The following is a 54,597-nucleotide window of genomic DNA, read 5'->3' as shown; positions in this document are numbered from 1 at the left end:
CCCCGGCGATGCAGGTCGCCCAGTCCGTCGCCGACGAGCTGCGCATCCGCAACGAGGTCGATCGCCGGTTGCGCGCGCTGGCCCCGTCGGCGGATGCCGTCGCCGGTTCGCACCGCGAGGAGCTCCGCGAGAGCTTCGCGGAGCTTCGCAGCATCGCGGCCGCCGTCGAGGATGCCGAGCTGCGCACGCGCATCGCCGGAGTGCAGTCGCGCCTGGTCGCCCTCTCCGGAGAGGCCGCAGCCCCCGCGACCGGGCCGGTGACGACGGTGCGCCTCTCCCCCCGTGAGACCGATGTGCTCGCGTGCGCAGCGCTCGGCGCGACGAATGCCGAGATCGCCGCCCAGCTCGGCCTCAAAGAGGCAACGGTGAAGGCGTATCTCGGCACCGCGATGTCCAAGCTCGACGCCTCCACACGGCACTCGGCGGTGGCCAAGGCCCGGCGTGCCGGGCTGCTGCCCTGAGTGCGCACGAGATCATTTCCGTAATCAGCGACGCATTCTCTGGAATTCTTGTCGCAATTGCGCGATACGGCTAATCTCTTATCCATGGCAAGAAGAATTGTGCACCAGCTGGTAGACGACATCGACGGCAGCGTCCTCGAGGTGGGAGAGGGCGAAACCGTGCGCTTCTCGCTCAACGGCACCTCCTACGAGATCGACCTGAATGCGGAGCACGCGGCCGAACTGCGTGCGGCATTCGAGCCGTACATCTCAGCCGGGCGCCGCGCCGGATCGAGCGCCTCCACCGCCCGTGCCGCCTCGCCCCGCAAGCGCGTCGCACGCAATCCCGAAGTCGCTGCGATCCGCGCCTGGGCGAATGACAACGGCTACACGCTGTCGGAGCGCGGCCGCATCCCCGCCCCCGTGATCGAGGCATACAACGCCGCCCACTGAGGTTCTCCCCTCGGACGACCTGCTCACCCCTTGGAGGGCGCCCTCCAAGGGGTGAGCAAGCGGGAGATTGGTGCCCTCGACAGGATTCGAACCTGCGACCTGCCCTTTAGGAGAGGGCTGCTCTATCCTGCTGAGCTACGAGGGCCTGAACCCAGCTTAGAGGAAGCCCAGCACCTCACGCCGCGAGCGCGAGATACGGCTCCCAGCGCGGGTCTCCGCGCTCGCTGCCCCGCACGGTCCAGGATGTGCCGTGCGGCGGGCGCGGAGTGAAACGGAGCTCCCAGTGCATCTCCTGCGGCGTGCGGTTGCTCTTGATGTTGTTGCAGCGCAGGCAGCAGGCGACGAGGTTCTCCCACGAATCCGCCCCGCCCCGCGAACGCGGCAGCACGTGGTCGATGGTCGAGGCCGCCTTGCCGCAGTATCCGCAGCGGTGATCGTCTCGGCGCAGCACGCCACGTCGCGTCACCGGCACCCGTCTGCTCGACGGCACACGGACGTACCGCGAGAGGATGATCACCGCCGGCCGGTCGTAGACGCCGTGCGTTCCCCAGACCGGTTCTCCTTCGACGTGTTCGATGATGGAGGCCTTCTCGTTCATCACGAGCACCAGTGCCCGCTTGAACGACACGATCGCCAGCGGTTCGTACCCGGCGTTTAGGACCAGTGTGCGCATTCGTCATCCTCTCGATCCGCCGGGACGGCTTCCCGGCACTCTCGACTCCTACGAAGCCGCACCGTCGGCAGAGCGTTCGCTGGGACGAAAAAAGGCGCTGTCTACAGACAGCGCCTTTCGCGCACGGCGGCACCGTGGCATCCCTGCAGACGATGCTGAAGGACATGACGAGCGAGATCATCCATGGTGCGGATGCTCGGTATCGGTTCCATCAGCCTCTCCTGTCAGTGCGACAACGGAAACAGGCTAACCCATCCTCACCGGTGTGGGGCGGAACACGGGGTGAACAACCGATGGCGTGTCAGCCGGCGTTGGCGGCCAGCCACCCGATGGGCTCGACCAGCGTGCCGTTGATCTTCACCTCGAAGTGGAGGTGGTTGGCCGTGGAACGGCCCGTGCTGCCGACGAAGCCGATGAGCTGACCGGCGGCCACCGTGGCGCCGACCTCGACCTGACGGGTGCCGTATGTCATGTGGCCGTAGGTGGTCGAGACACGCTGACCGCCGACCACGCCGTCGATGACGACGCCGACGCCGTAGCCGTAGTAGCTCTCCGAGGAGATCCGCACTGTTCCGGCCGTTGCGGCGTAGATGGGCGTCATGGCCGCGCACACCATGTCGGCGCCGTTGTGGCCGCCGCCGAGGGTGCGGGAGACGTTGTACACGCCCTGCGGCAACGGATAGCGCACCTCGCCGGAGCCCGGAGAGACGAGCGAGTACTTGCTGATGTCGAAGCTCTTCGCCGCCGTGGCAGCGGCGGCCGCGGCACGGGCTGCGGCAGCCTCTTCGGCCTTCTTCTTCGCGATCTCGTCGGGCGTGGTCGCCGTGAAGACGCCGTGCGCGACGGGGGCGGTGGTCGCCGTCGAGGCGACGACGAGCGACTGCGCGTCGACGGAGGCGAGCTGCTGAAGAGTCGGGGCTTCCTCGACGGGCTTCGATGAAGCGTAGGCAGGAAGGGCTGCAGCGGCGACGAGCGCACCCACCGCTCCGAAGATCGCAATCGATCGGAGCGACTCCATGATCTTTACGGCCAAATCGTTGTCCTCCAGCACCTGCGCGCTCGGGTAGCGCTGGCTCGTCGGCACTCTGCTTCTCGTGGCACGAATGCAGCTCGGGGTACTTTGTGCGTTCTTACCGCGAAGACGACGAGCCTGAGAGGCGATCCTCGCGGGTTGCCGTCAGCGGGCTTCTTCGCTGACGACTTGTCCGAGGTTACCGGAAGATAACGATCCTGTCACCTCACGAACCTGGAAATGCTCGGGGAGCAGCTTCAACCTCTACTCGAAGGTCACTCGGTGTCGCCGACGAGGAAGATGTGCGAGGCGAGCTCGACGGGCAGCTCCAGCCCTTCGTCCTTGCCGTCCATATGGATGAGCACGTAACCCTCATTGAAGCGATACTCGCCCTTCGCGCCGGGCACGACGCCGGCGTCGCGGAGCTGCTCGAGCAGCTCCGGGTCGACCTGCGCGGGCTCGGCGAGACGGCGCACGGTGCCCTCGACCGGCGCTCCGATGATCGTCAGCTTCTGCACGAGACCGATGACGCCGTCGTCGAACGTGCGCGCAGGCAGGTCTCCGAGCTGGTCGAGTCCAGGGATCGGGTTGCCGTACGGCGACTCCGTGGGGTGGCCGAGCAGCTCGACGAGACGGCGCTCGACCTGCTCGCTCATCACGTGCTCCCAGCGGCAGGCCTCTTCGTGCACATAGGCCCAGTCCAGGCCGATCACGTCGGAGAGCAGGCGCTCAGCGAGACGGTGCTTGCGCATCACGTTGACGGCCTTGCGGCGACCGGCCTCGGTCAGCTCCAGCGTGCGGTCCTCGGAGACGATGACGAGGCCGTCGCGCTCCATACGCCCGACGGTCTGCGACACGGTGGGCCCGGAGTGACCCAGACGCTCCGAGATGCGGGCGCGCAACGGCACGATGTTCTCCTCCTCGAGTTCGAGGATGGTGCGGAGATACATCTCCGTGGTGTCGATCAGATCGGTCATATGAGCCTCCGGGTCGTCTTAGGCAAGCCTACCTTCCCGCTCGCTGTCTGAGGCGTCATCGGGCGAAACGCGACCGCCGCCTCGCCATAGAATCGAGCCATGGCAATCGAGATTCCCCGTGACCTCCTGCCCGCTGACGGCCGCTTCGGATGCGGTCCGTCCAAGATCCGCGAAGAGCAGCTCGACGCGCTGCTCGCCGCAGGTCCGAGTCTGCTGGGGACCTCGCACCGTCAGGCGCCGGTGAAGAACCTCGTCGGCAGCGTGCGCGAGCAGCTCGCTGTGCTCCTGCGCCTCCCGGACGGCTACGAGATCATCACCGGCAACGGCGGCTCCACCGCCTTCTGGGATGCCGCGGCCTTCGGCCTCATCGAGAACCGCAGTCAGAACCTCGTCTTCGGCGAGTTCGGCGGCAAGTTCGCCGCCGCCGCAGCGGCTCCCTGGCTGCAGGCGCCCGATATCCGCAAGGCGGAGCCGGGCTCGCGGATCTCTGCCGAGATCGTCGATGGCGTCGACGTGTACGCCTGGCCGCACAACGAGACGTCCACAGGTGTCGCCGCCCCGGTCGAACGCGTCGCCGCCGATGGCGCTCTGACCGTGATCGATGCGACCAGCGCCGCCGGCGGCATCGACTTCGATGTCACCCAGGCCGACGTCTACTACTTCGCCCCTCAGAAGAACCTCGGCTCCGACGGCGGGCTCTGGTTCGCCGCCGTGTCTCCGGCCGCCATCGAGAGGATCGAGCGGATCGCGGCATCCGATCGCTACATCCCCGAGTTCCTCTCCCTGAAGAACGCCGTCGACAACTCTCGGCTGAACCAGACGCTGAACACCCCGGCCCTGACGACGCTGCACCTGCTCGACAGCCAGCTGCGGTGGATCAACGGCAACGGTGGGCTCGCCTGGGCGGGATCTCGCACGGCCGAAACCTCGAGCGCCCTCTACGACTGGGCCGAGGCCGGCGATGTCACGACGCCGTTCGTGACGGATGCCGCCCACCGCTCCCCCGTGGTGGTCACCATCGACTTCGACGAGAGCATCGATGCCGCGGCCATCGCGAAGACCCTGCGCGCGAACGGCATCGTCGACACCGAGCCGTACCGCAAGCTCGGCCGCAATCAGCTGCGCGTCGCGACCTTCGTCTCGATCGAGCCCGACGATGTGCGCCAGCTCACTCGCGCGCTCGACTTCGTGCTCGCCAACCAGGATTCCTGAGCCGTACCGGCGCTCCGTGTGACGGGTGCGCCGCGCGCCCGTCGCGCTGCTGTTCTGCGCAACACACTGCTGTCTTCCGCGTCACGTCGCGCTGCTGTTCTCCGCGTCGCGCTGCTGTCTCTCACATCGCGCTGCTGTTCTGAGCTACACCCTGCGGTCTTCCGCGTCACGGTGCTGTCTCCCGCATAGCGCTGCTGTTCTGAGCAACACGCTGCTGTCTCCCGCGTCGCGCTGCAGTCTTGCGCAACACGTCGCGCTGCAGTTTCGCGCCCGCGCTGCTGTTTGGAGCAACACGCTGCTGTTCTGCGCCTGCGCTGTCGATTAATCAGCAGCGCAAGCGGAGATGAGCAGCGCAACGCGGAGAACGACAGCGCGACGTGGAGAACGACAGCACGACCGACGCATCGGGGCGGTCATTCCTCTTCGGAGGCGTCCTCGTCGGGGGCAGCGGCATCCGTATTGGAGGCATCGGCATCCGGGGCATCCTCGTCCGAGGCATCGGCATCCGGGGCATCCTCGTCCAAAGCATCGGCATCCGGAGCGTCCTCGTCCAAAGCATCGGCATCCGGAGCGTCCTCGTCCAAAGCATCGCCGTCCGGGGCATCCTCGTGCGATGCATCGGCATCCGGGGCATCCTCGTCCGAGGCATCGGCATCCGGGGCATCCTCGTCCGGAGCGTCCTCGTCCGAAGCGTCCTCGTCCGGAGCGTCCTCGTCCGAAGCATCGCCGTCCATGAAATCGTCTTCGGAAGCGTCGGCATTCGAGTCATCGTCTTCCGACTCCACGTCCAACACCTCATCCGAGTCCTCGACTTCCGGCTCCTCGACCGAGGCGTCGTCTTCCGAATCATCGGCATCCGTGGAATCGTCTTGCGAGACGTCGTCGTCCGAATTCTCGTTCAGCACCTCTTCCGCGTCCTCGGCATCCGAGGCATCGCCATCAGGGGCGTCCTCGTCAAAGGCGTCGTCGTCGTCGAGACCATCGGAGTCGTCCAGCTCGTCGATGTCGACGCCGTCGAGGTCGCCGGCGTGCAGCGCGCGCGGCGCATCCGCCTCATCCTCGATGTCGTCGTCGAGATCATCCAGCTCGGAGTCATCGTCGAGCGCGTCTGCTGCCGCGACGGCCGCCTGCTCGGCGAGCTCGGCCCGGTGCGCGCGGTACTCCGCGAGACGCTCGGCCCACGGCACCCAATCGGGCGCGAGCAGCGCGCCGTCGCCGGGGAGCAGCTCGACTTCGAGCACCGTCGGCTCCTCGCCGTCGAGGGCCGCCACGGTGACGGTCCAGTACCACCCGGGGTACCCGGGAAGACGGTTCTCGAAGCGCAACGACACGGAGCCGTCGTCTTCGACGAGGTAGTCGGCGGCGGGTCCGACCGTCGCCGCCGGAGTGATCTCGTGCAGCGCCTTCAACGCGAGATCACGGGCGCCGACGAGACGCGGGTCTGCTTCAGGCTTCGAGGTCATCGGCGACCTTGCGGAGCATGGCGGCGACCTTGCGGCCGTGACCGGATGACGGGTACCGGCCGTGGCGCAGGTCCCCGCCGATCTTGTCGAGCAGGTTGACGAGGTCTTCGACGATGACGGCCATGTCGTCGGCGGACGGACGCTTCGCCTTTGCCAGGCTCGGCGGCGCATCGAGCACCCGCACCGACAGCGCCTGCAGACCGCGCTTGCCGTCGGCCACGCCGAACTCGACGCGGGTCCCCTTCTTCACCGCGGTGCCCGCGGGCATGGCGGATGCATGCAGGAAGACGTCCTGACCGTCGTCGGCGGCGATGAAGCCGAAACCCTTGTCGTCGTCGTAGAACCTGACCTTGCCGGTGGGCATGGGAGAAACCTCGCTGGATCGGTACCGGAAGGGCACGCTCGAAGAGCGCCCCGACTCCAGCCTACCGGTCGAGGACGCACTAGGCTGAGACGGATGAGCACCCCGACGCCAGAACCGGAGATCCGCCGCGTGGACCGCGCTCTCGCCTTCTGCGCCCTCGCCCTTATCGCGGCGTCGATCGCCGGATTCGTCTCGATCATGGTCGGCACTGCGAACGGCATGGACGCTGCGGCTTTCGGAGAGGGCGCCTGGCCGTTCATCGCCAGCATCCTCTACTGGGGTCCGCCGCTGGCCTTCATCCTCATCATCACGCTGCTGATCATGAGCTTCGTCCGCAAGGGCCGCGCGGCGAGGCGCTGAGGATCCCCGCATGAGCACGCACGCGCGACCGCTGGCCGATCAGCTGGCAGCGGCGAGCGATGCCGAGCTGACCGCCCTGTTCCAGCGCCGCGGTGTGCGAGCGGATGCCGGCTGGGAGGACTTCTTCGATGCCGCCGAGTCGCTGCTCGAGACGGGCTCGATCCAGCGTGTGCTCGCCACGCTGACCGCGCACGAGGCTGCGGCCCTCGGTGCCGTCGCCGCCGGAGCGGATGCCGGTCCCGAACGCGCCGCACTGACCGCGCTTGGCCTGCTCCAGTCCGACGGCTCGATGTATCCGCCGGTCGCCGCCGCCGTCCACGATCGGCCGGTCGTGGCGGTGCCGCCGCCCTTCGCCGACCCCGCGCCGTCGTCGCCCGATGCCGCAGCGCACGCGGCCGAGCGCGCGTTCACGACCGTGGCCGCGGTCGCGGACCTGCTGCTGTTCACCCGCGCGGCGCCTCTGGCGCTGCTCGCCGCTGGCACCGTCAGCGCGGGAGAGCGGAAGCTGCTGGCCGAGCACGGCGTCCCCGGCGATATCGAAGTGCTCGTCGATCTCGCCCGCGATGCACGCCTGGTCGCCGCCGATGGGCGGGCCCTGCACGCCACCACTCTCGCCGAGCAGTGGCTGCACTCCCCGGCGATCGAACGCTGGGAGGTGCTCGCCCGCGGATCCGCCGACGCGCTCCCGCGCGGCATCCGCTCCGGCACCGGCTGGGTGCCGCCATCAGCCTGGGATGCGGCCCAGCCGTGGGACGCGCACTGGCCCGCCCGCAGCGCCGCACTACGCGCCAGGGCGGTTCTGCTCGCCCTCCTCGCCGACGACGGCACGGAGCCGGAGTGGGCTCGACCGCTGCGCACGGGAGGGCGTCCAGACACCGGCGCACTGGCCGCGCTGCTGCCGGCCGAGGTCGACCGCATCTTCCTGCAGAACGACCTCACCGCGATCTCCCCCGGACCGCTCGCACCGGCACTCGACGTCCGGCTGCGCACGATGGCCGCGCGCGAATCGGCGGCCCAGGCCTCGTCGTACCGCTTCACCGAGGAGTCGGTCTCGCGCGCCCTCGTGCTCGGCGAGACGGCGGCGTCGATCACCGAGTTCCTGGGCGGACTCTCACTCACCGGCATCCCGCAGCCCCTGGCCTACCTCGTCGACCGTGCGGCGCACCGCCACGGCCTCGTGCGCGTCAGCACCGACAAGGAGACCGGCCGCACCCGGATCGAGAGCACCGACCCGACGCTCCTCGAGGCCATCGGCGTCGATCAGACACTGCGACCGCTCGGGCTCACCGTGCACGCCAGCTCGATCACGACGCGGGTGAGCTGCGAAAGCGTGTACTGGGCCCTCGTCGACGCCCGCTACCCCGCGACCCTCGTCGACGAGCACGGCGAGGTCGTCAGCGGTGCCCGGCATCCGTTCGCCCTCCCCGGCGATGCGCAGCCGACCGACTACGCGAACCTCATCGCGGCGCTGCGCGCCCATCAAGGACCCGATGCGGATGCCGCGTGGCTGGACCGCGAGCTCGAGGCCGCCGTCCGGGCGAAGGCCGTCGTCCGGGTCGTCGTCGGCATGCCCGACGGGTCGAGCCGGGAACTGGTCATGGAGGCCACAGGCATCGGCGGCGGCCGCCTGCGCGGGCGCGACCGTGCGGCCGACATCGAGCGCACGCTGCCGATCTCCAGCATCCGCTCGGCCGCTGTGATCGAGCCTTGAGCGCACCCGGACGGTAGACTGGAACGCTATGTCCGATGGCCCCCTGATCGTCCAGAGCGACCGCACCGTGCTGCTCGAGGTCGCGCACGCCGACGCCGAGAACGCACGGCACGAGCTTGCGATCTTCGCCGAGCTCGAACGCGCGCCCGAGCACATCCACACCTATCGGATCACCCGGCTGGGGCTGTGGAACGCCCGCGCGGCCGGCCACACCGCCGACGACATGCTCGACACCCTCGATCGCTGGTCGCGCTTCCCCGTTCCGCCGTCCGTCGCCGTCGATCTGCGCGAGACGGTGAACCGCTACGGGCGCCTGGTCATCGAGCGCGACGACGATGGCGCCCTGATCCTGCGCTCCGACGATGCCGCCGTGCTCACGCAGGTCGCGAACAACAAGCGCATCCAGCCGCTGCTGATCGGACACCCCACCGCCTCGACCTACGTCGTCGACGCCTGGGCGCGCGGCGAGATCAAGCAGGAGCTGCTGAAGATCGGCTGGCCGGCCGAGGACCTCGCCGGCTACACCCCCGGCACGCCGCACGAGATCGATCTCGCGCAGGACGGCTGGCAGATCCGCCCCTACCAGCAGGATGCCGTCGACGCGTTCGCGAAGGACGGATCGGGCGTCGTCGTGCTCCCTTGCGGCGCGGGCAAGACGATCGTCGGGGCCGGGGCGATGGCCGCGACGAAGACGACCACCCTCATCCTCGTGACCAACACCGTCTCCGCCCGGCAGTGGCGCGACGAGCTGCTCAAGCGCACCTCGCTCGCACCCGAGGAGATCGGCGAGTACTCGGGACAGTCCAAGCAGATCAAGCCGGTCACGATCGCGACCTACCAGATCCTCACCGCGAAGCGGAAAGGACAGTACGCGCACCTCGCGCTGCTCGACGCGCTCGACTGGGGCCTCATCGTCTACGACGAGGTGCATCTGCTCCCCGCACCCGTCTTCAAGCTCACCGCCGACCTGCAGGCGCGGCGGCGCATCGGCCTCACCGCGACCCTCGTGCGCGAAGACGGCCGCGAAGGCGACGTCTTCAGTCTCATCGGCCCCAAGCGCTTCGACGCCCCCTGGAAGCAGATCGAGGCGCAGGGGTTCATCTCCCCCGCCGTCTGCTACGAGGTGCGCGTCGACCTGCCGCCGAGCGACCGCCTCGAGTACGCCGCGGCGACCGACGACGAGCGGTACCGGCTCGCGGCCTCGGCGCCCGCGAAGATCGCGGCCGTTCGCGAGCTCATCGCCAGGCATCCCGACGAGCAGATCCTCGTGATCGGGCAGTACCTCGACCAGCTCGACACGCTGTCGGCGTCGCTGGATGCACCGCAGATCACCGGCGCGACCCCCGTCGACGAACGCGAAGAGCTCTATCGGCGCTTCCGCCAGGGCGAGATCCCGCTGCTGGTGGTCTCGAAGGTCGCGAACTTCTCGATCGACCTGCCGGAGGCCTCCGTCGCGATCCAGGTCTCCGGGTCCTTCGGTTCGCGGCAGGAGGAGGCGCAGCGCCTCGGTCGGCTGCTGCGTCCGAAGCAGTCGGGGCGCACCGCGAGCTTCTACACGCTCGTCGCCCGCGACACGATCGACCAGGACTACGCGCAGAACCGTCAGCGCTTCCTCGCCGAGCAGGGATACAGCTACACGATCATCGATGCGGACCAGCTGGACGCTGCGTGATGCGCCGCTCCGACCGACAATCAGCCACTGCATGGGCGAAGTCACCATAATGGGGTCATGACTGCTGCGCGCATCCTGGTCGTCGACGACGAGCTCAACATCCGCGACCTGCTCTCCACGGGTCTCAGCTTCGCCGGATTCCAGGTGAAGACGGTGGCCAACGGCGCCGCCACGATCTCGGCGGTGCTCGAGGAGGAGCCCGACCTCATCATCCTCGACGTCATGCTGCCTGACATGAACGGCTTCAGCGTGACCAAGCGGCTGCGGGGCGCGGGATTCACCGCGCCGATCCTCTTCCTCACCGCCAAGGACGGCACCGACGACAAGATCGAGGGCCTGAACGCCGGCGGCGACGACTACGTCACCAAGCCCTTCAGCCTCGACGAGATCGTGGCCCGCGCGCAGGCGATCCTGCGCCGCACGATGCAGGCCGACGAGGAGTCGATCATCCGCGCCGGCGAGCTGTCGATGGACCAGGACACCCACGACGTGCACGTGGGCACGCAGCAGATCGAGCTGAGCCCGACCGAGTTCAAGCTGCTGCGCTACCTCATGCTCAACCCGAACCGGGTGCTGTCGAAGGCGCAGATCCTCGACCACGTGTGGGAGTACGACTTCAACGGCGACGCCGGCATCGTGGAGAGCTACATCTCGTACCTGCGCCGCAAGATCGATCCGCACACCGAGGAGTCGCTCATCCAGACCAAGCGCGGCTTCGGCTACATGCTCAAGGTCGGCAAGTAGCCGCTCCATGGCCCGCAAGCCCGATGCGGTCACCCGCTGGTGGCGGGCGATAAGCCTGCGTGCGAAGGTCACCGGCGTCACCGTCGCCGTGCTCGCGCTCGGCCTGCTCGCCGCAGGGCTCGGCACGGTCCCGATCATGCGGGGCGCGCTGATCTCGAACCTCGAAGCGCAGCTGCCCGCTCTCGTCTCCACGGATCTCGCCGGGCGCTATCTCGACGTCGACACCTCCAGCGGCAAGACGGCGTACATGCCGCGGGATACCCCGCGCGACTTCTTCTTCGCCATCTACGACGCCGAGGGCGTGCTCCAGGCGACGGCGGGAGCCAGCGGCGACGACACCCCGCTGTTCCCCTCCAGCTACACGATCGCCGAGGCGCAGGCGAACCTCGACGCGGTGATCGCGCTCGAGGGGACGAAGGGCTCGACCTACCGCGCGGCGGTCGCGACGATCCAGAGCGGGGCCGGCGGCGAGCTGCGCACGCAGATGGTCGCGATGCCGCTGACCGCAGCCGACCGCATCATCAGCCAGTTCTTCGGCATCTACATCACCGTTGCCCTCTTCACGATCGTGATCGCTGCACTGCTCACCCGTGGCCTGGTGACGCTGACGTTCCGGCGGCTCGGCCAGGTGGAGGCGACCGCCACGGCGATCGCGGCGGGCAACTTCAGCCAGCGTCTCACCGACCTCGAGCCGACCACGGAGGTCGGCAGGCTCAACGCGGCCATCAACGCGATGCTCGACCGCGCCGACCACTCCCTCGCCCAGCGCGACCGCACGGTGCAGCACATGCGCCGCTTCATCGGCGACGCCAGCCACGAGCTGCGCACGCCGCTGGTGAGCGTGCGCGGCTACGCCGAGCTGTATCGGATGGGCGCGATCAAGGGCGAGGAGGACACCGCCCGCGCCATGGAGCGCATCGAGAAGGAGGCGATCCGCATGGGCGTGCTCGTCGAGGACCTCCTCGCGCTCGCCCGCCTCGACGAGGAGCGCGAGCTCGAGATCACCCCTCTCGATCTGCGGCCGATCGCCCGAGATGCCGCCCTCGATGTGCAGGCGGCGGCACCCCGGCGCACAGTGACGGTCATCGACAGGACCCTCGAGGCGCCGATCACCGCACCGACCACGCGCCCGCCTCTTCCCGCCCCGGTCCAGCCCGCGCCCCGCGGGCTCTCCCGTGCCGCTCTCACACGACTCCGGCGCCGCCCGCGCACCCCGGAATCCGCCACCGCTTCGATGCCGGCGATCGACTTCAGCGCCGTCGAGGACATCCCTGTGCGCACGCCACCGATCATCCTCGGTGAGGAGAACAAGGTCCGCCAGGTCGTGGCGAACCTCCTCGGCAACGCCCGCCGCTTCTCCGCCGAGGACAGCCCGATCGAGATCGTGGTCGACGCCGACCGCGTGCGCGGCACCGGCAGCATCGCCATCGTCGACCACGGCGAAGGCATCCCCCCGCAGATCCGCGATCAGATCTTCGAGCGGTTCTGGCGCGCCGACACCTCGCGGGCGCGCGCGACCGGCGGCTCCGGGCTGGGACTGGCGATCGTCGCCTCGATCCTCAAGGCGCTGCGCGGCGGCGTGACTGTGACGGAGACGCCCGGCGGCGGCGCCACCTTCACCGTGTCGTTCCCGCTGGCCCCGGCCAGGGCGACCCCGGAGCACCTCCTCGAGGACACCCAGCCGATCGACCCGCTCGACCTCTAACACCCGTTCTGCACAATCCCCCTCGTTGACGACTTATGCACAGCCGAGGGCGATCACGCGGATCAACGCGGATGCCGGACCGACGATCTCTCTAACGTGTGGAGTCCACCAACCCACGTCAAAGGAGTTCACATGTCCGTCTTCACCGTCGACACCGAGGCCGTCACCGCGGCGCAGGGAGCCACCCGCGCCACGATGGAGCGCCTCCAGAGCGAGGCCGCCACCCTGATGGCTCAGCTCACGCAGCTCGAGTCCTCATGGTCTGGCACCGCGTCGGCCGCGTTCCAGAACTGCGCGCAGCAGTGGCGCGGCGCGCAGGTGCACGTCGAGCAGGTGCTCGAGTCGATCGGCATCGCCCTCGGGGATGCGGCGTCCCAGTACGCCGATGCCGACCAGTACTCGGCGAGCCTGTTCCGCTGACCCCTCTCCGCGCACACGCAGAAACGCCCCGGCCGAAGCCGGGGCGTTTCTGGCTGTCAGGCGATGCGCTCCTGAGCCGTGCGGCGGATCAGAAGTCCATGCCGCCGGTCGGGTCGCCCACGGGAGCGGCGGTCTTCTCGGGCTTGTCGGCGACGACGGCCTCGGTGGTGAGGAAGAGACCGGCGATGGAGGCCGCGTTCTGCAGCGCGGAACGGGTCACCTTCGCGGGGTCGATGATTCCGGCGGCGAACAGGTCGACGTACTCACCGGTCGCCGCGTTCAGGCCCTGGCCAGCGGGGAGCTCGGAGACCTTGTTGGCGACGACACCCGGCTCGAGACCGGCGTTCTGGGCGATCTGCTTCAGCGGAGCCTCGATCGCGACGCGGACGATGTTCGCACCGGTCGCCTCGTCGCCCTCGAGCGACAGAGCGTCGAGAGCCTTGGCGCCCGACTGGATCAGCGCGACGCCACCACCGGGGACGATGCCCTCCTCGACGGCCGCCTTCGCGTTGCGCACGGCGTCCTCGATGCGGTGCTTGCGCTCCTTGAGCTCAACCTCGGTGGCCGCACCCGCCTTGATGACGGCGACGCCGCCGGCGAGCTTGGCGAGGCGCTCCTGCAGCTTCTCGCGGTCGTAGTCGCTGTCGGTGTTCTCGATCTCGCGGCGAATCTGGGTCACGCGGCCCTCGATCTGCTCGACCTCGCCTGCACCCTCGACGATCGTGGTCTCGTCCTTGGTGACGATGACCTTGCGCGCACGGCCCAGCAGGTCGAGCGTCGTGTTCTCGAGCTTGAGACCCACCTCTTCGGTGATGACCTGGCCGCCGGTGAGGATCGCGATGTCCTGCAGCTGCGCCTTGCGGCGGTCGCCGAAGCCGGGAGCCTTGACTGCGACCGACTTGAAGATGCCGCGGATCTTGTTGAGCACGAGGGTCGCGAGAGCCTCGCCCTCGACGTCCTCGGCGATGATGACGAGCTCCTTGCCGTCCTGGATCACCTTGTCGACGATGGGCAGAAGGTCCTTGATGTTGCCAATCTTCTGGTTCGCGATGAGGATGTACGGGTCCTCGAAGACGGCCTCCTGGCGCTCCGGGTCCGTGACGAAGTAGGGGTTCAGGTAGCCCTTGTCGAAACGCATGCCCTCGGTGAGCTCGAGCTCGGTGCCGAAGGTCTGCGACTCCTCGACGGTGACGACGCCCTCCTTGCCGACCTTGTCGATCGCCTCGGCGATGAGCTCGCCGATGGCGGGGTCTGCGGCGGAGATCGATGCGGTGGCCGCGATCTGCTCCTTCGACTCGATCTCCTTGGCGCTGGCGAGCAGCTCCTCGGTGATCGCCGCGACGGCCTTCTCGATGCCGCGCTTGAGCGAGATGGGGTCGGCGCCGGCTGCGACGTTGCGCAGACCCTCGCGGACCAGTGCCTGGGCGAGGACGGTCGCCGTGGTGGTGCCGTCGCCGGCGACGTCGTCGGTCTTCTTGGCGACCTCCTTGACGAGCTCCGCGCCGATCTTCTCGTACGGGTCGTCCAGCTCGATCTCCTTGGCGATCGAGACACCGTCGTTCGTGATCGTGGGGGCGCCCCACTTCTTCTCGAGCACGACGTTGCGACCGCGCGGGCCGAGGGTCACCTTGACAGCGTCGGCGAGGATGTTGAGGCCGCGCTCGAGGCCGCGGCGGGCCTCCTCATCGAAAGCGATGATCTTTGCCATGAGTTTTGTCGTCCCTCCTGGACGTAGGCGTCGGGTTTAGCACTCGGGATCTGAGAGTGCTAATGCCATTCTGGCACTCGGCACCGTCGAGTGCAAGCCGCAGGAAGGACGCGGCCCCGAGCTCAGGGGGCGGGGGCGCTCTCGTCCGCCGGTTCGTCGGAGCCGGCGTGGTCGATGCCGATGACGACGGTGAGCTGCTTCTGGTCGGTCGTGTTCTGCTCGACGTAGAAGTCGCTCTGCTCCACGGCCGCGCCGCCGATGAGGCCGGCGAGGCCGATGGCCGCGAGCTCGTCGTCATCCTCGACGTAGAAGACGGTCGTCGTCTCGAAGTCCTGGCTCGTGCTGTCGCTCGCGAACACGATGTCGGCGGGCCAGCCGTTGTTGACGACGATGTCGCGCATCTGCGTGTCGAGGCTCCCGTCGGCCGTCGCGTTCAGGATCATGACCGAGTAGCTCGTGTCGATGACACCCGTCTCCTCTGGCGTCGGCGCCGCCGACGCCACGGCCTGCGGGAACAGATCGATGCGCCCCATCACGACCAGAGAGCCGAAGATGCCGCCGATGATGAGCACGAGGGCGGCCACGAACGACCACAGCAGCACGATCCACCCGTTCATGCCCGGCGCCTCTGCGCGGTGCGCCCCTACACGGCCGCCCGATCGGGGGACGTCGTCGAATCGGTCTCGGGTGGGCTTGGGCACCACTCGATGCTAGCCGACGAAACCGGGAGTGCGCGCGGAGCGCTGCAGCGCCCTCGCGTCGCGGATCCGACGGAGCCGTCCGACGAGAAGGGGGTCGTACTCCAGGGCCGCCTCGGAGTCGATGAGGCGCCCGAGCAGCTGGTAGTAGCGGGCCGCGCTCATGCCCAGCTGAGCGCGGATGGCCTCCTCCTTCGCGCCGCTGTGCCGCGGCCACACGGTCTCCAGCGCGAGGATGGCGCGATCGCGCTCGCTCATCTCACCCAGCATGCGATCAGACTAGATCGCCGCACGTCCTGCGTCCGCACGCCACTCCCAGGAGCGGCCGAGCGGATCCGCCGCGGCCCGGACGGCGCCATCGAGCGCGACGACGAACCCCGGCCAGTCGGCGGCGTCGACGGGAGGCGTCCAGACGTCCAGGAGCGCCGGAGGGTCGATCGTGACCCAGCGCGCGCTCAGCGCACGAATGCGCGCGACGAGCGCCGTCCGCTGCGCCCGCGGGATGTGCACGAGCACCCCGGGGGTCGTGATCACCAGGGTCGCGTCGGCGGGCGCCAGCGCTGCGAGCGCATCGAGCTTCTCGAGCGCGTCGCCGGCGATCAGCAGCGGAGGATCGGATCGCGCGATGTCGAGCGCCGCATCGACCCGCCTCTCCCGCTCCGTCTCCTCCGGCCACACGAGCCCGCGCAGCCACCGACGGTCGCGCGCGTCCGCGGCATCCAGCGGCGCGAGGTCGATGCCGGCCCGCCAGCGCACCTCCGGCATCCGCATCGGCGGGATCGGGCCGCGCACGACGCTCTCGAGCACGACCGCAGACGCCCCGTCGTGCGGGTCGAGGGCGAGACGCACGGCCCCCGATGCATCGAGGAAGCGGTACGAGTAACGGTCGGGGTAGAGGCAGAGCCCCGCGGACGCGCCGACTTCGAGCAGGGCGATCGGCCCGTCGATCTCGGCGAGCACTGGCAGCAGCGGAGCAAGGCGCAACGGCTCGTTGGTCTGCAGCCGCCGCGCCGTGCATTCGGCGACGATCTCGTCGGCGCGGGCGAGCACGAAGTCGCGCCAGTCGTCGAAGCCCGACAGCTCCGCCCCGAGCATCCTCGTCACGGCGAACACGAGCGGGGGCTGGCGGCGGGTCTCGGGGATCTGCGCGAGCACGGCCGCGACCTCGGGAGAGCGGGCGACTCCGCGCGCCCATGCCGCGTACAGCTCGCTGCGCCCCGGCGCCTCGTCGGCGGCGAAGCGCGCGAACCTCTCCTGCACGGCATCCGTCATGCGTCCATTCTCGTGTGCGCGACTTCGAAGCCGTGCGCAGGCGCGAGAATGGAGGCATGTCCTACAGCGTGAACAAGACCGAAGAGCAGTGGCGCTCCGAGCTGAGCGCCGACCAGTACGCGGTGCTGCGCCAGTCCGCGACCGAACGTGCGTGGACCGGCGAGCTGCTCGACGAGAAGCGAGCGGGCCTCTACACCTGCGGCGCCTGCGGCGCCGAGCTGTTCCAGAGCGGCACGAAGTTCGACTCCGGCTGCGGGTGGCCCAGCTTCTACGAGTCGATCCGCCCCGAGGCCGTCGAGCTCATCGAGGACACGAGCCTTGGCATGGTGCGCACCGAGGTGCGGTGCGCGGCGTGCGGATCGCACCTCGGCCACGTCTTCCCCGACGGGTTCGGCACGCCCACCGGCGACCGCTACTGCATGAACTCGCTCGCCCTCGATTTCACGCCCGACCCCCGATGAGCGCGCTCCAGGCGGCCTGCGACCGCCAGTCCTGGTCGAAGGTCGACGATCGCGCGCCGAGCCGCGAGGAGCTGCTCCCCCTCGTCGCCGCGGCCGGACGGGTTGCCGACCACTCCTCGCTGCGCCCCTGGCGGATCATCGAGCTGCGCGGCGCCGACCGCGAGGTGCTCGGCGCCGCGATCGCGAAGGCCGAGGGCGACCAGTCGCCCTCGGTGAAGCCGCTGCGCGCCCCGCTGCTTCTGGCGGTGGTGGCCAGCTACCGCAAGAGCGAGAAGGTGCCACGCTGGGAGCAGGAGGCCGTGGCCTCCGGCGTCGCGCACGTGCTGAGCCTGCTGCTCGATGAGGCGGGATGGGGCGTGATCTGGCGCACCGGCCACTACACGCGTACGAAGGCCGTCGCCAAGGCGCACGGCCTCGGCAAGAACGAGGAGCTCCTGGGTTGGCTCTACGTCGGCGGCAAGCCCGCAGGCAAGGGCCCCGGCCGACGCAAGCCCGTCGATGCGAGCGCGCTGGTCACCCGGATGCCGGAGCCGGACGCCCCGAAGAAGGCGAAGAAGCCGAAGAAGAAGTAGCGGCGCTCTGGGCTCCGCTGAGGGCGGCGAGCAGATCGGCGAAGTGGTCGAGGTCGTCCGCCGACCACTGCCGCAGCGTCTCGCCCAGCCTCGATTCGTAGCGTGCTCGGGCGGCGGAGACGCGCTCCTGGGCGAGGTCGGTCGCGACGAGGACCCGCGCGCGGCGGTCGGCCCGGTCCGGCACGCTCTCCACGAGCCCCAGCCCCTCGAGCTGGCGCACCTGGCGGCTCACCGCCGACTTGTCGGTCTGCAGCCGCTCGATGATCTCCCCCGCAGAGGTCGCCTTGCCCGTCGCGATCGAGACGAGCACCTGGTAGCCAAGGGGCTGCAGATCGGGGTGCACGGTCTCCGCCGCCTCGCGCCAGCCGACCCGGATGCGGGCGAACAGTGCGGCCAGCTCGTGCTCGACCCTCGTGATCGCCAGGTCGAGGTCGGAGGAGTCGGTCATGCTCGTCAGCTTAGGGGGCGCCGCGTCAGACAGCGGCCAGCCGCTCGAACACCCTGGTCGCCGCGCGGATCTCGTCGACCGTGAGGTCGTCGATCGCCTCGCGCACGCGCTGCGCATAGCCGCCGCGCACCCGCGCGAGGGCCGCGTGGGCCTCGGCGGTCGCGGTGAGCACGCGCTGCCGCCCGTCGCGCTCGTCGGCGCGAGAGACGACGAGGCCGCACTCCTCCAGCATCCGCACCTGCCGACTGATGACGGACTTGTCCGTCTCAGAACGCTGCGCGAGCTCGTGAGCGGTGCACTCCCCCGCCCTGTCGAGGTGGGCGAGGAGCTTGTAGCCCGACACGTGCAGCCCCGGCGCGATCCGGGCGGCGGAGTCCTTCCAGAGCAGCCGCGCCTTCGCGAAGATCAGCTCGAGCCGACCCTGCAGCTCGACAAGGGCGCTGTCGAACTCGGGCGACACGACGGCATCCGGGGAGGTCATGTCAGCGCTTCGACGCCTCGGACCCGACGACGCGCACCGCGCCGGTGCTCGCGCCGACCTCGGCCTCTGCGACGTCGATCATCGACTCCTCCGCCTGCTCGCGCAGCTGCTCGGCGGCGTTCTTCGTCGACAGCGGCTTGTTCTTGATGAACGCGATCGCGACGATGGCCAGCACGGCGAGCGGGATCGCGATGATGAACGCGTCGGCGATGCCGTGCCCGTAGGCGCTCTCGACGATCACGCGGATCGCGTCCGGCAGCTCGCCCACCTTCGGCACGTTGCCCGAAGCGAGGTGCTTGAGCGCCTCGACCTCTTCGGCGCTGCTCGGAGTGAAGGCCGACAGGCCGTCCTTGATGTAGCCCGAGACGCTGGTGGAGAGCATCGCTCCCATCACCGTCACGCCGATGGTGCCGGCGATCGTGCGGAAGAAGTTCACGTTCGACGAGGCCGCGCCCAACTGCGTGGGCGGGGTGTCGTTCTGCACGATGAGGGTGAGGTTCTGCATGACCATGCCGAGACCGGCGCCGAGCACGAACATGTACACCGCGACGACCGCGAACGGGGTGTCGTAGCGCAGCATCGCCATGAGGGTGACGCCGATCGTGGTGAGCACGGAGCCGGTCAGCATCCAGCCCTTCCACTTGCCGAAGCGGCTCACGAGCTGACCGATGATGATCGACGCGCCCATCTGCCCGACGATCATCGGGATCGTCATGAGACCCGACTCCGTGGGCGTGGCGCCACGGGCGAGCTGGAAGTACTGCGCGAGGAACACCGAGGTGGCGAACATCGACACGCCGATGGCGATCGAGGCCAGCACCGAGAGCGTGAACGTGCGATTGCGGAACAGCGACATCGGCACGATCGGCTCCTTCACGAAGAACTCCACGGCGATGAAGGCGGCGATGGCGGCAGCGGCGATGGCTGCGAGCGTGATGCTCGTCGACGAATCCCACTCGAACTGCGAGCCGCCCATCGAGACCCAGATGAGCAGCGTCGAGACGCCGACGGCGAGCAGCACGATGCCGGCGTAGTCGATCGAGACCTCGACCCGCTGGGGCCCCGGCAGATGCAGCGTGAACTGCAGCAGCACGAGCGCGATGAGAGCGAAGGGCACGCCGACGAAGAAGTTGGCGCGCCATCCCCACAGGTCGGTGATCACACCGCCCAGCAGCGGCCCTCCGATGGTGGCCAGCGCCATGATGCCGCCGACGACGCCCATGTACTTGCCGCGCTCACGCGGGGAGATGATGAGCGCGACCGCGATCATGACGAGGGACATGAGGCCGCCGACGCCGATGCCCTGGACCACGCGGACGGCGATGAGCATGTTGGTGTCGGTGGAGAAGCCGGCGATCACGGTGCCGACGGTGAACAGCGCCAGCGAGAGCTGGACGAGGATCTTGCGGTCGACGAGGTCGGCGAGCTTGCCCCAGATCGGGGTGGAGACGGCCGTTGCCAGCAGGCTCGCGGTGATGACCCAGGTGTACTGCGACTGGGTGCCGCCGAGGTCGGCGATGATGACGGGCATCGAGGTCGACACGATCGTGCCGGACAGCACGGCGACGAACATGCCGACGATGAGGCCGGAGATGGCGGTGAAGACCTCGCGCGGCGAGCGCGCGGTCTCAGCGGAGGAAGAGATTGTGGTCACGGGTGTATGACTCCTGCACGAAAGTTGATATAGAGCAACCATACGCCTTTAGTTGCGATAAGGCAACTATCGACTGAAGTCAACCATCTCTCGGGCGGCGGCGCCGCGGGATCGCGACGACCACCGAGCAGACGGCGAGGACGACCATCGCGATCAGCTGCCACAGCGCCGGCCCCTCGGCCGGAGGCCAGAGCAGATCGATCGCGACGGATGCCGCGAGCTGACCGAGCACCGACCCCAGCCCCAGCAGCAGCACCCCGGTGTGCGCGACGATGAACGCGCCCAGCAGGATGTACGCGAACCCGAGGAGACCGCCGAGATAGAGCCAGGGGTCCACGGGGAGCGGCTGCGGTGCGCCGCGCACGAGGATGCTGACGCCCGCAGCGACCGCGAGTGCGATCACCCCGCCGATGAAGCTCATCAGAGTGGCAGCGATCGGCGACTGCAGACGCTCGGCGAGGCGGCCGTTGGCCGCAGACTGCCACGCGATGCCGACGCCGGTCGCGAACGGCAGCAGCAGCATCCACAGTGGTGCGGCGTCGAGGACGTCGCCGGTCAGCGAGATCGCCACCGCGACGAGCGCGAACAACCCGCCCAGGACCCGGCCCATCGTGACGGCGACGACGCCCGCCGGGCCGACCCCGAGCCGGTCGAGGACGAGGCCGTTGAGGCTCTGACCTGCGACGACCCCGACCGTGAACAGCGAGACGCCGAGGAAGCCGGCGGTGATGCCCTGCGTCGAGACGGTGAGGGCGCCGCAGAGGCCGCCGCACAGCATCCAGAACGGGATCGTCCTGGTCCGCACGCCGCGCCACAGGCGTGCGGTGGCCTCTCGGGCGCGGGGAAGGCACGGGATCACCACGACGAGCACGAGCAGCCCCACGGCGAACGAAACGAGGCCGGCGACGATGCCGTTGTCGACTGCGACCCCCAGCACCCCGTTCACGCGCGCCTGCGCCGCCGTCATGACGCCGATGACGACCGCACCGCCGAGCGCGACGGTGGCGGGAAGGGCGCGCTGCTCGGTCACCCGTCGACCCTATCCGAGCCGATGTCGGCGGGCGGGGCTAGCCTGTGGGCATGTGCGCGAGTTACGGGCTGGATCCGCGGTTCACCGACGCCGAGCTCATCGACGACGCCGACGCCGATCTCCTCGACGGTCTGCGGGCGTGGGCGGCGTCCAACGCCGGCGAGACCCTGCGCCCGACGGGCAGGAACCTGCGCAATCTCAACCCGATCATCGCCGACGCCAACGGCGAGAGCACACTCGTCCCCGCCTGGTGGGGGTATCTCGTGAACGGCGAGCCGGCCAGGTTCCCCTCGATCAACACCCGCTCCGAACGCCTGCAGGATCGGCCGGGCGGGCTGCGCTCGCGCGCGCTCGTGCCGGCGACCGGGTGGTACGAGCTGCGCAAGACCGATCGCGTCTGGCACGAGTTCGGCCTCGACACCGGCGCACTGTTCGGCATGGCGGCGGTGACGCAGCGCGGCCGCACCGCCGACGGCCAATGGTTCACCTGCTACTCGATCGTCATGCGTCCGGCCCCGGATCATCTCGCCGCGATCCACGAGCGGATGCCGGTGCTCATCCCCACCGCGTTCGCCCGCGACTGGCTGCGGGCCCACGGCGACCGCGAACTCATCGACGAGGCGCTGCTGGCCGCGGCGGCGCTCGACGAACGCATCGTCGCCGTGCCGCGCGAGAGCGACAAGGGGTCGGAGCGGCTGTTCTGAACATCCGCGAGATGGAGCCGACTACGGGACTCGAACCCGTAACCCCCGTATTACAAGTACGGTGCGCTACCAATTGCGCCAAGTCGGCGGACACCACCAGCTTAGCGATGGCGGCGACGCGCTCACGACCGCCGAGCGGTCGGGACTACTGCGCCGGCGTCTCGGTCGGCGCGGTCGACTCCTCGGGCGCGGGCGCCTCGGTCGCCGCCGGCGTCGGCGAGGGGCTCGGCGTCGACTCGTAGTAGGCGTCGCTCGCCACCGTAAGCACGAACTGCGAGAGCTCGGCCGCATCATCGAGCGCGCCGACGTACTGCTCGCCGTTGACGACGATCATCGGCGACGAGGTCAGCACGAGGTCGTCTGAACCCGCCAGCGGCCCCTCGAGGGCGCGGGAGGTGGCGTCCTTCGCCCACGTCACGTAGTCCTGGCCCTCGATGCAGGCCTTCACGGTCTTGGCGCTGCTCACGCCGACGGCGACCGTGGCGTTCGCCAGCTCGGCGTCGCTGAAGCCGTCGCTGTTGATCTCGGGCTGGTCGTCGAGGAGGTCGTGGTTGAAGGCGTAGAACTGCGCCGGAGAATACGACGCGACGCAGGCGGCGGCAGCGGCGGCACGCAGGGAGTACTTGGTGCCGTTCGAGCTCGCGGTGAGCAGCGCCACCGGGTGGTAGGTGACCTTCGCCGCGCCTTCGGCGATCCAGTTCGCCAGCTGACGGCTGTTGGCCCGCTCGAAGGCTCCGGCATCGGGCGACAGATAGTCGACGTAGATGTGGATGTCGACAGCGTTGGCCGTGCTCGTGGGCTCCGGGGCGGCTATGGGCTCGGAGCCGGCCTGGGTCGGTACGGCCGTCGGGTCCGCGGGAAGCTCATCGGCCGACGCGCTGACGGCGGCGAGATCTGTGATGAGGAAGCCGTCTCCGTCGAGCCCGACCGGGGTGAGCTGAGGCTTCGCGACCTGCGCGGTGACGGCGAGGACGACCGAGGTCGCGATGGCGCCGACGGCGACGACCGCGACGACGCCGATGATGAGTCGTCGCATGAGCCGCGCCCTCGACTGCTGGGCGTGCACCATCTGTGCCTTCTCCCGCACGGCCTCGCGCGAATTGCGAGGGGTGGGGACGTTCGGCGTCTCGTCGCTCGACATCGTTCCTCTTGCCGGTCTCACGGGGGCAGGGTGACCCCGTTCGCCGCTTCCTGCGGCGAACGCCGCAGCGGCGGCCGGGTTCGATGCTAGTCAGCCATGCTGAGAAAAACCCAGGTGCCGCCTCTTCTGCGCAGGCCTGCGCATCTGCCATACTGAACCCGACCCAACGAGGGGTCACGGCGGGCGTGAGCCCACCGCTCTATCACTACGGATCGTCCGGCACGTACCTGCCGGTGAAGGAGAAAACAATGGCAACCGTGACTTTCGACGACGCCACTCGGCTCTACCCCGGCGGCACTCGTCCCGCGGTCGACAAGCTGAACATCGAGATCGCCGATGGCGAGTTCCTCGTCCTCGTCGGCCCCTCCGGCTGCGGAAAGTCCACGTCGCTCCGGATGCTCGCAGGCCTCGAAGAGGTCAACGCGGGCCGCATCCTCATCGGAGAGCGCGACGTCACCGACGTGCCCCCGAAGGACCGCGACATCGCGATGGTGTTCCAGAACTACGCGCTCTACCCGCACATGACCGTCGCCGAGAACATGGGCTTCGCCCTCAAGATCGCCGGCGTCGGCAAGGAGGAGCGCGCGCAGCGCGTGCTCGAGGCCGCCAAGCTGCTCGACCTCGAGCAGTACCTCACCCGCAAGCCGAAGGCGCTCTCGGGCGGTCAGCGTCAGCGCGTCGCCATGGGCCGCGCGATCGTGCGCCAGCCGCAAGTGTTCCTCATGGACGAGCCGCTGTCGAACCTCGACGCCAAGCTGCGCGTGCAGACCCGCACCCAGATCGCATCCCTGCAGCGCCGTCTCGGCGTCACCACGGTCTACGTCACCCACGACCAGACCGAGGCTCTGACCATGGGCGACCGCATCGCCGTGCTCAAGGACGGTCTGCTCCAGCAGGTCGGCACCCCGCGCGACCTCTACGAGAAGCCCAACAACGTCTTCGTCGCCGGCTTCATCGGCTCCCCCGCCATGAACCTGTTCTCGGCGGACCTCGCCGACGGCGGCGTCCGCTTCGGCACCGAGGTCGTTCCGCTCGACCGCGACACCGTCGGCCGCGCGAACGGCTCGCAGGTCACCGTGGGCGTGCGCCCTGAGGACATCACCGTCGGCCCCGCCGACGGCAAGGGCCTCTCGGTCGTCGTCGACCTCGTCGAGGAGCTCGGCGCCGACGGCTACCTCTACGGTCACACCGAGATCAACGGCAAGCGCGCCGACCTCGTCGCCCGCGTCGACGGCCGCAACCACCCGAACGCGGGTGAGACGGTCACTCTCGCTGCGAACGCCGGCCACGTGCACGCCTTCGACATCGAGTCGGGCGAGCGCCTGAACGACAAGCCGATCGTCTCGGCTTCCTGAGTTCGAAGCACCGCGGCGCGGGTCGACCTTCTGGTCGCCCCGCGCCGCGTCGTTTGCCCCCCGGCATCCGTCCCCGTCAGGAGAACCATGCAGGACGCTCTTCGCATCACCGCCAGCACCATCGACCCTGGGCTGCTGTCGCTGCCGTGGTCGACAACACTCGCCAAGTGGCCGTCCGAGCACATCGTGTCGCTGCCGAAGGGCCTGTCCCGGCACCTGGTGCGCTTCGCCGACCTCTCCGGACGCGTGGTCGCCGTGAAGGAGACGACCGCCGCGATGGCGCAACGCGAGTACGACATGCTCGGCAACCTCACCCGTCTCGCCGTCCCGTGCGTCGACCGCGTCGCGGTGATCGCCGGACGGACGGATGCCGCCGGCGACCCGCTTCCTGCGGCCCTGGTCACCTCGCACCTGCGCTTCTCGATGCCCTACCGCGCCCTGTTCACGCAGGTCCTGCGCCCCGACACCGCCACCCGTCTCGTCGATGCGCTCGCCCTGCTGCTCGTGCGCCTGCACAACGTCGGCTTCTACTGGGGCGACGTGTCGCTGTCGAACACGCTGTTCCGCCGCGACGCCGGTGCCTTCGCCGCCTACCTCGTCGACGCCGAGACGGGCGAGCTGCACGAGGAGGGGCTCACCGACGGGCAGCGCGCCTACGACCTCGACCTCGCCCGCACGAACATCGCCGGAGAGATCATGGATCTCGCCGCCGGCGGGCGGCTGGAGCACGGCGTCGATGCGATCGCCATCGCCGACGGCATCGTCTCCGCGTACCGGTCGCTGTGGGCGGAGCTCACCGCGCAGGAGTCGTTCGCAGCATCCGAGACCTGGCGCATCACCGAGCGCGTCGAGCGGCTCAACGCCCTCGGCTTCGATATCGATGAGATGTCGATGTCGACGACCGCCGACGGCACCGTGGTCGAGATCCAGCCCAAGGTGGTGGATGCCGGTCACCACCAGCGCCGCCTCATCCGTCTCACAGGCCTCGACGTCGAGGAGAACCAGGCCAGGCGTCTGTTGAACGACCTCGACGAGTTCCGTGCACGCTCGAGCAAGAGCTGGGCCGACGAGGAGATGTACGCGCACGAATGGCTCACCCGCGTCTTCGAGCCGGTCGTGCGGGCGATCCCCTATGACCTGCGGGCCAAGCTCGAGCCCGCCGAGGTGTTCCACCAGGTGCTCGAGCACCGCTGGTACCTCTCGCAGGCGCAGGGGCGCTCGGTGCCCCTGGCCGAAGTGATCACCAGCTACATCAACGAGGTGCTGCGCCACCGCCGCGACGAGGCGACGATCATGGGGCCGCCCACCGAGACCATGAGCCTGCCGGTGATCACCGGGGTCACCCCCGTCACCGATGACGACGACGAGGGCATCGACTGGCGCGACCTCGTCTGACCCCGCAGCCCCTCTCCCCCTCCTCCACTTCTTCTTCCGCCGACGCCCCACCTGCGCGCCCACGCCCCACCCCAGACGCGTCTGCCAGGTGGGGCGTCGCGGCGCAGATGAGGCGTCGGCGGGTTGGAGTTGGGGGGCGGGTGGTGGGGTGGGGGGAGGGGCGGGGGGTCAGTAGCCGACGGTGAAACGTTCGCGGCGGTGGTTGCCCTGCTCGATCTCGTCCACCACGGCGACGGCGAAGTCGGCGCCGGAGATGAACGACTTGCCCTCCGCATCGCGCACGAGCACGTCGCCGCCGTCGCGGTACTGGCCGGTGCGCACACCCTCGGCCCACGGCCCGAACACCTCGGCGGGGTGCACGAAGAACCAGTCGAGACCGGCATCCGTCGCCTCCAGCAGTGCCAGCGAATCGATGCCGACCTGCGCCTCGTGCCGGTACTCCTCGGGGAAGTCGAGGTCGAACAGCCGCGGACCCTCCGGGGCGACGAGGCTGCCGCCGGCACCGCCGACCACGCCGAGCCTGGTGGAGGTTCCGCTCAGCAGCCCGACGAGGTTGGTCAGCGCCTCGAGGACCCGATCGGCCATATCGCCTCGCGGCGAGAGCGCCGAGACGACGGCATCCACTGCCGTGAAGGTGTCGGCGACGGGCGCGAGATCGAGCGCCGTGCCCTGCACGTACTCCGCCCCGACGACCGGGTCCGACGGCGTGGAGCGCGACACGGCGACGACGTCGTGCCCGCGGCTCACCGCCTCGGCGACGATGTGACGACCGGCATAGCCGGTACCTCCGAGAACGACGATGCGGGCCATGATGCGCCTTTCTACTTCTGAGCGTTGCGGACGGTGGCGACCTGATACAGCGCGACCGAGGTCGCGATACCGGCGTTCAGAGACTCGGTCGCCGAGGAGATCGGGATCGACACGATCTGGTCGCAGGTCTCGGCGACGAGGCGCGAGAGCCCCTTGCCCTCCGAGCCCGTGACGATCACGACGGGGCGGTCGGCGAGCTGCACATCGGGCAGCTGCACGTCGCCGTCGCCGTCGAGGCCGAGCACGAACACGCCCTGCTTCTTGAGCTCCTTCAGCTGCGTGGTGAGGTTCACCGCGAGCGCGACGGGGATGCGTGCGGCAGCTCCCGCGCTCGTCTTCCACGCCGCCGAGTTGACCCCGGCCGAGCGACGCTGGGGCAGGATGACGCCGTGACCGCCGAAGGCGGCGGTAGAGCGGATGATCGCACCGAGGTTGCGCGGATCGGTGATGCCGTCCAGTGCCACGAACAGCGGCACCTCGCCCTTGTCGATGACGGCCTCCAGCAGATCCTGCGGGTGCGCGTACTCGTACGGCGGCACCTTCAGGGCGACGCCCTGGTGCACGCCGTCGAAGCCCGCCATGCGGTCGAGCTCCTGACGGGTCACCTCGAGCACGGGGATGCCGCGGTGCGTGGCGATCGACAGCATCTCCTTGACGCGGTCGTCCATCTCCACGCGCTGGGCGATGTAGAAGGTCGTCGCGGGGATCTTCGTTCGCAGCGCCTCGAGCACCGAGTTGCGACCGGTGACGATCTCGGTGTCGGTCGTGTTGTCCTTCGCGCGGGCGGCGCGGTTCGGGTTGCCGCCGGCGCTCTGCCGCTGGCCAGGGCGCCCCTTGCCGCCTGCGGCCGCGAAGCGCTCGGCTGCGGCCTTGCGCTTTCCGGCGGGGTGCCAGGCGCGATCCTCCGCCTTCGGGGTCGGTCCGCGTCCCTCCAGCGCCTTGCGCCCGAGTCCGCCGGTGCCCTTGCTGGGGCCCTTCTTCTTGCCCTTGCCCGCTGAGGGGTTTCCTGGCTTAGCCATCGATGCTCCAATGAGTTCCGGCCGGAGTGTCCTCCAGCGTGATTCCTGCGGCGGCGATCGCGTCACGGATGCGATCCGCCGCCGCCCAGTCCTTGTCGGCCCGCGCCCGGGCGCGCTGGGCGATCATCTCCTGCACGAGGCCGTCCAGAGCGGATGCCGCCGCTCCCCCGCCGCTCGGCGTCGTGGCGGCGTCGAGACCGAGCACTTCGAGCATCGCCCGCACCTCGAGAAGGGCGCGCGCCGCGGCTGCATCGTCGCCGTCGTCGAGCGCCTGATTGCCGCGGCGCACCCTGTCGTGCAGCACGGCAAGGGCCTGCGGCACCCCGAGGTCGTCGTCCATCGCGCGCGCGAAGTCCTCTGGCACGAGCGGGACGTACTCGGCATCCGTCGGCGCCGTCTGCGCACTCGGCACCGCCGGCACGCGCTGCGCGCGCTCGACGAACGTGCGGATGCGCCCGAGCGCGGCCTCGGCCTCGCTCCACGAGGAGTCGGAGAGGTCGAGGCTCGAGCGGTAGTGCGCGGCGGCGAGCGCGTAGCGCACGACCATCGGCTCGTGCCGGTCGAGCACGTCGGCGGCGAGCGTGAAATTGCCGAGGGACTTCGACATCTTCTGGCCGTCGACGGTGACGAGACCGTTGTGCACCCAGTACTGCGCGAAGCCGAGCCCCGCCGCGCTCGACTGCGCGAGCTCGTTCTCGTGGTGTGGGAAGCGCAGGTCGAGCCCGCCGCCGTGGATGTCGAAACGGTCGCCGAGATAGCGCCGGGACATCGCGGAGCACTCGATGTGCCAGCCGGGGCGACCGGGTCCCCAGGGCGAGGACCACACGGCGTCCGCCGGCTCCTCGGGCTTGGCGCCCTTCCAGAGCGCGAAGTCCTGCGGGGTGCGCTTGCCCCGCGGATCGGCGTCGACCGCCGCCTCCATGGCGTCGACCGACTGGTTCGTGAGCGTGCCGTACTCCGGCCACGAGCGCACGTCGAAGTACACGTCGCCTGAGCCGTCGGGCGCGGGGTAGGCGTGCCCCCGCTCGATGAGCAGGGCGATGAGCTCCTGCATCTGCGGGACGGATGCCGTGGCCCGCGGCTCGTAGGTCGGCGGAAGGATGCCGATAGCGGCATATGCCGCGGTGAACTCCTGCTCCATGCGGTAGGCCAGCGCCCACCAGGGCTCGACATCGGTCGCGTTGTCGAGCACCTTGTCGTCGATGTCGGTGACGTTGCGCACGAAGGTCACGCGCCCGTACTGGCGGGAGAGCCAGCGGCGCAGCAGGTCGAAGCTCAGCGCGGCGCGGACATGGCCGATGTGCGGGCCGGACTGCACGGTGGGTCCGCACACGTACATCGTGATGTTCTCGGGGTCGAGAGGCACGAAGTCGCGCAGCTGCTGCGCGCGGGTGTCGTAGAGGCGGATCGTCACCGCTCAAGCCTACTGGGACGCTCGTGCACGCGCCCTGAGTGCGTCAGCGCGCGCTCGCCGCGTGCCGCGCCGGCCGCTCATAGATGATCACGCTCACCCGTCCGCGGAAGGCCGAGCGCCGCTCGACCTCGACGTACGGGGCGTCGTCATCGATGAAGTCGCGCACGGCCCGGTGCTCCTGCATCCGCGGTTCGAGCTGGGCGATGAGGGCGCCGTCGGCGGCGAGGAGGCGGATCACGCCGACGCGCGGCTCGTTCACGGTGAAGCGCGCGATGTCGGCGCGGCGCACATGCGTCTCGCGCTGCCCCACGCGGATCGTGAGCGTGTCCGCGTCGCGGCGCAGCCGGATGCGCTGGGTGGCGAGGGCGGCGATCGCGATGATCGGGACGAACACCACGGCGCCCACGATCATCCCTGTGCTCTTCGCGCCGCCCGCGGCCATGTCGTCGACGATGTCCGCGAGAGCGTCGAAGTTCACGATCATCAGGGTGAGGATCGTGACGAGGTAGAGTCCGCCGACGATGAGGATGAACCACCGCCGCGGCTGCCGGAAGACGATCTCCTTCATCGGCCGCACTCCGTCTCGAACACGAGCGCGACCGCGGTGACGGCGATGCCCTCCCCGCGCCCCGCGAACCCGAGGGCGTCGGTCGTCGTCGCGGTCACCGAGACGGGCGCGCCGAGCTGGCGCGAGAGCACGGCCTGGGCCTCGGTGCGCCGCGGGCTGAACTTCGGACGGTTGCCCTGGAACTGCACGGAGACGTTGCCGATCGCGTACCCCGCCTCGGCGAGGATCTCCCGGGTGCGGGCGAGGAAGACGTCGGCGTGCGCGCCCGCGTACTCGGGGTGGGCGGTGCCGAAGTGCTCCCCGATGTCGCCGAGACCGGCGGCCCCCAGGAGCGCGTCGACGATCGCATGCGCGACGGCGTCGCCGTCGGAATGGCCTGAGAGCGCCTGCTCCCCCGGCCACTCCAGCCCCGCCAACCACAGGTCCCCCTCGCCGCCGAAGGCGTGCACATCGGTGCCGATCCCGATTCGCGGCGAACGCGCGACCGCGGGTGGGGCGAGCAGGTGCCTGGCGCGCTCGAGGTCGGCGGGCGTGGTGATCTTGAAGCCCCGCTCCGAGCCGGGGATCCGGTGCACCGCGTGCCCGGCCGCTGCGAACAGCGCCGCGTCATCGGTGTACTCGAGCCCGGCCTCCGCCGCTCGGGCGTAGGCGGTCTCGAGCAGGGCACGCGGGAACCCCTGCGGCGTCTGCGCCGCAGCGAGTTCGGCACGATCCACCGGAGCGACGACGAGGTCGCCGTCCACCCGCTTGAGCGTGTCGACCACCGGCAGCGCGGGAATCGCCCCGGCGTCGGCGCCCACCGCTTCGACGACGGCGTCGAAGAGCGCGGGCGGCGTGAGGGCCCGCGCCGCATCGTGCACGAGCACCGTGTCGACGTCGGCCCAGAGCGCCGCGAGCCCCGCGGCCACGGACTGCTGCCGGGTGGCGCCGCCGGTGACGACGCGGCCGAGGTCGGCACGGTCGCCGGCAGCGGTGCGCAGCTCCGACTCGGCATCGCCCTCGAATCCGGCGGGGGCGACGACGATCACCTGAGCGGGCGCCGCGGCGAAGACGCCGTCGAGGCAGTGCCGCAGGATCGAGTGCGAGTCGATGCCGACGAACGCCTTGGGCGCCCCGCCCGCAAGACGGGTGCCGCTGCCTGCGGCGACGACGATGATCGCGGTGTGCGGGACGGGTGTCGATGTCACGCTCTCACGTTACCGACTCGACCGCGCCGCCGCCGTCAGGAGGACATGCCGCCCAGAGTAACAAGACGGCCCGCAGGAAAGAGGGAGGGGGCGGATGCCGCAGCATCCGCCCCCTCCCTCTGAAGAGCCCGGTGTCAGGAGGCGAGGACCTCGTCGAGCAGGGTGCCCGCCTTGTCCTCGTCGATCTTCTCGGCGAGCGCCAGCTCGGAGATGAGGATCTGGCGGGCCTTCGCCAGCATCCGCTTCTCGCCGGCCGACAGGCCGCGGTCCTGGTCACGGCGCCAGAGGTCGCGCACGACCTCGCTGACCTTGATGACATCGCCCGAGGCGAGCTTCTCGAGGTTCGCCTTGTAACGACGCGACCAGTTCGTGGGCTCTTCGGTGAACGGCGCGCGCAGCACCTCGAACACGTGATCGAGGCCCTCCTTGCCGATCACATCACGAACACCGACCAGATCGACGTTCTCGGCGGGGACCTCGATGATCAGATCGCCCTGAGTGACGTTGAGCTTCAGGTATTTCTTCGTCTCGCCCTTGATGATGCGCTCCTTGACCTCGATGATGGTCGCAGCGCCATGGTGCGGATAGACGACGGTCTCGCCAACCTCAAAAAGCATAAAAACGTGTCCTTTCGGCAACCTCAAGGATACCACAGGAGGAATGCGCTAAGGTTCGTCCCGCTGCGTCCGGGGGGTGCGCGGGCATACCCGTAGAATGGATGCGGATATCCCGCCGGACCCCAGGAGGACCAGTGAAATCGCGCCTTGTCGCAGCGGCCGCCCTCAGCGCCCTCGTTCTGCTGGGCACCACCGGATGCACGTTCATCTCGCCGCAGGCGACGACGATCGGCTACTCGGCATCCGACGGGGTGAACGTTCCCGATGAGGCCGGACCTCTCGCGGTGCGCAACGCGTTCGTCGTCGCGAACGAAGACGGATCGGTGGGCAGCTTCGTCGCCGCCGTCGTCAACTCCACCGACGAGAAGAAGACCCTCACGATCGCGATCGAGGGTCACGACCCGCTCACGGTCAGCGTCCCCGCCGACAGCACCGTCAGCTTCGGCGCCGATGAGGACCCGCTGCAGATCGACGACCTCGACGTCGAGCCCGGCGCCACGATCGCCATGCACTTCCAGTCCGGAGACAGCGAGGGTGCGAAGGCCGAGATCCCCGTGCTCGACGGTGCGCTCCCCTACTACGCCGACCTCGTCCCCGACGAGTCGAAGTAGGTCACGACGAGTCGAAGTAGGTCACGACGAGTCGAAGTAGGTCACGACGAGTCGAAGTAGACAACGACATCAGAGAAGGCCGGCGCCCCCGTGGGGTGCCGGCCTTCTGTGTACGGGGCCTCAGCCCTCGAAGCGGTAGCCGAGCCCGCGCACGGTGACGAGCATGACCGGCTCGCCGGGATTCTGCTCGATGCGCGAGCGGATGCGCTTGATGTGCACGTCGAGCGTCTTCGTGTCGCCGAAGTAGTCGCTGCCCCACACCCGATCGATGAGCTGGCCTCGGGTGAGCACGCGGCCGGAGTTGCGCATCAGCACCTCGAGCAGCTCGAACTCCTTCAGCGGCATGTTGATCTGCTCGCCGTCCACCGAGACGGTGTGCCGGTCGATGTCGAGCGAGACGCGACCGCCCTCGAGCACGCGGTCATCGAGCTCCTCGTCCGCCTGGGCGACCCGGCGCAGCACCGCGCGCATGCGGGCGAGCAGTTCCCGCGACGAATAGGGCTTCGTGACGTAGTCGTCGGCGCCGAGCTCGAGCCCGACGACGATGTCGACCTCGGAGTCCTTGGCAGTCAGCATGATGATCGGCACCGCCGAGCTCGAGCGGATCTGCCGGCAGACCTCCGTGCCCGGCATGCCGGGGAGCATGAGGTCGAGCAGCACGATGTCGGCCCCGCGCTCACGGAAGGCGGCGAGCGCGCCGGGTCCGTCCTCGGCGATCTCGACCTCGTATCCCTCGCGGCGCAGCAGGTACGCGAGCGGGTCGGCGAGGTCGGGTTCGTCTTCGACGAGGAGGATGCGAGTCATACGGTCTCTCCGTTCCGCACGCGGGAAGCGACGGAGGCCGCGTTCTTCGCGCGCTTCTTCTTGCGTTTCTTGTCTTTCCCGCGGGAGCCGTCGACCGGGGAGTCGATGCGCGGAAGCCGGATGGTGAAGGTGGATCCCCGCCCCGGCCGCGACCACAGCAGCACCTCGCCGCCGTGGCGCTGCACCGCGTGCTTGACGATCGACAGCCCGAGCCCGGTGCCGCCGGTGCGGCGCGAGCGGGCCTCATCGGCGCGATAGAAGCGCTCGAAGATGCGCTCGCGATCGGCCTCGGCGATGCCGATGCCCTGATCGGAGACGGCGATCTCGACCATGCCGCCATCGGCGCGCACGCCGACGCCGACGCGCGACCCCTTCGGGGAGTAGACGATGGCGTTGGTGATGAGATTGCCGACGGCTTCGATGAGGATCTGCGCATCGCCGCGCACCCACACCCCGCGGTCGCCGCCGCGGACGAGGTCGACGCCGGCGGAGTCGGCCTGCACGGCGTGCGCCTCGATCGATGCGGCGACGACCTCGTCGACCGAGACCGGGCGGACCTCCCCTGTACCGTCGTCGGCCTGCAGCCGGGACAGGCTCATGATGCGTCCGGTGAGCTGGCCGAGCCTCGTCGCCTCCGCCGAGATGCGCGCGGCGAAGATGCGCACCTGCGCGGGGTCGTCGGCGGCGGACTCGATCGCCTCGGCGAGCAGGGTGACCGCACCGACCGGCGTCTTCAGCTCGTGGCTCGTGTTCGCGACGAAGTCGCGGCGCATCTGATCGAGGCGTTCCTGCTCTGTGACGTCGCGGATGATGAGCAGGGTCATCCGCAGGCTGATCGCGCTCGCCCTGGCCGAGACCAGCCGCGGGTCGAGCAGCACGCCGCCACGGGTGATGCGCATCGACTCGGTGGCGGTGCTGCCGCTGGAGCGGACCCGGCGGACGAGCTGGCGCAGCTCCGGATTGTCGACGCTCGATCCGACGTCGATGCCGAAGCGGGCCGCGCTCGCGGAGGCCGCCAGCACGAGGCCGGAGGCGTCGACGACGCAGGCCGCGTCATCCATGCTGCCGAGAACCGCTGTCACGCCGTCGGGAACCGTCGTCGAGGCCTGCTCGTCGACCCTGGCCCTGGTGCGGTACGCCCACACGACCACCAGCGAGAGCGCGACGCCGATCGCCAGCCCGATGGCGAGCGAGATCAGGGCGATCTGGGGCAGGGTCACCCCTCAATCGTAGGGTGCGTTCACCTGCGCCCCTGAGGGTTCCCGGCCCCGCAGGAGCACGCGAGAAGTACTATTCACGTGCTGGGCACCGTTCGTTAACCTTCGGGGCACACAATCGTCTCGGGCTTGGGCGCAAGCGCGAGCCCCACCCTCGCGGACCGACCCACCGCGATTCGAATGAAAGGTTGCGCCCGAACATGCGCGAAGTCTTCCACCAGTCCCTCGAGGACCTCCAGGCCCGCCTCGTCGAGATCGCCGACCTCGTCACCGTCTCGATCGACAAGGCCACCCGTGCATTCGCGACGAGCGACGTGTCGCTGGCCGAAGAGGTCATCGCCGACGACGCGAAGATCGACGTCCTCGCCGTCGAGCTCGACGAGCAGGCGATCGAGATCCTCGCGCGTCAGCAGCCGGTCGCCCGCGACCTGCGCATCGTCGTCACGGCGCTGCGCGTCAGCGCCTCGCTCGAGCGGATGGGCGACATGGCGGAGCACATCGCCCAGCTCGCGCGCCTGCGCTTCCCGGAGCGCGCCATCCCGAAGGGACTGAAGGGCACCTTCTCGAAGATGGGCGAGCTCGACGTGCAGATCTCCCGCACCCTCTCCGAGCTGCTGCGCACGCAGGACCTGCGCCTGGCCGACAGCATCCGCAACACCGACGACGACATCGACGAGCTGCACGCCCGCGTGTTCGAGAAGGTCCTCAGCGACAACTGGAAGGGCGAGGCGACGGCGACCGTCGACGCCACCCTCGCGAGCCGTTACCACGAGCGCTTCGCCGACCACGCCGTCGCCGTGGCGAAGAAGGTCGTCTACCTCGCAACAGGCGACTGGAAGGTCGACGAGGAGGACATCGCGATCGCCGTCGAGCAGCAGGAGCTCGGGCAGCAGGAACCCCGGAACGCCTGACCCGGATACGACGAGGGCCGGATGCTTCGCGCATCCGGCCCTCGTCGTATCGACCTACTTCTTGCCCTGCGCGGCGACCGCCGCTGCACCGGCGGCGGCGGCGGCTGGATCGAGGTAGCGACCGGGGCCGACGGGGACGTTGTTCTCGTCGAGCTCGTAGACCAGCGGGATGCCGGTGGGGATGTTCAGCTCGGCGATGTCGGCGTCGCTGATGCCCTCGAGGTGCTTCACGAGGCCGCGCAGCGAGTTGCCGTGCGCGGTGACGAGCACCGTCTTGCCCGCCTCGAGGTCGGGGATGATCGCGCTCTCCCAGTACGGCAGCAGGCGGTCGATGACGAGCTTGAGCGACTCCGTGCGCGGCACCTCGCCGTCGATGCCGGCGTAGCGGGGGTCGTTCACCTGGCTGAACTCGCTCTCGTCGTCCAGCACGGGCGGCGGCACGTCGAAGGAGCGGCGCCACAGCTGGAACTGCTCCGGACCGAACTCCTCCAGCGTCTGCGCCTTGTCCTTGCCCTGGAGGGCGCCGTAGTGGCGCTCGTTGAGACGCCACGAGCGGGTGACAGGGATCCACAGCCGGTCGGCGGCGTCGAGGGCGATGTTCGCCGTCTGGATCGCGCGGCTCAGCAGCGACGTGTGCAGCACGTCGGGGAGGATGCCGGCCTCGGCGAGCAGCTCGCCGCCGCGCTGGGCCTCGGCCTTGCCCTGCTCGTTCAGGCGGACGTCCACCCAGCCGGTGAAGAGGTTCAGTTCGTTCCACTCGCTCCGGCCGTGGCGGAGCAGGATCAGCGTGCGGGTCATGGTCCCAGCTTATCGAGCGGACTGCGAGGATTGAGGCATGGCGTCATCTCCCGTCGGCCGCCCCACCCGTGGCACCACCGGCACGAACCGGCTGCGCCGCAACGACCGCTGGATCGCGGCATCCGACGCCTTCCGCCGCGCCAGGGACCCGCTCGTCGTCGACCTCGGCTACGGGGCCAGCGGCGTCACCGCGTTCGAGCTCGCCGCCCGGCTGCGGCGGGTGCGGACGGATGCCGAGGTGAAGGGCCTCGAGATCGATCCGGCGCGCGTGGCCATCGCCACCGCCCAGCTCGACGAGGTGCGCGCCGGCGCGACGCCGTTCCCCGCCGACCTGAACGTCTCGTTCGCGCGCGGCGGCTTCGAGGTGCCGCTGCCGGGTGGGCGCCGCGCGGCCGTCATCCGGGCGATGAACGTGCTGCGCCAATACGACGAAGCGGACGTCTCAGGCGCCTGGGGCACGATGACCGATCGCCTCGCCGACGGCGGCCTCCTCGTCGAGGGCACCTGCGACGAGATCGGCCGCGTCGCGAGCTGGATCGATGCGACAGCCGCCGGGCCGGTGCGCTTCACGATCTCCCTCCGGCTGGCCGGGCTCGATCATCCCTCCGTCGTCGCCGAGCGGCTGCCGAAGGCGCTCATCCATCGCAATGTCCCCGGTGAGCGCATCCACGCCCTGCTGACGGACCTCGACCGGGAGTGGGAGCGGGCGGCGGCGCTGTCGACGTTCGGGGCGACCCAGCGCTTCGTCGCCGCCGTCACCGCGCTGAAGGCCCAGGGCTGGCCGGTGCAGGGCGGCAAGCAGCGCTGGCGGCTCGGCGAGCTCACCGTGCCGTGGGCGGCCGTCGCCCCGCTGGTCTAGCTCCGACGGTCCTGGGCGCTGGGCCGACGGGAGAGCCGGGTGAGACGGGGCACATCGGCTGTGGCCCCGGCGTCGGCCGGCACGATCACCTGCTGGGCCGCGGCGATGTCGCCGTCGGCGGTGCGAACGACGAGGTCGCCCTCCGGTGCGCGCCGCGCGAGGATCGCCAGCGCGATCGGCCCCTCCTCGTGGTGACGTGCGACGGAGGTCACCCGGCCCACCTCCGTCTCGCCGGCGAAGACCGCATCTCCCGGCGCCGGGAGGACCGCGTCGCTGCCGTCGAGGTGGAGAGCCGCGAGCCGGCGCGGCGGATGCCCGAGGTTGTGCACCTTCGCGACGGTCTCCTGCCCGCGATAGCAGCCCTTGTTCAGGTGCACCGCCGTGCGGATCCAGTCGGACTCGTGCGGGAGCGCCCGCTCGTCGACCTCGCCCGACCACCGCGGACGCCAGGCCGCGATGCGCAGGGCCTCCGCCGCGAGGACGCCGGCCACGGCATCCGCCGGCAGCGCTGCCACGAGCGCATCGACGGCGTCCGTCTCGACGATGGCGACCCGCCAGGCGAGGGCGGCGCCGGGATGCGCCGCCACCTGCGCGTACTGGTGGCCCCCAGCGCTCACGCCCTGCCAGGGATCGCTCCACACCAGCGGCACGCCGTTCGGCGCGGCGGCGACGGGGCCCGCGAGCGCCGCCGCGGATCCGCCGTCGACGAAGCCGATCAGCTGCAGGTCGGCGCGCACCTCGACGGTGGCGTGCGTGCGGAACTTCATACGAGTGAGCCATGCGGCCAGCGCCTCCGCGTCGGCGGCGTCGGCGATGAGCCAGGTCGAGGCGCCGTCATCGACGACGCCGGCCGCGTGCTCCACGTGCCCCTGCGGGTCGAGCACGAGCAGCTCGGTGCTCTCGCCCGCGGCGAGGCGTCCGAGCGCCTGCGAGGTGATCGAGTCGAGCCAGCCCAGCCGTTCGGGGCCCGCGACCTCGACGACGGCGCGATCGCCCAGCGGCACGACGGCGCTGCCCGCGGCGAGGCGGCGCTGCTCGCGGAACGCGTCCCCGAAGTGCGCGACCGTCGCGCCGTCGAGGACGGCGCCGTCGAGATCGGCGAAGCCGGCCATCAGATCCTCGCCAGGCGCGCCGAGGCGTGCGAACGCAGCGGCGTGCCGAGAGCGGCGATGTCCCAGGCCCAGAGCAGGTGCGCGTCGACGAGCCCGTACATGCGCGACGAGGCGGCGTGCGCCTTGCTGCCAGCCGGACGCACGATGGCGTCGGAGACGATGTCGATGCGCGGACCGCTGATCTCGCCGAGGTACAGCTCGAGCGCACCGTCGGAGTGCGCGATCGAGACCTCGAGAGGGAAGCCGCCGGATGCCGTGCGCAGCGCCTCGACGTCGTGCACGTCGCGCGGGGCCACGGCCTCGGCGGGCGGAAGCAGCGCCGGGCCGGCATCCGCCGCGGTCGACGGCCGCGACAGCCGCCAGAACCCGGTCTCGGCGACGAGCGGGATCGACGGCGATCCGTCGCCGGTGAAGGAGGCGGTGGCCGCGTAGTTGAGGAAGCCGCCGCCGTCGTGGCTGAAGCTCACGCGATGCGTGAACTCGCCCTGCAGCCGCTCACCGCCGATCGGGTAGTCGATCACGCCGGTGCCCTCCCAGACGCCGATCAGCCACGAGAGCGGGGCGAGGTCGGCGGGGAGATCGGCCGGCAGCTCGAGCATGCGCTCAGCGCTGGCCGCGGAAGAGGTTGCGCAGCACGACGACCGAGACGAAGGCGATCGCGAGGCTCGCAAGACCCAGCAGGCCGATGAAGAAGAATTCGAGGGCGACGAGATCCATGTGCACAGCCTACCCCTCCCCGGGGACTGTTACGCGGGGATGAGGGCGGCAAGGCCGAACCCGACGGCGATGATCCCGGTCAGCAGCAGTGCGCCCATCACGCTGCAGGCGACCCGGAAGATGAACCCCTGCGCGCTGCCGTACCACAGCTGCACGGCGAACGACAGCAGCACCAGGGCGCCGAAGACGACCAGCATCCACGACACGCGCCAGGCCTCCGGAACGAAGACGCCGACGGCGATCGAAGCCGCGAACGCCACCCCCCACACGACGAAGACGCCGACGAAGGCGTTGCGCGGGGCGAGGACCACATCTGTCATGGCTCCATTGTGAACCATCGGCTGCCGGTATCATGGCGGCACGACGAGATCCGCTCGCCGAGAGGAGTGCGTGTGGCCCGGGTGCTGGTGTTGACCAACGCTCCTTCGACGGAGCAGGTGCTGCCTGCGATCGAACTGCTCAGCCACGTCGTGCGTCAGATCGCGGCGGAACCCGCCCAGCTCGTCGGCGCTCCCGAGTGCGACATCGTCATCGTCGACGCCCGCGTCGACCTCGTCAGCGCGAAATCCCTGTGCCGGCTGCTGCGCGCGGCCGGCCAGACCGCACCGCTGCTGCTCGTCGTCACAGAAGGCGGCATGAGCGCGGTCTCCGGCGACTGGGGCATCGACGACGTGATGCTGACGACCGCGGGGCCCGCCGAGATCGACGCACGGCTGCGACTGGCCCTCGCACGCCAGGAGGAGGCCGCGGAGCCGACCCGCGTGCAGGCGTCCGGCGTCACGATCGACGAGCAGTCGTACTCGGCGAAACTGCACGGCAGGCCGCTGGATCTCACCTACAAGGAGTTCCAGCTGCTGCACTTCCTCGCAACCCATCCCTCCCGCGTCTTCACCCGCGAGCAGCTGCTCAGCGAGGTGTGGGGCTACGACTACTTCGGCGGCACCCGCACCGTCGATGTGCACGTGCGGCGCCTGCGCGCGAAGCTCGGCGACCAGGAGCACATCATCGGCACCGTGCGCAACGTCGGCTACCGGTTCAACGTCTACGAAGACGAATCCATGGCCTCGGCCTGAGAGTCGTTCACGCACGCGACACCTTGCGGTGCTTAGATGTACCCCATGATCGATCCCGCTCTCGCCGACGCAGGTCTCGGTGACGCCGAAGACGACGACTTCGATGCCATCGAGTCCCACGACTCGCTTCTGCCCGACCACCGCTACCTCGATCGCGAGCTCAGCTGGCTCGCGTTCAACCAGCGCGTGCTGGAGCTGGCCGAGGACCCGAGCCTGCCCGAGCTCGAGCGGGCGAACTTCCTGGCGATCTTCGCGAGCAACCTCGACGAATTCTTCATGGTCCGCGTCGCCGGTCTCAAGCGCCGCATCGTGACAGGGCTCGCCGTGCCGACGAACATCGGCCGCTCCCCCGTCGACGCCCTCGCCGACATCTCCCGCGAGGCGCACAAACTGCAGCTGCGCCACGCCGACGCCTGGACGAGCCTCGTGCGCCCCGCGCTGGCGGATGCCGGCATCGAGATCACCGACTGGGACGCGCTGTCGCCCGACGAACGCGGCGCGCTGTCCGAGTACTTCCAGGCGCAGGTCTTCCCCGTGCTCATGCCGCTCGCCGTCGACCCCGCCCACCCCTTCCCGTACATCTCCGGCCTGTCGCTGAACCTCGCGATCCGCATCCGCAACGCCCGCACCGGCCGCCAGGAGTTCGCGCGCCTGAAGGTGCCGCCCATGCTCCCCCGCTATGTCGAGGTCCCGGCATCCAGCGAGATCATGCGCTTCATCCGCCTCGAGGACCTCATCGCCAACCACCTCAGCGACCTGTTCCCCGGCATGGAGATCCTCGACCACCACGCGTTCCGCCTCACCCGCAACGAGGACATGGTGATCGAGGAGGACGAGTCGGAGAACCTCATCCAGGCCCTCGAAGCCGAGCTCATGCGCCGCCGCTTCGGGCCGCCCATCCGTCTCGAGATCACCGACGACATGGACGACGTCACCCTCGAACTGCTCGTGCGCGAGCTCGACATCACGGACCAGGAGGTCTACCGCCTGCCTGGCTCCCTCGACCTGCGCGGGCTGTTCGATCTCGGCCGCATCGACCGTCCGGACCTGCGCTATCCCCCGCACCTGCCGACGACCCCGGTCGCCTTCCAACCCGGTGACAGCAACTCGCGCGCCGACGTCTTCAAGGCGATCCGCAAGTCCGACGTGCTCGTGCACCACCCCTACGAGTCGTTCACGACGAGCGTCGTCGCGTTCCTCGAGCAGGCCGCCCGCGACCCGCACGTGCTCGCCATCAAGCAGACCCTGTACCGCACCTCGGGCGACAGCCCGATCGTGCAGGCGCTGATCGACGCCGCCGAGGCCGGCAAGCAGGTGCTCGCGCTCGTCGAGGTGAAGGCCCGTTTCGACGAGGCCAACAACATCGTCTGGGCCCGCAAGCTCGAGAAGGCCGGCGTGCACGTCGTGTACGGGCTCGTCGGGCTCAAGACGCACTGCAAGCTCGCACTCGTGATCCGCGAGGAGGAGGGCGTGCTGCGCCACTACTCGCACATCGGCACGGGCAACTACAACCCGAAGACGAGCCGCATCTACGAGGACTTCGGGCTCTTCACGACCGACCCGCAGGTCGGCAAGGACCTCACCCGCCTGTTCAACGAGCTCAGCGGCTACGCGATCGAGAAGAAGTTCAAGCGCCTCCTCGTCGCGCCCCTGCACCTGCGCAAGGGACTGCTGCGACTGATCGACGCGGAGCGCAAGAACGCGGCGGCGGGCAGAGCCGCCGGCATCCGCATCAAGGTGAACTCGATGGTCGACGAGGAGATCATCGACGCCCTGTACCGCGCGAGCGCCGCCGGCGTGAAGGTCGAGGTGTGGGTGCGCGGCATCTGCAGCCTGCGCACCGATCTGCCCGGCGTCACCGACAACATCACCGTGCGCAGCATCCTCGGCCGCTACCTCGAGCACTCGCGCATCTTCGCCTTCGAGAACGACGGCGACCCGCAGGTGTACATCGGCAGCGCCGACATGATGCACCGCAACCTCGACCGCCGTGTCGAGGCGCTCGTCCGGGTGACCGACCCGCAGCATCTGCAGGAGCTGCTGTCGTTCTTCGACCTCGCGATGGATCCGGGCACGAGCTCGTGGCACCTCGTCGCGGACGGGGTCTGGGAGCGCCACGCCGAAGACGCCGATGGCAACCCGCTGGTCGATCTGCAGGACACGACCATGGGTATGATCCAGAAGCGGCGCCGGGCTCGGGCGGTTCGATGACGCGGGCCAAGTGGACGGACAAGGCCGTCTATGCGGCAGGCGCCGTCGTCTGGCGCATCGTCGACGGCAAGCTGCGGATCCTGCTGATCCACCGCACGAAGTACCGCGACGTGACCCTCCCCAAGGGGAAGGTCGACCCCGGTGAGATGCTCGCCGAGACCGCCGTGCGCGAGGTGCACGAGGAGACCGGCATCCGCGTCGTGCTGGGGGTGCCTGTGGGTGTCAGCCGCTACCACATGCCCTCGAACAAGCAGAAGGTCGTGCACTACTGGGCGGCGGAGGCCACCGACAAGGCGATCCGCGAGTCGAGCTTCGTGCCCGGCCGCGAGATCGCCGCGATCGAGTGGGTGAGCCTGAAGAAGGCCAGGGCGCGGCTGAGCTATCCGGTGGATCTGGAGATCCTCGACTTCTTCGCGAAGCTCGTCGACGACGGCGTGCTGCGCACCTTCCCGGTGATCGCGCTGCGGCATGGCAAAGCGCTCCCGCGCGCGGAGTGGGACGAAGCGGATGCTGCGCGCCCCCTCACCCGCAGAGGCGCCCGCCAGGCCGAATCGATCGTCGGGCCGCTGCGGGCCTTCGGCGTGCGGAAGGTGATCACCAGCGACGCCGTGCGGTGCGTCGACACCGTCACGCCGCTCGCGCACGCCCTCAGGCGCCCGATCGCTGCGACCGGGAGGATCAGCCAGGATTCGTGGGAATCCGGCACGGCCGACGTGCGCGCGGTGGTCGGCCGCCGCGTGCGGGCGGGCAAGCCGGCGGTCATCTGCAGCCACGGCCCGGTGCTGCCGAGCATCCTCGCCGAGATCGCCCTCGCGACCGGGACCATCCACGGGTCCTACATCGACAGCGCCGCCGACCTCGAACCCGCCGCCTTCTCGGTCGCGCACCTGTCGGCATCCAATCCCGGCTCCGGGATCATCGCGATCGAGACGCACGTCCCCAAGGTCTGACCTTTCCCGCTCGTTCACCTCCCGTTCACCTGGACGGGAGAATCTCGTTAACCGCCGCATTTAGCGTCACTGTGTGCCCTGCACCGGGCCCAATCCCATTCCCGATCGAACGGATCCACAGTGAAGATCTCCCGCATCGCACGCATCGGCGCCATCGGCGCCGTCGCAGCCCTCGCTCTCGCCGGTTGCGCCGCGAACGAGACCCCCGCCGGCGACAGCTCCGACGCACCCGCATCCGATGTTCCTTCGCTGTCCGGCTCGCTGGTCGGCGCCGGCTCCTCGGCGCAGCAGGTCGCCATCCAGTCGTGGACGGCCGAGTTCCAGAAGACCAACCCCGACGCGGTCGTCGAGTACGACCCCGCCGGCTCCGGCGCCGGCCGCGAGTCGTTCCAGCAGGGCGCTGTCAACTTCGCCGGCTCCGACCGCGCGTTCAAGACCGACGAGATCGCAGCCGGCGGCTTCGGCGCCTGCGTCGACGGCTCCGACCTCATCGAGGTCCCCGCCTACGTCTCGCCGATCGCCATCGTCTTCACCCTCGACGGCATCGACTCCCTCAACCTCGACCCTGCCACCATCGCCGGCATCTTCGCAGGCACGATCACCAACTGGAACGACCCGGCGATCGCCGCGACCAACGAGGGCGTCGAGCTTCCCGACCTCGCCATCTCGCCGGTGCACCGCTCCGACAAGTCGGGCACGACGGGCAACTTCACCGACTACCTCGCCCAGACCGCCGAGGACGTGTGGACGTGGGGCAGCGTCGAGGAGTGGCCGACCGAGCTGGGCGGCGAGTCCGCGGAGAAGACCTCGGGCGTCGCCAACGCCGTCAAGGGCGGACAGGGCCTCATCGGCTACATCGACTCCTCGCAGGCCGCCGACTTCGCATCGGTCGCCGTCAAGGTCGGCGACGAGTTCGTCGCGCACTCGCCCGAGGGCGCGGCCGCCACCCTCGACGCCTCGAGCGTCGAAGAGGGCCGTACCGCCGGCGACCTCGCGTTCACGATCGACCGCACGACCGACGCCGATGGCGCCTACCCCGTGCTCCTGGTCAGCTACCTCATCGCCTGCGCCGAGTACGAGGACGAGAACGTCGCCGCGCTCACCAAGGCGTTCTTCACCTCGGCGATCAGCGCCGAAGGCCAGGAGGTCGCGGCGACCAACGCCGGCTCCGCGCCGATCTCCGACGACCTGCGCACCCAGGCGCAGGCGGCGATCGACCTCATCAAGTAAGCGCCGACGACGGTGTCCGGAGTGCGATCCGCGCTCCGGACACCGTCGCATCCCGACCCGAAGCCCGTACCCGAGCAGGAAGCAGCGCCCATGACAGTCACGACACCGGAGACCCGCGCTCCGATCGTCGCGAAGCAGCGCGCCGGAGACATCTGGTTCTCGCGCACGGCGGTCGCCGCCGCCTCCATGATCATGATCACGCTCGCCGCGGTCGCGATCTTCCTCGTCGTGCAGTCGGTCCCGGCCTTCACCGCCGGCGCCGAGGACGCCTCGCTCCTGCAGACGGGGTTCTGGGCGTATGTCGGCCCGCTCCTGTTCGGCACCCTGTGGGCGGCGCTGCTCGCGCTGATCATCGCCGTGCCGCTCTCGCTCGGCGTCGCCCTCTTCATCACCCACTACGCCCCGCGCCGGCTCGCACAGGGCATCGGCTACATCGTCGACCTGCTCGCCGCGGTGCCATCGGTCGTCTACGGCCTCTGGGGCATCTTCCTGCTCGCCCCGGCCGTGCAGCCGGTGTACGCCTGGCTGAACGAGAATCTCGGCTGGATCCCGTTCTTCGGCGGCATCGTCTCCCCGACCGGACGCACGATCCTCACCGCAGCCATCGTGCTCGCGGTCATGGTCGTGCCGATCATCACGGCGATCTGCCGCGAGATCTTCCTGCAGACCCCGCGTCTGCACGAGGAGGCCGCCCTCGCCCTCGGCGCGACCCGCTGGGAGATGATCCGGATGGCGGTGCTTCCCTTCGGCCGCTCCGGGATCGTGTCCGGCTCCATGCTCGGCCTCGGCCGCGCCCTCGGCGAGACGATGGCTGTGGCGATGGTGCTCTCGGTGAGCAAGGCCGTCACCGTCGAGCTGCTCACCTCGACGAACCCCTCGACGATCGCCGCGAACATCGCGCTGACCTTCGCCGAGGCCTACAAGACGAACATCAACGTGCTGATCGCGACCGGTCTGATCCTGTTCGTCGTGACCTTCGCCGTGAACGCGATCGCGCGCTGGTTCGTGAACCGCCGCAAGGAATTCTCGGGAGCGAACTGACATGACCGCTATCGCCCCTCAGACGCCGCGCACGGTGGCCCCGTCGCGCGTCTCCCTCTCCTCCGGCCACCTGCCCGCATGGGCACCGTGGGCGCTGCTCGCCATCGCCCTGCTGGTGTCGGCGACGCCGTTCGGCCTGTCCGCTGCGGCATCCGGCTCCGATTTCAACATCGCCGGCTTCCTCGTCGTCGGCGCCATCCTCTACCTCGTCATCGTCTACGTGACCTCCCGCATCGTCGAGGGATCCCGCAAGGCGCTGGACCGGTTCGTCACGGGCGTTGTGACCTCGGCGTTCCTCATCGCGATGGTGCCACTGATCTCGGTGAGCTGGACCGTCATCTCGAACGGCGTCGCCCGGCTCGACCCGCTGTTCTTCAACTCGTCGATGCGCGGCGTCCTCGGCGAGGGCGGCGGCGCCGTGCACGCCATCATGGGAACGCTGCTGGTCACCCTGGCCGCTGCGGTCATCTCCGTGCCGATCGGCCTCATGACGGCCGTCTACCTGGTCGAGTACGGCCAGGGCAAGCGGATGTCACGGATCATCACCTTCCTCGTCGACGTCATGACCGGCATCCCGTCGATCGTCGCCGGCCTGTTCGCCTACGCGGTCTTCGCCCTCATCTTCGGGCCGGGCGTGCGCATGGGCATCATGGGCTCCGTCGCGCTGTCGGTGCTGATGATCCCCGTGGTCGTGCGCTCCACCGAGGAGATGCTGCGGCTCGTGCCGAACGACCTCCGCGAGGCCTCGTACGCGCTGGGCGTGCCGAAGTGGCTGACGATCATCAAGGTGGTGCTGCCCACGTCGATCGCCGGCATCACCACCGGCGTCATGCTCGCCATCTCGCGCGTCATCGGCGAGACCGCCCCGCTGCTGCTGACCGCTGGCTTCACCGACGCCATGAACTACGACCTCTTCAGCGGTCGCATGCAGACGCTGCCGGTGTTCATCTACTCGCAGTACGCCTACCAGGGCATCCCCGCCGAGGCCTACGTCGACCGCGCCTGGGCCGCCGCCCTCACCCTCATCGTCATCGTCATGGTGCTGAACCTCGTCGCGCGCATCGTCGCCAAGGTGTTCGCCCCCAAGACCGGTCGCTGACCAGCAGAATAGGAATCCACATGTCCAAGAGCATTGAAGTAGACGACCTCAACGTCTACTACGGCGACTTCCTCGCCGTCGAGGGCGTCTCGCTCGACATCGAGCCCCGCACCGTCACCGCGTTCATCGGCCCGTCGGGCTGCGGCAAGTCCACGTTCCTGCGCACCCTCAACCGCATGCACGAGGTCATCCCCGGCGCCCGCGTCGAGGGGCAGGTACTGCTGGACGGAGACGACCTGTACGGCCCCTCGGTCGACCCGGTGAACGTGCGCCGCCAGGTCGGCATGGTCTTCCAGCGTCCGAACCCGTTCCCGACGATGTCGATCCGCGAGAACGTGCTGGCCGGCGTCAAGCTCAACAACAAGCGCATTTCGAAGAGCGACGCCGACTCGCTGGTCGAGAAATCGCTGCAGGGCGCGAACCTGTGGAACGAGGTCAAGGACCGCCTCGACAAGCCGGGATCGGGCCTGTCCGGCGGGCAGCAGCAGCGTCTGTGCATCGCCCGCGCGATCGCCGTCTCCCCCGATGTGCTGCTGATGGACGAGCCGTGCTCAGCGCTCGACCCGATCTCGACCTACGCGATCGAGGAGCTGATCGGCGAGCTGAAGAACGAGTACACCGTCGTGATCGTCACGCACAACATGCAGCAGGCGAGCCGGGTGTCCGACAAGACCGCGTTCTTCAACATCGCCGGCACCGGAAAGCCCGGAAAGCTCATCGAGTACGCCGACACCACGACCATCTTCACCGCCCCGAGCGTGCAGGCCACCGAGGACTACGTGTCCGGCCGCTTCGGGTGAGGGCGGGTCTCTTCGGGAAAACCCAGACCAACTGATCGTCCGACGGCGTGTCTCAGCGAGACACGCCGTCGGCGTTCGTGTCGGTCTGGGTTTTCCGTTGGGCGCACTGGTTCTGCACAGGCGGCGGATGCTGGGCACTTGTGCGCTGTCCAGCGGCAGGTCGCGGGATGCGGTGTGCGGAGGCACCGCGCGGAACGCGAAGCTCGGACGCATGGTCAGAGCGGATGCGGCGCTGCGCGCACTCGGACGCATGGCGCGGACACGCGAGCTGAGGAGCAGAGGCGTGAGCGAGGCCGAGCTCACGCGAGCGGTGCGCGGAGGCGCCGTCGTACGCCCCCGCCAGGGCGTGTACGCACTCGCCGGCGACGCTGGCGTGCACGCCGCGGCGCACGGCGGTGTGATCGGATGCTGCGCCGCCGGCGCCGCGCTCGGACTCTGGACCCTCACGATCCCCGAAGAGCCGCATGTCTGGATGGGTCACGCCGGGACACCCCGGTCGATGCCCTGCGAGCACTGCGTCCTGCACTGGGACGACGGCGCCGCCGCGGTCGGGGAACTGCCGCCCGTGGCGAACGTCCTGCTGCAGATCTCCCAGTGCGCGGACGAGGACGCCTTCTTCGCCGCGCTCGAGTCGGCGCTGCGCAGATCGCTCCTGTCCCCCGCGGCGATCGCGTGGCTGTGGTCGCACCTGGCGGTCGACAAGCGCTGGCTCCTGGGTTTCGCGCGCGCAGACGCCGATAGCGGGCTCGAATCGCTGATCCGCCTCCGACTGCATCGGCTGGGCATCGACGTGCGCTGCCAGGTGCTCATCGACGGGGTCGGCGAGGTCGACCTGCTCATCGGCGACCGCCTCATCATCGAGGCGGACGGCCGAGAGAACCACGAGCGCGAGGCCCAGCGTTCGAAGGACCTCCGACGCGACGCCCGCGCTGCCGCCGCCGGCTACACGACGCTCCGCTTCACGTACGCCATGATCGTCCACGACTGGCCGGTCGTCGAAGCCGCCATCCGCGGCGCGATGTCCCGCCGCTCCCACCTCCACTTCTGACCCCCCCCCCCGCATCCGCCCTCCGCCTCTCGCCTTCCGGAAAACCCAGACCATCTGGTCACCGCACGGCGTGCCGCGACGTGACACGCCGTGGCGAAGCGATCCGATCCGGGTTTTCCGGCGGCAGACGCGGCGCGGGGTCAGTCGCGGGGGGAGAGCAGGTAGGCGTTCAGGTCGGCCGTCAGGGCCGCGTCGACGGGAAGCTCGTGGTCGTCGATGCGCGACACGGGGGCGGCCAGGCGCACGCTCGACACGAGCCACGCGGCATCCGCCTTCCCCAGATCGGATGCCGGGATCTCGGCGTATCCGACGTCGAACCCCCGCTCGGCGAGGTGCTCGTAGACGCTGAGCTGGGTCGTGCCGTGCAGGATCCCGCCGTTGGGCGCGGGGGTCACGAAGCGGTCGCCAACGCGCAGGATCAGCGAGGCCGTGGGCGCTTCGAGCACGAAGCCGTCGCTGGAGAGGAAGATCGCGTCGTCCGCTCCCCGGCGGTGCGCCTCGCGGAGGGCTGCCATGTTCACCGCGTACGAGAGGGTCTTCGCCCCCAGCAGCAGCCACGGCGCGCGCTCGGCGACGTGCAGGTCATAGCCGCGGTCGAGGGTGACCACGCGGATGCCGTCGACGCGGGCCGCGGAGAAGTCGGCCGCGGGCGCGACGGTCACCCAGGCGGTCGGCGTCGGCCCGTGCTCGACGCCACGGCTGAGGATGAGCTTGATCACGGCCTCGCCCGCCCCGCAGTCGCCCGCCGCGATCTCGATCGCCTGCTTCCACTGCGCGATGTTCGGCTCGGGCAGATCGCACAGCCGTGCCGAATGCACGAGGCGCTCCAGGTGCGGCATCACCTCCTGGGCGTGTCCGTCGACCACACCGATCGACTCGAACACCCCGTCGCCGCGCTGCGTGCTGAGCTCACCGACGCTGAGGGCGGGGGCGGCGGCATCCGCTCTGGCGAACGTGTCGGCGAAGTCGGCGCGTTCCTCGCTCGCGTCGACGGGGATGATCATCAATGCGCTGCGCCGGGTCATGACAAGAGCCTAGACGCCGGGAATGCACCCGCCGATATCGCGTTACAATTGATCGGCCGGGCCGCATAACCCCGGGCTCCAATTTTTGCCGCTGCGAGCGGCCTTCCGCCGAGAGGCGTTCTTGCGGCCCGGTCTTTCCGTATCTACGCCAGCGCGTCCATGCGCCACAGCGCGCCGGCCGCCGACAGATCCTGGGCGTAGCTGCTCAAGCGCAGCGCCCGCGTCGTCAGCGCACTCGCACGGTCGGGCTCTGTGGCCTCGCAGTCGTCGGCGAGATGCGTGCCGCCGGACGCCTGCACACGGCAGAAGGCGGCCGCCCTGTCGAGCGCGACGGCGAAGTCGCCGCGGAAGGCGCCGCGCAGGATCGTGTCGATCAGCACGACGAGTTCACGGGGCTCGGCGGGCGTCGGCGCCCCGGCGATGACCGCATCCGCCGAGGCCAGTTCGATGCGCCCGCGGTCGTACAGCAGCGCGGCCGTCTGCGGATCGCCGTGGATGGCGAGCTGCAGCACGTACAGCCGCCAGAGCGCCCCGGGGAGCGTCCGCGATGGCGCCTTCGACCACAGCTCGGCGATCTCGTCGATGCCGTGCTCGGCGGTGAAGGCGACGAGCCGCTCGGCGCTCACGCCGCTCTCGTCGGCGCGCACGCGGGTGAGCAGAGCGGATGCCGTGGCATGCGCGATCCGAGTCTGCTCGGCCGGATCATGCGTGCCGACCATGTTGTCGAAGACGCTGGTGGGGCGGCGCACTGGTCGATGGTGCTGCTCGGGCATCGTCCCAGGGTACGCTCGTGCGCCCGGCGTCCGCGATCAGGTCGGCGCACTAGACTGGAGGCACACGGGCCTCTAGCTCAGTTGGCAGAGCATCGGACTTTTAATCCGCGGGTCGAGGGTTCGAGCCCCTCGGGGCCCACCAAGCATTCATCGGAATCGCATCGTTCCACCGGAGGAGCGGTATCGGCCGCGACGTCAGCCCGCACGGGTGCGGTGTCGACGCACCGCGGCCCGATTCGCGCAGCGCACCGAGCAGAAGCGCTGGCGGCCGTTGCGGGTGACGTCGACGACCACGTTCGTGCAGGGCGGCGCCTGACACCGCCCGAGGCGCGTCATGCCCCGCGTGACGAGGTGCAGCGAGGTGCCGACGCTGATGACCGCGCGCAGCACGTGCGGCAACGAATCGACGTCATCGCGGTAATGCAGGTGCCAGCCCTCGGCGTCGTGGTCGGTCAAGCGGGGGAACGCGGCGGCCTGCGCCATCTGCGCGTTCAGCAGTTCGGCCCGCCGCGCAGGCTCGGCCTCGTCTACGATGCGCAGCCAGTCGTCGATCACCGCGCGCACCGCCTCGTAGTCGCCCGGAGCCTCCGGGAAGCGCATGGTCATGCCCAGCTCCCTCGTGCGCTGCTCGATGCCGTCCCGGTCGTCGGGCCAGTCGTCGGCGAGCGACGCGGCCAGCAGCACCGCATACTCACCGTAAGGGTTGAGATGCACAACACCATTACATCACGCTGGAAGCATGACCGCTCCGCAGACGCTTCCGATCCCCCGCCCGACCGCCGTCCCGCAGGCGCACGAACACGCGTGGCTGGCCGAGTCCCGGCATCCGACGAGCGAGGGCGTCGTCGTCTACGTGCGCTGCGCGAGCTGCGCCGCCCGCCGGGTCGATGTGCAGCAGCATCCGCTCCTCCCACCGGCTGCGGCGAGCCGGACGCTCACGCCGTGAGCGCTGCCGACATGCGCACGGTGCGCAGGTTCCTGGCCTCCCCAGAGCTCACGCGCGAGCGCTCTCGGCCAGCTCGGCACCGGCGTGCGCGAGCTCGGCCAGAGCCGCCTCGCTCGACGCCGCGCTGACGCCCGCGACGAGGTCGGTCAGCACCCGTACGCGCACGCCATGGGCGATCGCATCGAGCGCCGAGGCCCGCACGCAGTGGTCCGTGGCGATGCCCACGACATCGGCATCCGTCACACCCGCCGCCGTCAGCACCGCGCCGACCGTGTCGCCGGCATCCGTCACGCCCTCGAACATCGAATAGGCGGGCTTTCCCTGCCCCTTGCGGATGTGGTGGGTGACGGCGTCCGTGGCGAGCAGCGGATCGTAGTCGGCGCCCTCGGTGCCGGCGACGCAGTGCACGGGCCACGTGTCGACGTAGTCCGGACTCTCGGAGAAATGGCCGCCGTTGTCGCCGGCGGCGTCGTGCCAGTCCCTCGAGGCGATGATCACCGCGTAATCGGCGGAATGCGCCTCGAGAAAGGCGGAGATGGCAGATGCCATGGCGTCGCCGCCCGCGACGGCCAAGGCCCCGCCCTCGGTGAAGTCGTTCTGGACGTCGACGATGAGAAGCGCTCTGCTCATGATTCGAGAGTACGCCGAGTCGGAGGATGAAGAGAGCCCCGAGTCAGGATCGAACTGACGGCCTTCTCATTACGAGTGAGATGCTCTACCACTGAGCTATCGGGGCGCGATCACCGATGTTACATGGTTCCGAGCGCGCTCGCGAATCGGGGCGATCAGGCCTCGCAGCGCAATCCGTCCTCCGGGATCTCGCCCGTGACGAAGTAGGCGTCGACGGCCTGATCGACGCACACATTGCCCTTGTTGTAGCCGGTGTGCCCCTCACCGACGCGGGTGATGAGCACGCCCGATTCGAGCTGCGCGGCGAGAGCTTCGGACCACTCGTACGGGGTCGCCGGATCGTTGGTCGTGCCGACCACGAGGATCGGGTCGGCACCTGAGGCGTGGATCTCCCCGCGCGTGCCAGTGGGCGGGTACGGCCACACCGAGCAGGAGTCGGGACCGTCCCAGTACGGGGCAACGGTCGGGGCGCCCTCGGCGATCTTCTTGCGGGTCGCGGCCTCGGTGTCCGGGTCGTCCTCGATGGGGTAGTCCATGCAGTTGTATGCGTTGAACGCTTCGGTGGAGTTGTCGGTGTAGACGCCGTTCTCGCGGCCGTTGTAGAAGTCGGCGAGGAAGAACGCGGTCGACGGATCGCCCTGCATCGCCTCATCGAGCGCCTGGGTCAGATACGACCAGCTGTCCTGCGAGTAGAGCGCGGAGATGATCGACGTCAGCAGCGAGTCGGCGCCCATCAGCCGGCCGTCGCCGTTCTTCAACGGCATGGCATCGACGCTCGCGAGCAGCGCGCCGAGGTCGGCCATCGCCGCGTCGACCGAACCGCTGAAGGGGCAGTCGCCCGCGTCGAGGCAGTCCTGCATGTAGGCGCGCAGCGCCGATTCGAAGCCGAGGGCCTGGGTGGCGCCGACGTCGTAGCCCGGGATCGACGGATCGATCGCGCCGTCGAGCACGAGGCGCCCGACCCGCTCGGGGTACAGCTCGGCGTAGGTCGCGCCGAGGAAGGTGCCGTAGGAGTAGCCGAGGTAGTTCAGCTTCTTGTCGCCCAGCACGGCGCGAAGCAGATCCATGTCGCGCGCGGCATTGACGGTCGTGATGTACGGGAGGATGCCGTTGCTGTTCGCGTCGCACGCGTCGGCGAACCGCTTGTCGGCCTCCAGCAGCTCGGCCTCCCAGGCTTCGCTCCCCCGCGGTGACGCCGGGATCGCGTACAGGTAGTCATCCATCTCCGCCGCGTCGAAGCACTTCACCGCGCTCGAGCGGCCGACGCCGCGCGGGTCGAACCCGATGACGTCGAAGTTCTCGATCAGGTCGCCGCCGACGGCATACGTCAGGCTGTCGGCGATGAGGTCGTAGCCGCTGGCGCCGGGGCCGCCCGGGTTGGTCAGGAGCGATCCCTGCGCGGTGCCGCTCGCCTGATGGCGCACGACGGCCAGGGTGATCTCGCCCTCGCCGGGGTTCTCCCAGTCCAGCGGCGCCGTGACCTCGGTGCAGTCGAGGCCAGCGCCGCACTGCTGCCACTGCAGCGCCTGCCCGTAGTACGGCTGCAGCTCGGCCGGCACACCATCGGTGTCCGGGGCCTTCGTCGCCGAGGGCCGCTGCTCGGGGATCGCCGCGTAGAGACAACCGCTCAGAACGACGGATGCGGTGGCGAGACCGGCGAACACGGCGACGACGCGGCGCCGGAGGGAGGAGGATCGAGTGTTCACGGTGTCCTTCCGCTCGTGATCGTCACGAGCAAGCTCTCCAGGGCGAGCAGCGGAGCGACGTTGCGCTCCAGCGACTCCCGGGTGTCGGCGAGGTGGTCGAGCACGATCAGGGTGCGCCTGTGCGACCAGGCGTCGGCGAGAGCGCGCAGTTCAGGCAGGAGCTCGCGGTTGATGAGATCGCCGTCGCGTCCGAACTGCAGCATCACCACATCGCGGAACAGCGACTGCAGGTCGGTCAGGACCCGGTCGATGCCGTCGCGGAGACTCCGTGTGGCGCGTTTCTTCTGGTCGTCCTCGAGAGCCGAGAGCTGGGCGCGCAGCGCCGGCGGAACGGCCTGACCCTCGGCGATGCCGACGGTGCGCAGCAGGCTGGCGCGCTCGGCGGCGTCGCGCTCGGCGGTGAGCGCCTTGGCGTCGTCGGTCGCCGCCTGGATGATCTGCCCCGCCACCTCGACGGCGTCGTTCACTCCGCGCACGGCGAGCACCGAGCGCAGCGTCTCATCGCGCCGACGACGCGCTGACTCGTCGGTGGCGAGCCGCTGCGCCATGCCGATGTGCCGCTGCGCATGGCGCGCGGCCTGCTCGGCGATCTCCGCGTCGACGCCAGTGCGCAGGGTGATGAGCCGGGCGACGTCGGCCACCTCGGGTTCGCGCAGGCGCAACGGGCGCACCCGCGAGCGGATCGTCGGCAGGAGATCGGCCTCGCTCGGGGCGCAGAGGATCCAGACGGTCTGCTCCGGCGGCTCCTCAAGTGCCTTGAGCAGCACGTTCGACGTGCGCTCGACCATGCGGTCGGCGTCTTCGACGACGATCGCCCGGTAGCGGCCGGCGGAGGGCGCGAAGTAGGAGCGCTCGACGAGGGCGCGGGCCTCGGCGATCGTGATGATGACCTTGTCGGTGCGCAGCGCCGTGAGATCGGGGTGCGTGCCGGCGAGCACCTGCCGCATGGTCGCCTCGTCGTCTGGACGGTCTGCGATGAGCGCGGCCGCGAACGCGTATGCGAGCGTCGAGCGGCCAGAGCCCGGAGGACCGGTGATCAACCAGGCGTGCGAGAGCGCAGCCGGATCGGATGCTGCCGCGCGCAGCGTCTCGACGGCGGCGTCCTGACCCCAGACATCGCCCCAGGGGAAGGCGGCGGCGACAGTCTGGGTCATGACTCCAGCGTAACCCGGAGCACCGACAGCATCCGCTCCCGGGCGCGGCCTCGCGTCGCGCTGCTGTTCCTCGCGTCGCGCTGCTGTTCCTCGCGTCGCGCTGCTGTTCCTCGCGTCGCGCTGCTGTTCCTCGCGTCGCGCT

58 protein-coding genes and 4 tRNA genes (1 of these 62 only partly in view) are annotated in these 54,597 nt (G+C 69.6%); 27 read left to right on the top strand and 35 right to left on the bottom strand.

The features are described 5' to 3' along the window. On the top strand, positions 1–461 hold the 3' portion of the coding sequence (locus QM568_RS06330) for a LuxR C-terminal-related transcriptional regulator (protein ID WP_415136959.1). It extends 397 nt beyond the left edge of the window; the window shows 461 of its 858 coding nt (coding positions 398–858); the start codon falls outside the window, past its left edge; the stop codon is at positions 459–461. An 84-nt stretch (positions 462–545) separates the two neighbouring features. Further along, entirely contained in the window at positions 546–893 is a 348-nt protein-coding gene (locus tag QM568_RS06325) for a histone-like nucleoid-structuring protein Lsr2 (RefSeq protein WP_415136956.1), read from the top strand. Positions 894–961: 68 nt separating this feature from the next. Here QM568_RS06325 and QM568_RS06320 read toward each other — a convergent pair. From QM568_RS06320 to QM568_RS06305, 4 genes are all read right to left on the bottom strand, one after another. After that, positions 962–1,038: transfer RNA gene (locus QM568_RS06320), tRNA-Arg, on the bottom strand. A gap of 30 nt (positions 1,039–1,068) precedes the next feature. Then, a complete protein-coding gene (locus tag QM568_RS06315; RefSeq protein WP_415136954.1) occupies positions 1,069–1,566 on the bottom strand; it encodes an HNH endonuclease in 498 nt (165 codons plus the stop codon). Between the two features lie 301 nt (positions 1,567–1,867). Further along, on the bottom strand, positions 1,868–2,650 hold the full coding sequence (locus QM568_RS06310) for a M23 family metallopeptidase (protein ID WP_415136952.1): 783 nt from the start codon (positions 2,648–2,650) through the stop codon (positions 1,868–1,870). A 203-nt stretch (positions 2,651–2,853) separates the two neighbouring features. After that, positions 2,854–3,555: a metal-dependent transcriptional regulator gene (locus QM568_RS06305; protein WP_415136950.1), complete on the bottom strand. Its 702-nt coding sequence runs from the start codon at positions 3,553–3,555 to the stop codon at positions 2,854–2,856. 99 nt (positions 3,556–3,654) lie between these two features. Here QM568_RS06305 and serC point away from each other — a divergent pair, with 99 nt between their 5' ends. Beyond that, positions 3,655–4,767 (top strand): phosphoserine transaminase, encoded by a 1,113-nt coding sequence (gene serC / locus QM568_RS06300; RefSeq protein WP_415136948.1) that lies wholly within the window; start codon positions 3,655–3,657, stop codon positions 4,765–4,767. Between the two features lie 413 nt (positions 4,768–5,180). Here the strand turns inward: serC and QM568_RS06295 are convergent, their stop codons facing one another. Together QM568_RS06295 and QM568_RS06290 are read right to left on the bottom strand one after the other, a co-directional pair. Next, entirely contained in the window at positions 5,181–6,230 is a 1,050-nt protein-coding gene (locus tag QM568_RS06295; protein ID WP_415136946.1) for a DUF3027 domain-containing protein, read from the bottom strand. Beyond that, on the bottom strand, positions 6,214–6,594 hold the full coding sequence (locus tag QM568_RS06290) for a cold-shock protein (protein WP_415136944.1): 381 nt from the start codon (positions 6,592–6,594) through the stop codon (positions 6,214–6,216). Before QM568_RS06290 ends, QM568_RS06295 begins: the two co-directional genes overlap by 17 nt. A 93-nt stretch (positions 6,595–6,687) precedes the next feature. Between QM568_RS06290 and QM568_RS06285 the strand changes: the two genes are divergently transcribed. The 6 genes from QM568_RS06285 to QM568_RS06260 all read left to right on the top strand — a co-directional run bounded on the left by QM568_RS06285 (position 6,688) and on the right by QM568_RS06260 (position 13,206). Further along, complete coding sequence (locus QM568_RS06285) at positions 6,688–6,954, top strand: multidrug ABC transporter ATPase (RefSeq protein ID WP_415136942.1); 267 nt, start codon at positions 6,688–6,690, stop codon at positions 6,952–6,954. Positions 6,955–6,964: 10 nt separating this feature from the next. Then, entirely contained in the window at positions 6,965–8,665 is a 1,701-nt protein-coding gene (locus QM568_RS06280) for a helicase-associated domain-containing protein (protein WP_415136940.1), read from the top strand. A gap of 28 nt (positions 8,666–8,693) precedes the next feature. Continuing rightward, complete coding sequence (locus QM568_RS06275; protein ID WP_415136938.1) at positions 8,694–10,337, top strand: DNA repair helicase XPB; 1,644 nt, start codon at positions 8,694–8,696, stop codon at positions 10,335–10,337. A gap of 57 nt (positions 10,338–10,394) precedes the next feature. Continuing rightward, the gene (locus QM568_RS06270) at positions 10,395–11,081 is read left to right on the top strand and encodes a response regulator transcription factor (protein ID WP_415136936.1); all 687 of its coding nucleotides are present in this window, start codon (positions 10,395–10,397) and stop codon (positions 11,079–11,081) included. A 7-nt stretch (positions 11,082–11,088) separates the two neighbouring features. Further along, positions 11,089–12,786, top strand: a complete 1,698-nt coding sequence (locus tag QM568_RS06265; RefSeq protein WP_415136934.1) for a sensor histidine kinase — start codon at positions 11,089–11,091, stop codon at positions 12,784–12,786. A 132-nt stretch (positions 12,787–12,918) separates the two neighbouring features. Then, entirely contained in the window at positions 12,919–13,206 is a 288-nt protein-coding gene (locus QM568_RS06260) for a WXG100 family type VII secretion target (RefSeq protein ID WP_415136932.1), read from the top strand. A gap of 88 nt (positions 13,207–13,294) precedes the next feature. Here QM568_RS06260 and groL read toward each other — a convergent pair whose 3' ends face one another. The 4 genes from groL to QM568_RS06240 all read right to left on the bottom strand — a co-directional run bounded on the left by groL (position 13,295) and on the right by QM568_RS06240 (position 16,884). After that, positions 13,295–14,914, bottom strand: coding sequence for a chaperonin GroEL (groL, locus tag QM568_RS06255; RefSeq protein WP_415136930.1), 1,620 nt, complete (start codon positions 14,912–14,914; stop codon positions 13,295–13,297). Positions 14,915–15,036: 122 nt separating this feature from the next. Next, the gene (locus QM568_RS06250) at positions 15,037–15,531 is read right to left on the bottom strand and encodes a LytR C-terminal domain-containing protein (protein ID WP_415136928.1); all 495 of its coding nucleotides are present in this window, start codon (positions 15,529–15,531) and stop codon (positions 15,037–15,039) included. 93 nt (positions 15,532–15,624) lie between these two features. Continuing rightward, on the bottom strand, positions 15,625–15,882 hold the full coding sequence (locus QM568_RS06245) for a DUF3263 domain-containing protein (protein ID WP_415136926.1): 258 nt from the start codon (positions 15,880–15,882) through the stop codon (positions 15,625–15,627). A 9-nt stretch (positions 15,883–15,891) separates the two neighbouring features. Continuing rightward, complete coding sequence (locus tag QM568_RS06240) at positions 15,892–16,884, bottom strand: DUF2332 family protein (protein ID WP_415136924.1); 993 nt, start codon at positions 16,882–16,884, stop codon at positions 15,892–15,894. A gap of 56 nt (positions 16,885–16,940) precedes the next feature. Here QM568_RS06240 and msrB point away from each other — a divergent pair, with 56 nt between their 5' ends. Continuing rightward, positions 16,941–17,345, top strand: coding sequence for a peptide-methionine (R)-S-oxide reductase MsrB (msrB, locus tag QM568_RS06235; protein ID WP_415136922.1), 405 nt, complete (start codon positions 16,941–16,943; stop codon positions 17,343–17,345). Then, positions 17,342–17,917: a nitroreductase family protein gene (locus QM568_RS06230; RefSeq protein ID WP_415136920.1), complete on the top strand. Its 576-nt coding sequence runs from the start codon at positions 17,342–17,344 to the stop codon at positions 17,915–17,917. The genes msrB and QM568_RS06230 overlap by 4 nt, the downstream gene beginning before the upstream one ends. On the opposite strand, the gene QM568_RS06225 is transcribed toward QM568_RS06230, so the two are convergent. The 4 genes from QM568_RS06225 to QM568_RS06210 all read right to left on the bottom strand — a co-directional run bounded on the left by QM568_RS06225 (position 17,859) and on the right by QM568_RS06210 (position 21,530). Then, entirely contained in the window at positions 17,859–18,365 is a 507-nt protein-coding gene (locus QM568_RS06225) for a MarR family winged helix-turn-helix transcriptional regulator (RefSeq protein WP_415136918.1), read from the bottom strand. The two genes, QM568_RS06230 and QM568_RS06225, sit on opposite strands and share 59 nt — an antisense overlap. Positions 18,366–18,390: 25 nt before the next feature. Further along, on the bottom strand, positions 18,391–18,846 hold the full coding sequence (locus QM568_RS06220; protein ID WP_415136916.1) for a MarR family winged helix-turn-helix transcriptional regulator: 456 nt from the start codon (positions 18,844–18,846) through the stop codon (positions 18,391–18,393). A gap of 1 nt (position 18,847) precedes the next feature. Further along, on the bottom strand, positions 18,848–20,500 hold the full coding sequence (locus tag QM568_RS06215; RefSeq protein WP_415136914.1) for an MDR family MFS transporter: 1,653 nt from the start codon (positions 20,498–20,500) through the stop codon (positions 18,848–18,850). Positions 20,501–20,579: 79 nt separating this feature from the next. Next, positions 20,580–21,530, bottom strand: a complete 951-nt coding sequence (locus QM568_RS06210; protein ID WP_415136912.1) for a DMT family transporter — start codon at positions 21,528–21,530, stop codon at positions 20,580–20,582. Between the two features lie 50 nt (positions 21,531–21,580). Between QM568_RS06210 and QM568_RS06205 the strand changes: the two genes are divergently transcribed. After that, entirely contained in the window at positions 21,581–22,234 is a 654-nt protein-coding gene (locus QM568_RS06205; RefSeq protein ID WP_415136910.1) for an SOS response-associated peptidase family protein, read from the top strand. A gap of 12 nt (positions 22,235–22,246) precedes the next feature. On the opposite strand, the gene QM568_RS06200 is transcribed toward QM568_RS06205, so the two are convergent. Then, positions 22,247–22,322, bottom strand: a tRNA-Thr gene (locus tag QM568_RS06200). A 57-nt stretch (positions 22,323–22,379) separates the two neighbouring features. After that, positions 22,380–23,396: a thioredoxin domain-containing protein gene (locus QM568_RS06195; protein ID WP_415136908.1), complete on the bottom strand. Its 1,017-nt coding sequence runs from the start codon at positions 23,394–23,396 to the stop codon at positions 22,380–22,382. A gap of 227 nt (positions 23,397–23,623) precedes the next feature. Between QM568_RS06195 and QM568_RS06190 the strand changes: the two genes are divergently transcribed. Both QM568_RS06190 and QM568_RS06185 read left to right on the top strand, forming a co-directional pair. Continuing rightward, entirely contained in the window at positions 23,624–24,730 is a 1,107-nt protein-coding gene (locus QM568_RS06190) for an ABC transporter ATP-binding protein (protein ID WP_415136906.1), read from the top strand. Positions 24,731–24,817: 87 nt separating this feature from the next. Further along, positions 24,818–26,125: a DUF4032 domain-containing protein gene (locus QM568_RS06185; protein WP_415136904.1), complete on the top strand. Its 1,308-nt coding sequence runs from the start codon at positions 24,818–24,820 to the stop codon at positions 26,123–26,125. A 168-nt stretch (positions 26,126–26,293) separates the two neighbouring features. Here QM568_RS06185 and QM568_RS06180 read toward each other — a convergent pair whose 3' ends face one another. From QM568_RS06180 to QM568_RS06155, 6 genes are all read right to left on the bottom strand, one after another. Further along, the gene (locus QM568_RS06180; RefSeq protein ID WP_415136902.1) at positions 26,294–26,935 is read right to left on the bottom strand and encodes an NAD(P)-dependent oxidoreductase; all 642 of its coding nucleotides are present in this window, start codon (positions 26,933–26,935) and stop codon (positions 26,294–26,296) included. 11 nt (positions 26,936–26,946) lie between these two features. Continuing rightward, entirely contained in the window at positions 26,947–27,954 is a 1,008-nt protein-coding gene (rlmB, locus tag QM568_RS06175; protein ID WP_415136900.1) for a 23S rRNA (guanosine(2251)-2'-O)-methyltransferase RlmB, read from the bottom strand. Then, complete coding sequence (cysS, locus tag QM568_RS06170; RefSeq protein WP_415136898.1) at positions 27,947–29,368, bottom strand: cysteine--tRNA ligase; 1,422 nt, start codon at positions 29,366–29,368, stop codon at positions 27,947–27,949. The genes rlmB and cysS overlap by 8 nt, the downstream gene beginning before the upstream one ends. A 43-nt stretch (positions 29,369–29,411) precedes the next feature. Continuing rightward, positions 29,412–29,936: a hypothetical protein gene (locus tag QM568_RS06165; RefSeq protein ID WP_415136896.1), complete on the bottom strand. Its 525-nt coding sequence runs from the start codon at positions 29,934–29,936 to the stop codon at positions 29,412–29,414. Next, on the bottom strand, positions 29,933–31,123 hold the full coding sequence (gene ispD / locus QM568_RS06160; RefSeq protein WP_415136894.1) for a 2-C-methyl-D-erythritol 4-phosphate cytidylyltransferase: 1,191 nt from the start codon (positions 31,121–31,123) through the stop codon (positions 29,933–29,935). Before ispD ends, QM568_RS06165 begins: the two co-directional genes overlap by 4 nt. A gap of 134 nt (positions 31,124–31,257) precedes the next feature. Then, positions 31,258–31,740 (bottom strand): CarD family transcriptional regulator, encoded by a 483-nt coding sequence (locus QM568_RS06155; RefSeq protein WP_415136892.1) that lies wholly within the window; start codon positions 31,738–31,740, stop codon positions 31,258–31,260. 134 nt (positions 31,741–31,874) lie between these two features. On the opposite strand from QM568_RS06155, the gene QM568_RS06150 reads away from it, so the two are divergent. After that, on the top strand, positions 31,875–32,351 hold the full coding sequence (locus QM568_RS06150) for a DNA modification methylase (RefSeq protein ID WP_415136890.1): 477 nt from the start codon (positions 31,875–31,877) through the stop codon (positions 32,349–32,351). A 120-nt stretch (positions 32,352–32,471) separates the two neighbouring features. Here the strand turns inward: QM568_RS06150 and QM568_RS06145 are convergent, their stop codons facing one another. After that, positions 32,472–33,155: a response regulator gene (locus tag QM568_RS06145; RefSeq protein WP_415136888.1), complete on the bottom strand. Its 684-nt coding sequence runs from the start codon at positions 33,153–33,155 to the stop codon at positions 32,472–32,474. Next, complete coding sequence (locus tag QM568_RS06140; RefSeq protein WP_415136886.1) at positions 33,152–34,375, bottom strand: sensor histidine kinase; 1,224 nt, start codon at positions 34,373–34,375, stop codon at positions 33,152–33,154. The genes QM568_RS06145 and QM568_RS06140 overlap by 4 nt, the downstream gene beginning before the upstream one ends. 197 nt (positions 34,376–34,572) lie before the next feature. On the opposite strand from QM568_RS06140, the gene phoU reads away from it, so the two are divergent. Then, positions 34,573–35,283 carry a phosphate signaling complex protein PhoU gene (gene phoU, locus QM568_RS06135; RefSeq protein WP_415136884.1) on the top strand — a complete coding sequence of 237 codons (711 nt, stop codon included), beginning with the start codon at positions 34,573–34,575 and terminating at the stop codon, positions 35,281–35,283. A gap of 54 nt (positions 35,284–35,337) precedes the next feature. Here the strand turns inward: phoU and QM568_RS06130 are convergent, their stop codons facing one another. Continuing rightward, positions 35,338–36,081, bottom strand: coding sequence for a phosphoglyceromutase (locus QM568_RS06130; RefSeq protein ID WP_415136882.1), 744 nt, complete (start codon positions 36,079–36,081; stop codon positions 35,338–35,340). Positions 36,082–36,118: 37 nt separating this feature from the next. Between QM568_RS06130 and QM568_RS06125 the strand changes: the two genes are divergently transcribed. Next, the gene (locus QM568_RS06125; RefSeq protein ID WP_415136880.1) at positions 36,119–36,940 is read left to right on the top strand and encodes a class I SAM-dependent methyltransferase; all 822 of its coding nucleotides are present in this window, start codon (positions 36,119–36,121) and stop codon (positions 36,938–36,940) included. Here the strand turns inward: QM568_RS06125 and QM568_RS06120 are convergent. From QM568_RS06120 to QM568_RS06110, 3 genes are all read right to left on the bottom strand, one after another. Continuing rightward, positions 36,937–38,052, bottom strand: a complete 1,116-nt coding sequence (locus tag QM568_RS06120; protein ID WP_415136878.1) for a YgfZ/GcvT domain-containing protein — start codon at positions 38,050–38,052, stop codon at positions 36,937–36,939. The genes QM568_RS06125 and QM568_RS06120 overlap by 4 nt on opposite strands. Beyond that, positions 38,052–38,651, bottom strand: coding sequence for an FABP family protein (locus tag QM568_RS06115; RefSeq protein ID WP_415136876.1), 600 nt, complete (start codon positions 38,649–38,651; stop codon positions 38,052–38,054). Before QM568_RS06115 ends, QM568_RS06120 begins: the two co-directional genes overlap by 1 nt. A gap of 147 nt (positions 38,652–38,798) precedes the next feature. After that, on the bottom strand, positions 38,799–39,089 hold the full coding sequence (locus QM568_RS06110; RefSeq protein WP_415136874.1) for a hypothetical protein: 291 nt from the start codon (positions 39,087–39,089) through the stop codon (positions 38,799–38,801). Positions 39,090–39,161: 72 nt separating this feature from the next. Here QM568_RS06110 and QM568_RS06105 point away from each other — a divergent pair, with 72 nt between their 5' ends. From QM568_RS06105 to QM568_RS06070, 8 genes are all read left to right on the top strand, one after another. Continuing rightward, positions 39,162–39,842 carry a response regulator transcription factor gene (locus QM568_RS06105; RefSeq protein WP_415136872.1) on the top strand — a complete coding sequence of 227 codons (681 nt, stop codon included), beginning with the start codon at positions 39,162–39,164 and terminating at the stop codon, positions 39,840–39,842. A 45-nt stretch (positions 39,843–39,887) separates the two neighbouring features. Further along, positions 39,888–42,053, top strand: a complete 2,166-nt coding sequence (locus QM568_RS06100; protein WP_415136870.1) for an RNA degradosome polyphosphate kinase — start codon at positions 39,888–39,890, stop codon at positions 42,051–42,053. Continuing rightward, the gene (locus tag QM568_RS06095) at positions 42,050–43,003 is read left to right on the top strand and encodes an NUDIX hydrolase (protein ID WP_415136868.1); all 954 of its coding nucleotides are present in this window, start codon (positions 42,050–42,052) and stop codon (positions 43,001–43,003) included. The genes QM568_RS06100 and QM568_RS06095 overlap by 4 nt, the downstream gene beginning before the upstream one ends. Positions 43,004–43,123: 120 nt before the next feature. Then, on the top strand, positions 43,124–44,233 hold the full coding sequence (gene pstS, locus QM568_RS06090; RefSeq protein ID WP_415136865.1) for a phosphate ABC transporter substrate-binding protein PstS: 1,110 nt from the start codon (positions 43,124–43,126) through the stop codon (positions 44,231–44,233). Between the two features lie 90 nt (positions 44,234–44,323). Beyond that, positions 44,324–45,274, top strand: a complete 951-nt coding sequence (pstC, locus tag QM568_RS06085; protein ID WP_415136863.1) for a phosphate ABC transporter permease subunit PstC — start codon at positions 44,324–44,326, stop codon at positions 45,272–45,274. Between the two features lies 1 nt (position 45,275). Further along, entirely contained in the window at positions 45,276–46,373 is a 1,098-nt protein-coding gene (gene pstA, locus QM568_RS06080) for a phosphate ABC transporter permease PstA (protein ID WP_415136861.1), read from the top strand. Between the two features lie 20 nt (positions 46,374–46,393). Then, on the top strand, positions 46,394–47,173 hold the full coding sequence (gene pstB, locus QM568_RS06075; protein ID WP_415136859.1) for a phosphate ABC transporter ATP-binding protein PstB: 780 nt from the start codon (positions 46,394–46,396) through the stop codon (positions 47,171–47,173). 211 nt (positions 47,174–47,384) lie between these two features. Continuing rightward, positions 47,385–48,221: a type IV toxin-antitoxin system AbiEi family antitoxin domain-containing protein gene (locus QM568_RS06070; RefSeq protein WP_415137018.1), complete on the top strand. Its 837-nt coding sequence runs from the start codon at positions 47,385–47,387 to the stop codon at positions 48,219–48,221. 140 nt (positions 48,222–48,361) lie between these two features. On the opposite strand, the gene QM568_RS06065 is transcribed toward QM568_RS06070, so the two are convergent. Both QM568_RS06065 and QM568_RS06060 read right to left on the bottom strand, forming a co-directional pair. Continuing rightward, a complete protein-coding gene (locus tag QM568_RS06065) occupies positions 48,362–49,246 on the bottom strand; it encodes an aminodeoxychorismate lyase (RefSeq protein ID WP_415136857.1) in 885 nt (294 codons plus the stop codon). A gap of 143 nt (positions 49,247–49,389) precedes the next feature. Then, on the bottom strand, positions 49,390–50,019 hold the full coding sequence (locus tag QM568_RS06060) for a DNA-directed RNA polymerase subunit beta (RefSeq protein ID WP_415136855.1): 630 nt from the start codon (positions 50,017–50,019) through the stop codon (positions 49,390–49,392). A gap of 66 nt (positions 50,020–50,085) precedes the next feature. Between QM568_RS06060 and QM568_RS06055 the strand changes: the two genes are divergently transcribed. Then, a tRNA-Lys gene (locus QM568_RS06055) sits at positions 50,086–50,161 on the top strand. Between the two features lie 53 nt (positions 50,162–50,214). Here QM568_RS06055 and QM568_RS06050 read toward each other — a convergent pair. Then, the gene (locus QM568_RS06050; RefSeq protein ID WP_415136853.1) at positions 50,215–50,733 is read right to left on the bottom strand and encodes a CGNR zinc finger domain-containing protein; all 519 of its coding nucleotides are present in this window, start codon (positions 50,731–50,733) and stop codon (positions 50,215–50,217) included. 25 nt (positions 50,734–50,758) lie between these two features. On the opposite strand from QM568_RS06050, the gene QM568_RS06045 reads away from it, so the two are divergent. Then, on the top strand, positions 50,759–50,965 hold the full coding sequence (locus QM568_RS06045; RefSeq protein ID WP_415136851.1) for a hypothetical protein: 207 nt from the start codon (positions 50,759–50,761) through the stop codon (positions 50,963–50,965). Positions 50,966–51,013: 48 nt separating this feature from the next. Here the strand turns inward: QM568_RS06045 and QM568_RS06040 are convergent, their stop codons facing one another. The 4 genes from QM568_RS06040 to QM568_RS06025 all read right to left on the bottom strand — a co-directional run bounded on the left by QM568_RS06040 (position 51,014) and on the right by QM568_RS06025 (position 54,455). Further along, the gene (locus QM568_RS06040) at positions 51,014–51,595 is read right to left on the bottom strand and encodes an isochorismatase family protein (protein WP_415136849.1); all 582 of its coding nucleotides are present in this window, start codon (positions 51,593–51,595) and stop codon (positions 51,014–51,016) included. 34 nt (positions 51,596–51,629) lie between these two features. Beyond that, positions 51,630–51,701: transfer RNA gene (locus QM568_RS06035), tRNA-Thr, on the bottom strand. Positions 51,702–51,750: 49 nt separating this feature from the next. Further along, entirely contained in the window at positions 51,751–53,301 is a 1,551-nt protein-coding gene (locus QM568_RS06030) for an alpha/beta hydrolase (protein ID WP_415136847.1), read from the bottom strand. After that, positions 53,298–54,455, bottom strand: coding sequence for a DNA polymerase III subunit delta' (locus QM568_RS06025; protein WP_415136845.1), 1,158 nt, complete (start codon positions 54,453–54,455; stop codon positions 53,298–53,300). The genes QM568_RS06030 and QM568_RS06025 overlap by 4 nt, the downstream gene beginning before the upstream one ends. Positions 54,456–54,597 lie beyond the last annotated feature (142 nt).

The organism is Microbacterium sp. (genome assembly GCF_047607465.1).
Taxonomy (GTDB): Bacteria; Actinomycetota; Actinomycetes; order Actinomycetales; family Microbacteriaceae; genus Microbacterium.
The sequence above is the reverse complement of the archived record's forward strand: the minus strand, read 5'-3'. Positions and strand labels throughout refer to the sequence as shown.

What these genes read in the sequence shown, in the direction of transcription:
- QM568_RS06325 (WP_415136956.1), top strand. Translation starts at nt 546, where the DNA reads ATGGCAAGAAGAATTGTGCACCAGCTGGTAGACGACATCGACGGCAGC.
- QM568_RS06315 (WP_415136954.1), bottom strand. Translation starts at nt 1,566, where the DNA reads ATGCGCACACTGGTCCTAAACGCCGGGTACGAACCGCTGGCGATCGTG.
- QM568_RS06305 (WP_415136950.1), bottom strand. Translation starts at nt 3,555, where the DNA reads ATGACCGATCTGATCGACACCACGGAGATGTATCTCCGCACCATCCTC.
- serC (WP_415136948.1), top strand. Translation starts at nt 3,655, where the DNA reads ATGGCAATCGAGATTCCCCGTGACCTCCTGCCCGCTGACGGCCGCTTC.
- QM568_RS06295 (WP_415136946.1), bottom strand. Translation starts at nt 6,230, where the DNA reads ATGACCTCGAAGCCTGAAGCAGACCCGCGTCTCGTCGGCGCCCGTGAT.
- QM568_RS06290 (WP_415136944.1), bottom strand. Translation starts at nt 6,594, where the DNA reads ATGCCCACCGGCAAGGTCAGGTTCTACGACGACGACAAGGGTTTCGGC.
- QM568_RS06285 (WP_415136942.1), top strand. Translation starts at nt 6,688, where the DNA reads ATGAGCACCCCGACGCCAGAACCGGAGATCCGCCGCGTGGACCGCGCT.
- QM568_RS06280 (WP_415136940.1), top strand. Translation starts at nt 6,965, where the DNA reads ATGAGCACGCACGCGCGACCGCTGGCCGATCAGCTGGCAGCGGCGAGC.
- QM568_RS06275 (WP_415136938.1), top strand. Translation starts at nt 8,694, where the DNA reads ATGTCCGATGGCCCCCTGATCGTCCAGAGCGACCGCACCGTGCTGCTC.
- QM568_RS06270 (WP_415136936.1), top strand. Translation starts at nt 10,395, where the DNA reads ATGACTGCTGCGCGCATCCTGGTCGTCGACGACGAGCTCAACATCCGC.
- QM568_RS06265 (WP_415136934.1), top strand. Translation starts at nt 11,089, where the DNA reads ATGGCCCGCAAGCCCGATGCGGTCACCCGCTGGTGGCGGGCGATAAGC.
- QM568_RS06260 (WP_415136932.1), top strand. Translation starts at nt 12,919, where the DNA reads ATGTCCGTCTTCACCGTCGACACCGAGGCCGTCACCGCGGCGCAGGGA.
- groL (WP_415136930.1), bottom strand. Translation starts at nt 14,914, where the DNA reads ATGGCAAAGATCATCGCTTTCGATGAGGAGGCCCGCCGCGGCCTCGAG.
- QM568_RS06250 (WP_415136928.1), bottom strand. Translation starts at nt 15,531, where the DNA reads ATGAACGGGTGGATCGTGCTGCTGTGGTCGTTCGTGGCCGCCCTCGTG.
- QM568_RS06245 (WP_415136926.1), bottom strand. Translation starts at nt 15,882, where the DNA reads ATGCTGGGTGAGATGAGCGAGCGCGATCGCGCCATCCTCGCGCTGGAG.
- QM568_RS06240 (WP_415136924.1), bottom strand. Translation starts at nt 16,884, where the DNA reads ATGACGGATGCCGTGCAGGAGAGGTTCGCGCGCTTCGCCGCCGACGAG.
- msrB (WP_415136922.1), top strand. Translation starts at nt 16,941, where the DNA reads ATGTCCTACAGCGTGAACAAGACCGAAGAGCAGTGGCGCTCCGAGCTG.
- QM568_RS06230 (WP_415136920.1), top strand. Translation starts at nt 17,342, where the DNA reads ATGAGCGCGCTCCAGGCGGCCTGCGACCGCCAGTCCTGGTCGAAGGTC.
- QM568_RS06225 (WP_415136918.1), bottom strand. Translation starts at nt 18,365, where the DNA reads ATGACCGACTCCTCCGACCTCGACCTGGCGATCACGAGGGTCGAGCAC.
- QM568_RS06220 (WP_415136916.1), bottom strand. Translation starts at nt 18,846, where the DNA reads ATGACCTCCCCGGATGCCGTCGTGTCGCCCGAGTTCGACAGCGCCCTT.
- QM568_RS06205 (WP_415136910.1), top strand. Translation starts at nt 21,581, where the DNA reads ATGTGCGCGAGTTACGGGCTGGATCCGCGGTTCACCGACGCCGAGCTC.
- QM568_RS06190 (WP_415136906.1), top strand. Translation starts at nt 23,624, where the DNA reads ATGGCAACCGTGACTTTCGACGACGCCACTCGGCTCTACCCCGGCGGC.
- QM568_RS06185 (WP_415136904.1), top strand. Translation starts at nt 24,818, where the DNA reads ATGCAGGACGCTCTTCGCATCACCGCCAGCACCATCGACCCTGGGCTG.
- QM568_RS06180 (WP_415136902.1), bottom strand. Translation starts at nt 26,935, where the DNA reads ATGGCCCGCATCGTCGTTCTCGGAGGTACCGGCTATGCCGGTCGTCAC.
- rlmB (WP_415136900.1), bottom strand. Translation starts at nt 27,954, where the DNA reads ATGGCTAAGCCAGGAAACCCCTCAGCGGGCAAGGGCAAGAAGAAGGGC.
- QM568_RS06165 (WP_415136896.1), bottom strand. Translation starts at nt 29,936, where the DNA reads ATGAAGGAGATCGTCTTCCGGCAGCCGCGGCGGTGGTTCATCCTCATC.
- QM568_RS06155 (WP_415136892.1), bottom strand. Translation starts at nt 31,740, where the DNA reads ATGCTTTTTGAGGTTGGCGAGACCGTCGTCTATCCGCACCATGGCGCT.
- QM568_RS06145 (WP_415136888.1), bottom strand. Translation starts at nt 33,155, where the DNA reads ATGACTCGCATCCTCCTCGTCGAAGACGAACCCGACCTCGCCGACCCG.
- phoU (WP_415136884.1), top strand. Translation starts at nt 34,573, where the DNA reads ATGCGCGAAGTCTTCCACCAGTCCCTCGAGGACCTCCAGGCCCGCCTC.
- QM568_RS06130 (WP_415136882.1), bottom strand. Translation starts at nt 36,081, where the DNA reads ATGACCCGCACGCTGATCCTGCTCCGCCACGGCCGGAGCGAGTGGAAC.
- QM568_RS06125 (WP_415136880.1), top strand. Translation starts at nt 36,119, where the DNA reads ATGGCGTCATCTCCCGTCGGCCGCCCCACCCGTGGCACCACCGGCACG.
- QM568_RS06120 (WP_415136878.1), bottom strand. Translation starts at nt 38,052, where the DNA reads ATGGCCGGCTTCGCCGATCTCGACGGCGCCGTCCTCGACGGCGCGACG.
- QM568_RS06115 (WP_415136876.1), bottom strand. Translation starts at nt 38,651, where the DNA reads ATGCTCGAGCTGCCGGCCGATCTCCCCGCCGACCTCGCCCCGCTCTCG.
- QM568_RS06110 (WP_415136874.1), bottom strand. Translation starts at nt 39,089, where the DNA reads ATGACAGATGTGGTCCTCGCCCCGCGCAACGCCTTCGTCGGCGTCTTC.
- QM568_RS06100 (WP_415136870.1), top strand. Translation starts at nt 39,888, where the DNA reads ATGATCGATCCCGCTCTCGCCGACGCAGGTCTCGGTGACGCCGAAGAC.
- QM568_RS06095 (WP_415136868.1), top strand. Translation starts at nt 42,050, where the DNA reads ATGACGCGGGCCAAGTGGACGGACAAGGCCGTCTATGCGGCAGGCGCC.
- pstC (WP_415136863.1), top strand. Translation starts at nt 44,324, where the DNA reads ATGACAGTCACGACACCGGAGACCCGCGCTCCGATCGTCGCGAAGCAG.
- pstA (WP_415136861.1), top strand. Translation starts at nt 45,276, where the DNA reads ATGACCGCTATCGCCCCTCAGACGCCGCGCACGGTGGCCCCGTCGCGC.
- pstB (WP_415136859.1), top strand. Translation starts at nt 46,394, where the DNA reads ATGTCCAAGAGCATTGAAGTAGACGACCTCAACGTCTACTACGGCGAC.
- QM568_RS06070 (WP_415137018.1), top strand. Translation starts at nt 47,385, where the DNA reads ATGGTCAGAGCGGATGCGGCGCTGCGCGCACTCGGACGCATGGCGCGG.
- QM568_RS06065 (WP_415136857.1), bottom strand. Translation starts at nt 49,246, where the DNA reads ATGACCCGGCGCAGCGCATTGATGATCATCCCCGTCGACGCGAGCGAG.
- QM568_RS06060 (WP_415136855.1), bottom strand. Translation starts at nt 50,019, where the DNA reads ATGCCCGAGCAGCACCATCGACCAGTGCGCCGCCCCACCAGCGTCTTC.
- QM568_RS06045 (WP_415136851.1), top strand. Translation starts at nt 50,759, where the DNA reads ATGACCGCTCCGCAGACGCTTCCGATCCCCCGCCCGACCGCCGTCCCG.
- QM568_RS06040 (WP_415136849.1), bottom strand. Translation starts at nt 51,595, where the DNA reads ATGAGCAGAGCGCTTCTCATCGTCGACGTCCAGAACGACTTCACCGAG.
- QM568_RS06025 (WP_415136845.1), bottom strand. Translation starts at nt 54,455, where the DNA reads ATGACCCAGACTGTCGCCGCCGCCTTCCCCTGGGGCGATGTCTGGGGT.